The 57,671-nt window shown below is 68.4% G+C and carries 45 protein-coding genes, 4 tRNA genes and 1 other RNA gene (1 of these 50 running past the window's edge); 19 read left to right on the forward strand and 31 right to left on the reverse strand.

Features of this window, described 5'->3' with window-relative positions; genetic code table 11:
• The 4 genes from dnaX to ffs all read right to left on the reverse strand — a co-directional run.
• On the reverse strand, positions 1-2,044 hold a 2,044-nt coding region (gene dnaX, locus H9X80_RS02285), incomplete at its 3' end, for a DNA polymerase III subunit gamma/tau (protein ID WP_204792749.1).
• Positions 2,045-2,438: 394 nt separating this feature from the next.
• Positions 2,439-2,723, reverse strand: coding sequence for a PH domain-containing protein (locus H9X80_RS02290; protein WP_204792750.1), 285 nt, complete (start codon positions 2,721-2,723; stop codon positions 2,439-2,441).
• Between the two features lie 504 nt (positions 2,724-3,227).
• A complete protein-coding gene (locus H9X80_RS02295; protein WP_204792751.1) occupies positions 3,228-3,707 on the reverse strand; it encodes a PH domain-containing protein in 480 nt (159 codons plus the stop codon).
• A gap of 617 nt (positions 3,708-4,324) precedes the next feature.
• Positions 4,325-4,420: signal recognition particle sRNA small type (gene ffs, locus H9X80_RS02300), an RNA gene on the reverse strand.
• Positions 4,421-4,512: 92 nt separating this feature from the next.
• Between ffs and H9X80_RS02305 the strand changes: the two genes are divergently transcribed.
• From H9X80_RS02305 to H9X80_RS02320, 4 genes are all read left to right on the forward strand, one after another.
• Entirely contained in the window at positions 4,513-6,327 is a 1,815-nt protein-coding gene (locus H9X80_RS02305) for an adenine deaminase (RefSeq protein WP_204792752.1), read from the forward strand.
• A gap of 794 nt (positions 6,328-7,121) precedes the next feature.
• Positions 7,122-7,712 (forward strand): hypothetical protein, encoded by a 591-nt coding sequence (locus H9X80_RS02310; protein ID WP_204792753.1) that lies wholly within the window; start codon positions 7,122-7,124, stop codon positions 7,710-7,712.
• Positions 7,713-7,852: 140 nt separating this feature from the next.
• Complete coding sequence (locus tag H9X80_RS02315; protein WP_204792754.1) at positions 7,853-8,710, forward strand: alpha/beta hydrolase; 858 nt, start codon at positions 7,853-7,855, stop codon at positions 8,708-8,710.
• 63 nt (positions 8,711-8,773) lie between these two features.
• Positions 8,774-9,640: an alpha/beta hydrolase gene (locus H9X80_RS02320; protein WP_204792755.1), complete on the forward strand. Its 867-nt coding sequence runs from the start codon at positions 8,774-8,776 to the stop codon at positions 9,638-9,640.
• A gap of 6 nt (positions 9,641-9,646) precedes the next feature.
• On the opposite strand, the gene rbsK is transcribed toward H9X80_RS02320, so the two are convergent.
• The 5 genes from rbsK to H9X80_RS02345 form a co-directional block, all read right to left on the reverse strand.
• Positions 9,647-10,558, reverse strand: a complete 912-nt coding sequence (gene rbsK / locus H9X80_RS02325) for a ribokinase (protein ID WP_204792756.1) — start codon at positions 10,556-10,558, stop codon at positions 9,647-9,649.
• A 224-nt stretch (positions 10,559-10,782) separates the two neighbouring features.
• Positions 10,783-11,475 (reverse strand): helix-turn-helix transcriptional regulator, encoded by a 693-nt coding sequence (locus H9X80_RS02330; protein WP_204792757.1) that lies wholly within the window; start codon positions 11,473-11,475, stop codon positions 10,783-10,785.
• A gap of 232 nt (positions 11,476-11,707) precedes the next feature.
• Positions 11,708-12,589, reverse strand: a complete 882-nt coding sequence (locus H9X80_RS02335; protein WP_204792758.1) for a hypothetical protein — start codon at positions 12,587-12,589, stop codon at positions 11,708-11,710.
• 125 nt (positions 12,590-12,714) lie between these two features.
• Complete coding sequence (pgi, locus tag H9X80_RS02340; protein ID WP_204792759.1) at positions 12,715-14,409, reverse strand: glucose-6-phosphate isomerase; 1,695 nt, start codon at positions 14,407-14,409, stop codon at positions 12,715-12,717.
• A 164-nt stretch (positions 14,410-14,573) separates the two neighbouring features.
• Positions 14,574-15,128: a hypothetical protein gene (locus H9X80_RS02345; protein WP_204792760.1), complete on the reverse strand. Its 555-nt coding sequence runs from the start codon at positions 15,126-15,128 to the stop codon at positions 14,574-14,576.
• 108 nt (positions 15,129-15,236) lie between these two features.
• Here H9X80_RS02345 and trxA point away from each other — a divergent pair, with 108 nt between their 5' ends.
• The gene (gene trxA, locus H9X80_RS02350) at positions 15,237-15,554 is read left to right on the forward strand and encodes a thioredoxin (protein ID WP_204792761.1); all 318 of its coding nucleotides are present in this window, start codon (positions 15,237-15,239) and stop codon (positions 15,552-15,554) included.
• Between the two features lies 1 nt (position 15,555).
• Entirely contained in the window at positions 15,556-16,272 is a 717-nt protein-coding gene (locus H9X80_RS02355) for a phosphatase PAP2 family protein (protein ID WP_204792762.1), read from the forward strand.
• Positions 16,273-16,936: 664 nt separating this feature from the next.
• Here the strand turns inward: H9X80_RS02355 and H9X80_RS02360 are convergent.
• From H9X80_RS02360 to H9X80_RS02380, 5 genes are read right to left on the reverse strand one after another with little or no spacing between them, the layout of a single operon-like run.
• The gene (locus H9X80_RS02360; protein WP_204792763.1) at positions 16,937-17,401 is read right to left on the reverse strand and encodes a YfcE family phosphodiesterase; all 465 of its coding nucleotides are present in this window, start codon (positions 17,399-17,401) and stop codon (positions 16,937-16,939) included.
• Between the two features lie 8 nt (positions 17,402-17,409).
• A complete protein-coding gene (locus H9X80_RS02365) occupies positions 17,410-18,126 on the reverse strand; it encodes a LytR/AlgR family response regulator transcription factor (RefSeq protein ID WP_204792764.1) in 717 nt (238 codons plus the stop codon).
• A 47-nt stretch (positions 18,127-18,173) separates the two neighbouring features.
• Positions 18,174-19,538 (reverse strand): GAF domain-containing sensor histidine kinase, encoded by a 1,365-nt coding sequence (locus H9X80_RS02370; protein ID WP_342590850.1) that lies wholly within the window; start codon positions 19,536-19,538, stop codon positions 18,174-18,176.
• The gene (locus H9X80_RS02375) at positions 19,535-20,929 is read right to left on the reverse strand and encodes a glycosyltransferase family 2 protein (protein WP_204792765.1); all 1,395 of its coding nucleotides are present in this window, start codon (positions 20,927-20,929) and stop codon (positions 19,535-19,537) included. The genes H9X80_RS02370 and H9X80_RS02375 overlap by 4 nt, the downstream gene beginning before the upstream one ends.
• Before the next feature lie 9 nt (positions 20,930-20,938).
• Positions 20,939-21,586, reverse strand: coding sequence for a QueT transporter family protein (locus H9X80_RS02380; RefSeq protein ID WP_204792766.1), 648 nt, complete (start codon positions 21,584-21,586; stop codon positions 20,939-20,941).
• A 221-nt stretch (positions 21,587-21,807) separates the two neighbouring features.
• Between H9X80_RS02380 and H9X80_RS02385 the strand changes: the two genes are divergently transcribed.
• The gene (locus H9X80_RS02385; protein ID WP_204792767.1) at positions 21,808-24,039 is read left to right on the forward strand and encodes a MurT ligase domain-containing protein; all 2,232 of its coding nucleotides are present in this window, start codon (positions 21,808-21,810) and stop codon (positions 24,037-24,039) included.
• Positions 24,040-24,121: 82 nt separating this feature from the next.
• Here the strand turns inward: H9X80_RS02385 and H9X80_RS02390 are convergent, their stop codons facing one another.
• From H9X80_RS02390 to nifJ, 3 genes are all read right to left on the reverse strand, one after another.
• Positions 24,122-25,291, reverse strand: coding sequence for a YibE/F family protein (locus H9X80_RS02390; RefSeq protein WP_204792768.1), 1,170 nt, complete (start codon positions 25,289-25,291; stop codon positions 24,122-24,124).
• A 3-nt stretch (positions 25,292-25,294) separates the two neighbouring features.
• A complete protein-coding gene (locus tag H9X80_RS02395) occupies positions 25,295-28,303 on the reverse strand; it encodes a metallophosphoesterase (RefSeq protein ID WP_204792769.1) in 3,009 nt (1,002 codons plus the stop codon).
• 481 nt (positions 28,304-28,784) lie between these two features.
• The gene (gene nifJ, locus H9X80_RS02400) at positions 28,785-32,321 is read right to left on the reverse strand and encodes a pyruvate:ferredoxin (flavodoxin) oxidoreductase (protein ID WP_204792770.1); all 3,537 of its coding nucleotides are present in this window, start codon (positions 32,319-32,321) and stop codon (positions 28,785-28,787) included.
• 255 nt (positions 32,322-32,576) lie between these two features.
• On the opposite strand from nifJ, the gene H9X80_RS02405 reads away from it, so the two are divergent.
• Positions 32,577-33,404, forward strand: a complete 828-nt coding sequence (locus H9X80_RS02405; RefSeq protein WP_204792771.1) for a C39 family peptidase — start codon at positions 32,577-32,579, stop codon at positions 33,402-33,404.
• A 30-nt stretch (positions 33,405-33,434) separates the two neighbouring features.
• Here the strand turns inward: H9X80_RS02405 and H9X80_RS02410 are convergent, their stop codons facing one another.
• The gene (locus H9X80_RS02410) at positions 33,435-34,103 is read right to left on the reverse strand and encodes a hypothetical protein (RefSeq protein WP_239471479.1); all 669 of its coding nucleotides are present in this window, start codon (positions 34,101-34,103) and stop codon (positions 33,435-33,437) included.
• 184 nt (positions 34,104-34,287) lie between these two features.
• The gene (gene purH, locus H9X80_RS02415; protein WP_204792772.1) at positions 34,288-35,913 is read right to left on the reverse strand and encodes a bifunctional phosphoribosylaminoimidazolecarboxamide formyltransferase/IMP cyclohydrolase; all 1,626 of its coding nucleotides are present in this window, start codon (positions 35,911-35,913) and stop codon (positions 34,288-34,290) included.
• Between the two features lie 71 nt (positions 35,914-35,984).
• On the opposite strand from purH, the gene H9X80_RS02420 reads away from it, so the two are divergent.
• The 4 genes from H9X80_RS02420 to H9X80_RS02435 all read left to right on the forward strand — a co-directional run bounded on the left by H9X80_RS02420 (position 35,985) and on the right by H9X80_RS02435 (position 38,010).
• Complete coding sequence (locus H9X80_RS02420) at positions 35,985-36,638, forward strand: GNAT family N-acetyltransferase (RefSeq protein WP_204792773.1); 654 nt, start codon at positions 35,985-35,987, stop codon at positions 36,636-36,638.
• 36 nt (positions 36,639-36,674) lie between these two features.
• On the forward strand, positions 36,675-37,631 hold the full coding sequence (gene gluQRS / locus H9X80_RS02425; protein WP_342590851.1) for a tRNA glutamyl-Q(34) synthetase GluQRS: 957 nt from the start codon (positions 36,675-36,677) through the stop codon (positions 37,629-37,631).
• 38 nt (positions 37,632-37,669) lie between these two features.
• A tRNA-Ser gene (locus H9X80_RS02430) sits at positions 37,670-37,761 on the forward strand.
• A gap of 172 nt (positions 37,762-37,933) precedes the next feature.
• Positions 37,934-38,010: transfer RNA gene (locus tag H9X80_RS02435), tRNA-Arg, on the forward strand.
• 107 nt (positions 38,011-38,117) lie between these two features.
• Here the strand turns inward: H9X80_RS02435 and deoC are convergent.
• The 3 genes from deoC to serS form a co-directional block, all read right to left on the reverse strand.
• Positions 38,118-38,828: a deoxyribose-phosphate aldolase gene (deoC, locus tag H9X80_RS02440; protein ID WP_204792774.1), complete on the reverse strand. Its 711-nt coding sequence runs from the start codon at positions 38,826-38,828 to the stop codon at positions 38,118-38,120.
• A gap of 85 nt (positions 38,829-38,913) precedes the next feature.
• Positions 38,914-39,264 (reverse strand): hypothetical protein, encoded by a 351-nt coding sequence (locus H9X80_RS02445; RefSeq protein ID WP_204792775.1) that lies wholly within the window; start codon positions 39,262-39,264, stop codon positions 38,914-38,916.
• Between the two features lie 151 nt (positions 39,265-39,415).
• Positions 39,416-40,708, reverse strand: coding sequence for a serine--tRNA ligase (gene serS, locus H9X80_RS02450; RefSeq protein ID WP_204792776.1), 1,293 nt, complete (start codon positions 40,706-40,708; stop codon positions 39,416-39,418).
• A 107-nt stretch (positions 40,709-40,815) separates the two neighbouring features.
• Between serS and H9X80_RS02455 the strand changes: the two genes are divergently transcribed.
• Positions 40,816-41,007, forward strand: a complete 192-nt coding sequence (locus H9X80_RS02455; protein ID WP_204792777.1) for a DUF6724 family protein — start codon at positions 40,816-40,818, stop codon at positions 41,005-41,007.
• Positions 41,008-41,452: 445 nt separating this feature from the next.
• Here the strand turns inward: H9X80_RS02455 and H9X80_RS02460 are convergent.
• A tRNA-Leu gene (locus tag H9X80_RS02460) sits at positions 41,453-41,539 on the reverse strand.
• Between the two features lie 331 nt (positions 41,540-41,870).
• On the opposite strand from H9X80_RS02460, the gene H9X80_RS02465 reads away from it, so the two are divergent.
• From H9X80_RS02465 to pknB, 6 genes are all read left to right on the forward strand, one after another.
• Entirely contained in the window at positions 41,871-43,622 is a 1,752-nt protein-coding gene (locus H9X80_RS02465; protein ID WP_342590852.1) for a serine/threonine-protein kinase, read from the forward strand.
• Positions 43,619-44,674 carry an FhaA domain-containing protein gene (locus tag H9X80_RS02470; RefSeq protein WP_204792779.1) on the forward strand — a complete coding sequence of 352 codons (1,056 nt, stop codon included), beginning with the start codon at positions 43,619-43,621 and terminating at the stop codon, positions 44,672-44,674. The genes H9X80_RS02465 and H9X80_RS02470 overlap by 4 nt, the downstream gene beginning before the upstream one ends.
• The gene (locus tag H9X80_RS02475) at positions 44,671-45,084 is read left to right on the forward strand and encodes an FHA domain-containing protein (RefSeq protein ID WP_204792780.1); all 414 of its coding nucleotides are present in this window, start codon (positions 44,671-44,673) and stop codon (positions 45,082-45,084) included. Before H9X80_RS02470 ends, H9X80_RS02475 begins: the two co-directional genes overlap by 4 nt.
• Positions 45,081-46,349, forward strand: coding sequence for a Stp1/IreP family PP2C-type Ser/Thr phosphatase (locus H9X80_RS02480; protein WP_239471481.1), 1,269 nt, complete (start codon positions 45,081-45,083; stop codon positions 46,347-46,349). The genes H9X80_RS02475 and H9X80_RS02480 overlap by 4 nt, the downstream gene beginning before the upstream one ends.
• 52 nt (positions 46,350-46,401) lie before the next feature.
• Positions 46,402-49,338 (forward strand): FtsW/RodA/SpoVE family cell cycle protein, encoded by a 2,937-nt coding sequence (locus H9X80_RS02485; protein ID WP_204792883.1) that lies wholly within the window; start codon positions 46,402-46,404, stop codon positions 49,336-49,338.
• Positions 49,339-49,498: 160 nt separating this feature from the next.
• Positions 49,499-51,502, forward strand: a complete 2,004-nt coding sequence (gene pknB / locus H9X80_RS02490) for a Stk1 family PASTA domain-containing Ser/Thr kinase (RefSeq protein WP_204792781.1) — start codon at positions 49,499-49,501, stop codon at positions 51,500-51,502.
• Positions 51,503-51,723: 221 nt separating this feature from the next.
• Here the strand turns inward: pknB and H9X80_RS02495 are convergent.
• The 8 genes from H9X80_RS02495 to purB form a co-directional block, all read right to left on the reverse strand.
• Positions 51,724-51,799, reverse strand: a tRNA-Arg gene (locus tag H9X80_RS02495).
• Between the two features lie 70 nt (positions 51,800-51,869).
• Positions 51,870-52,535: an APC family permease gene (locus H9X80_RS02500; RefSeq protein ID WP_204792782.1), complete on the reverse strand. Its 666-nt coding sequence runs from the start codon at positions 52,533-52,535 to the stop codon at positions 51,870-51,872.
• 8 nt (positions 52,536-52,543) lie between these two features.
• A complete protein-coding gene (locus tag H9X80_RS02505) occupies positions 52,544-53,425 on the reverse strand; it encodes a phosphoribosylaminoimidazolesuccinocarboxamide synthase (protein WP_428832965.1) in 882 nt (293 codons plus the stop codon).
• 226 nt (positions 53,426-53,651) lie between these two features.
• A complete protein-coding gene (locus H9X80_RS02510) occupies positions 53,652-55,175 on the reverse strand; it encodes a sensor histidine kinase (protein WP_204792783.1) in 1,524 nt (507 codons plus the stop codon).
• A 12-nt stretch (positions 55,176-55,187) separates the two neighbouring features.
• Positions 55,188-55,907, reverse strand: coding sequence for a response regulator transcription factor (locus H9X80_RS02515; RefSeq protein ID WP_204792784.1), 720 nt, complete (start codon positions 55,905-55,907; stop codon positions 55,188-55,190).
• Positions 55,908-56,001: 94 nt separating this feature from the next.
• Positions 56,002-57,216 carry a Tat pathway signal protein gene (locus tag H9X80_RS02520; RefSeq protein WP_204792785.1) on the reverse strand — a complete coding sequence of 405 codons (1,215 nt, stop codon included), beginning with the start codon at positions 57,214-57,216 and terminating at the stop codon, positions 56,002-56,004.
• 8 nt (positions 57,217-57,224) lie between these two features.
• The gene (locus H9X80_RS02525; protein WP_204792786.1) at positions 57,225-57,491 is read right to left on the reverse strand and encodes a TIGR03905 family TSCPD domain-containing protein; all 267 of its coding nucleotides are present in this window, start codon (positions 57,489-57,491) and stop codon (positions 57,225-57,227) included.
• A gap of 97 nt (positions 57,492-57,588) precedes the next feature.
• Positions 57,589-57,671: the final stretch of an adenylosuccinate lyase gene (gene purB, locus H9X80_RS02530; protein ID WP_204792787.1), read on the reverse strand. It continues 1,264 nt past the right edge of the window; the window shows 83 of its 1,347 coding nt (coding positions 1,265-1,347); its start codon lies beyond the right edge, outside the window; it ends in the stop codon at positions 57,589-57,591.

Here is a 57,671-nt window from a genome sequence, read left to right on the forward strand (position 1 = left end):
CCTCGTAGGGGGTGACGTCAGCGTCCGAGTAGGGGACGACGTCGTCGACGGGAGGCTCTGGCGCGGGGGTGGGCGCCGCAGGCTGCGGCGCGTCCCAGGGCATCGGGTAGGCGGGGACGGGCTGAGGCGCCGGAGCCGGGACTGGTTCGGGAGCCGGGACGGGCTGCGGGGCTGGCGCGGCCTGCGGGGCCGGCTGCTGGGTCGGTGCGGGTGCGGGCTGAGGCGCAGGTGCCGGCTGTGGCGCCGCAGCCGGGCGCGGCGCGGGCGCCGCGGCGGCGCGGTCGGCGTTGGAGATGGCCTGGCTCGCAAGGCTGGACTCCACGTAGAGCACCTGGCGTGGGCCAAAGGTCATCGCCACGACCGGGTCCACGCTCGCCCGCACGTCCGCGCGCTCGAGCATGCGCGCCGCAAAGTGCGACCCCTTGGGCAGGGAGACGGTGACCTTCTCGCCATCGTCGGAGACCGCGGTCGACGAGAGGAGCAGCGAGCCCTTGGCGGGCACCTGCGCCACGAGCTGGTCGACCACGCGCTTCCAGGCGCGCTGGAGGTCGCCGCCGCTGAGACCGGCGCCAGGGGCGGCGGGAGCAGCCGGGGCAGGCACGAGCTTCTGCGGCGCGACGACCGGCCGCTCAACCGGCCTAGGGGCCGGGGCGGACACGGGGATAGGCTTGGGCGCCGCCGGCGCAACCTCGGAGACCGGGGCGACGGGCGCCGGGGCAGGTTCCGGGGCTACAGCAGCGGGCGCTGGGACAGGCTCGGGCACCGGTGCAGGTGCCGGAGCCGGTTCCGCAGCAGGCGCCGGCTCTGACTGGGCCGCAGCGGGCGCCTGCCCGAGGTCGAGGTTCTTCTCGCCAGAGGACGGGAGCGGGCTCGCCGTGGCACCGGGTGTGGAGAGAATCGCCACCTGGCGCTCGAGGTCGGCCACGCGCTCGGCGAGCGACTCGAGGGTGAGGTCGCTTGCGGGGCGGGCCACGCGCGTGAGGGCGATCTCCAGAACGAGGCGCTGGTTGGTGGCCGTGCGCATCTCGCTCGAGGCGTCACCGAGGACGGTCAGCACGCGGGCAAGTCGGTCGGTTGAGCCAAAGGCGGCCGCCTCGGCGCGCAGGGCGTCGAGCTCGTCGCCACGGGCGGCCACCACGTCCTCGGCGCTTGGGGCGACCGAGACCACGTAGACGTCGCGCACGTGCGCCGCGAGCTCGCGGGTGAACTGCAGCAGGTCGCGGCCGGCATCCGCGAGGCGCGCCACCTCGGAGAAGAGGGTCGGCACGTCGCGGTGGGCCATCGCGCGGGAGACCGTGCCCAGCACGGAGCCGGAGACCTCGCCAAGGAAGTCCGTGGCGCTGGCCAGGTCGATGCTGCCGCCGCCAAAGACGGAGAGCTGTTCCAGCGAGGTCAGCGCGTCGCGCATGCCGCCGCGCGCGTGGCGCACCACGAGCTCGAGCGCGGCCTCGTCGTAGGTGAAGCCCTCCTGCGCGCAGACGTAGGCCAGGTGGGCCTGCATCTCGTCGTTGCCGATGGCGTGGAAGTCGAAGCGCTGCACGCGGCTGAGGATCGTGGGCAGGATCTTCTGCGGGTCGGTGGTGCACATGATGAAGACTACGTGCTCGGGCGGCTCCTCGAGCGTCTTGAGCAGCGCGTTGAACGCCGCCGTGGTGAGCATGTGGACCTCGTCGATGATGTAGACCTTGCAGCGGCCCAGCGTGGGCGCGTAGTTCACGCGCGAGATGATCTCCTCGCGCACGTTGTCCACGCCGGTGCGCGAGGCCGCGTCGAGCTCGATGACGTCCGGGTGCTCGCCGGCCGCGATGAGCCGGCACTGCTCGCAGGTGCCGTCCGGCAGCGCGGCGGGGCCGCGCTCGCACATGAGCGCCTTGGCCAGGATGCGCGCCATCGTGGTCTTGCCCGTGCCGCGCGGGCCGCAGAAGAGATACGCGTGGCTCGTACGGTTTTCCAGCACGGCGCGCTTGAGGGTCTCGACCACGTGGCTCTGGCCGACGACCTGCTCAAACGTCTGCGGGCGGTACTTGGTGTAGAGCGATTCCATGCGGCCTCCGGGCAACTAGGCTTACGGGCTATCAGTATACCCGCGCGGGCGGAGGCCGGGCGGCGGGCACGGGCCCTTCTCGCCGAGGCGGGCCACCCCCCCTCTCCTGGGGTACGTACACCCCCTCGTATGGTACGTGAGCCACCCTCTTAGGGTACGTACACTATTGCTTGTTTGATGCTCTTCTCGCCAGCTGTCCTACCTGCGAAAACGTCAGACGATCCGGCGAGAAGGACATCGGGAAGTGTACGTACCCTAGATTGGGATGTACGTACCCTAACGGACGGGCAGCGCGCGTGCCCCCGGAGACGGGCGCCGGCGAGAAGGACGGGCGGGTGCGGGCCGGCCTCGATGCCCAAAACGCCCTCGCCCCTTTTCGGGCCTGCCCCTGAGACTAGCGGTGCGGGCGAAGCCAGGCGAGGAGCTCGTCGGCGGCGTCCGCGGGCAGGTCACGCAGGCTGAGGCCGTCGGTCGCGCTCGCCGCGGTGCGCGCCGACACGGTGGCCAGGTGAGCCCGACGCTGGAAGGGGCTCGCGGACGCCTGGAGGTGCTGGATGCACCCGCGTGGCACAATGACGCCCTCCCGCGTGAGCCCACCGGAAACAAGCACCAGGTAGCGAGCGGTGTTTCCGTAGCGGGCCGCCCGGTAGGAGCGCAGCGCGTCCACCACAAGCGCCACGAGCAGCCCCGCCAGGAGCAGCGCGCCCAGAACCGACAGCGGCCGCGCCAGCCACGCGGCCCGCTCCGCCAGGCCCCCAGTGCAGGACGACCTCGCGCTCGGCGAGCTCCCAGGTACGGGCGCGCCAGACGGCGAGGCTCAGGGTCAGGCACGCAACGAAGATGATTGCGGCCGCGGCCAGCACCTGGAAAATGGCGGCAGCGTCCCCGGACAGAATGCGGCCCATCCGGGCCAGGACGAGCAGCGTGACCAGGCCGGAGGCCAGCTTGACGGCCTCCACCAGCACGGAGAGCGGGTTGGCGCGGTGGACGCCCCGAAGGGCCTCCGGGGTCACGTCCGCCGCGTCCTCGAAGAGCGAGCGCTCGGGCACGGCTAGGCGCTCGAGCTCGCGGCCGCAGGGCGTGGCGTCGGGGACCGAGGGTGCGGCCGAGGGGTGCACCGGGGCGGCGGGACGGGACTCCGCCTCAGGGGGAGCCGGGGGCCGCGGGTCCTTCTCGTCGGCGCTCACACGTCCTCCTTGGCAAGGCGCGCGAGCTCGGCCACGCGGTCGCGCAGGGCCTCGGCATCTGCCTCCGCAAGGCCCGGAATCTCGAAGCTCTCGCCCGCCGTTGCGATGGTCACGCTGGCCAGGCCGTTCGCACGCAGGATGGGGCCCTGCTTGGTCTGCACGTGCTGGACGCGCACCAGCGGCACGAGCACGCGCTTCTTAACAAAGATGCCGTGGTAGAGGTCCACGTCGGTGGGCGTGACGTCAAAGCGCCACGTCGCGTACTCAACGCGGGGACTCACGAGCAGGTCGATAAGGCAGACGGCCTCCACGACGCCAGCCGCGAGGTAGACCCAGAGGACGTCGCCGCCCGCGTGGCGCACCGCGAGCCACGCCACGACGGCGATCGCCGCCACGACCACCATGCCGATGGCGTCGGACACGTACCAGACGCGCAGCATCCTGGGATCCAGGCGGCGTGTGGGAAGCGGGGTCATCGCGGTCCTCTCGTCGGGGGCTGCAGGCGCGGCCGGGCGCGGTCACCTCGCGCCATTGTCGCACAGAGCACCCCCCCCCCCGAGTCAAGCTTGCCGTGGGCGGCGGGGCCGAACGGGGAGCAGCGGCGGGCGGGCGGCGGCTTCGGGGGCAGGCGCGGCGGCAACGGGTGGCGGTGCTTACAAAAGCGCAGGCGTTGAGCCTTCGGCCCGTTTGGCTGCTTACAAAATGCGGGGTGTTGCGGCCCGACCCACTACATCGCTTAGAAAGTTGCGGTTGGTGCGGGCCCAGGGCTCTGACGTGCTTACAAAACCGCGGTTGATGCGGCGCGGAGGCCGCCTTTGGCCGCAACAACCGGCATATCGTAAGCATGCAGGCGTTGAGACAGTGCGACAGCTTCGTTTTCGTAAGCGTCGGGCGACCGGGCAGTACAACGACCTCGGTTTCGTAAGCGCACGGCAGCTGGAGCGGCGCAACAGCTTCGCTTTCGTAAGTGTGCGGACGTCGGGACGCCGCAACAGGCACGATTTTGCAAGCGAACCGTCCTTCTCGCCGCGCCGCAGCAGGCGAGAAGAACCCGCGACAGGGCCCCGCACACCATTGCGGCACAACAAAAGCGCGCTCGGTGGGAACGGGTGCCCGCCAGAGGCCCCTTATGGCTGCTGCCTCCCGGCCCTGACCAGGTTCGAGGTGTTGCGTCACCCGAACCCACCGAACGCGCTCGCAGAACACTCTACCAAAGTCGCCCCCGCGCCGCCAGCGCCGCGCTACCCTAGTCCCAACCGTCGGCCCGACCAAGGAGGCGCCATGCTCAACCGCTTCTGCAAGACCCCGCTCTGGGAGTGCAACGAGGAGCTCGTGCGCGTGGCGCAGGGCGAGAAGAACGCGGACCTGGTAATCCGTCATGCCAACCTGGTCAGCGTGACCACCCACGAGATCCTGCCCGACGCCGACATAGCCGTGGCGTGCGGTCGCGTGGCCTACCTCGGCCTCGACGGGCACACCGCCGAGCACTGCATCGGGCCAGACACGCAGGTCATAGACGCCGCCGGGCTCTACGCCGCGCCGGGCCTCATGGACAGCCACGTCCACGTGGAGAGCGCGATGGTCGGCGTGGCCGAGTACGCACGTGCCGTGGTCCCGCACGGCACCACGGCCATCTTCTGCGACCCGCACGAGTGCGCCAACGTTCGCGGCCTCGCCGGGGTGCGCGAGATGTACGCCGACGCCAGCCGGGTGCCGCTCAAGGCGATGGTCACCACGCCCTCGTGCGTTCCGGCCGTCACGGGCGTGGAGGACACCGGCGCCTCCATCGACGCCGCGCAGGTGGCCGAGAGCATGGACTGGGACGACGTGGTCGGGCTCGGCGAGATGATGAACTTCCCCGGCATCCTCTCCTGCGAGAGGAACGCCCTCGACGAGGTGCGCGCCACCCTGGCCGCGGACCACGTAGTGACCGGCCACTTCCCCTCGGCGGACCGCGACCGCGGCCTCAACGCCTACGTGGCGGCGGGCGTCTCGTCCTGCCACGAGTCGGGCAGCTTCGACGAGGTGCTCGCCAAGCTGCGGCTGGGGATGTACGTGCAGCTGCGCTACGGCTCGGCGTGGCTCAACCTGCCCGGGTACCTGCCGCAGCTCGTGGCCTCCGGCGTGGACACGCGCCTCTGCCTGCTCTGCACGGACGACTGCCACCCCGAGACGCTCGTCGGCGAGGGCCACATGGACCGCGTCCTGCGCGCGGCGGTGGAGCTGGGGCTCGACCCCGTCACCGCCCTCCAGATGGCGACCATCAACTGCGCGGAGTACTTCGGGCTCGCGCACGACCTGGGCTCCGTCACGCCGGGCAAGTGCGCCGACATCGTTCTTCTCGACGACCTCGAGAGCTTCCGGGCGCGCAAGGTGTTCGTGGACGGGGAGCTCGTGGCCGAGGACGGCCGGGCGCTCTTCGAGGCGCCGGCGCGCACCTGGCCGGACTGGATGACGCACACGATGAACCTGGGGCTCACGCCCACGGCCGAGACGTTCCGCTTTGACGCCGACGGCCGCGCGGACGGCACCGCCTGCGTGCGCGCGATGGGCATCGAGCCCGGGGACACCCTCACGCACGACATCGTGGTCGAGGTGCCCGTGCGGGACGGCGCGCTCCTGGCCGATCCGGCCCACGACGTGCTCAAGGTCTGCGTCTTCGACCGCCACCACGGAGCCGCCGGCACGCACTCCCAGGGGTTCGTCACCGGCTTCGGCATCCACGGGGCGCTCGCGCAGACCGTCTCGCACGACGCACACAACCTGCTGGTCATGGGCGACAACGACGAGGACATGGCGCTGGCGGCCCGCACGCTCGCGGAGTGCGGCGGCGGCGAGGTGGCCGTGGCCGACGGTCGCGTGCTGGCGCTGGTGGAGCTGCCCGTGTGCGGTCTCATGAGCACAGAGCCCGTTGAGGTGGTGGCCGAGAAGGTCGCGGCGGCGAGAAGCGCCTGGGGGCAGATGGGCTGCACGATGCCCTCGCCGTTCATGACGATGGGCGTGATGTCGCTCGCGTGCGTGCCGGAGCTGCGGCTCACCAACCGCGGCTACGTGAACTGCCTCACCTTTGAGATGGAGCCGCTCGTCGTGGAGTGAGCGGCGGCGGGCATCCGGCTCGGCCGCGCGGCCGGCTCCGCGCATCCGGCCCCGCGCCCGGCCCCGCGCCCGGCCCCGCGCCCGGCTCCGCACCGTTTCAGGACGTTCTGGCTGGAAAAATCGTCCACAAACAGTGTGCCCCCTCAGCCCCGCACCGTTTCAGGACGTTCCAAGCGAGAAGAACGTCCACAAACGGTGCGCAACACGTCTCTGCCGGCCGCGCACCGCAGGGCGCTTACGGATTGGCGGTAATTGCAGGTCCGCGGCGCGCGGACGCTTACGGAACGGGGACCGGTGCAGCCTAGAACACGGCCCCGCTTTGGAAACGCGGACCGTTGCGGCTTGGCCGGACGGACCTGCTTTAAAAATCGAGCCTGTTGCGCCCTCGAAGCCAGAAACGAGCCACAAGACAACGTTCTTCTCGCCAGATTGGACGGAGCAGGGCGCACTACCCCGCAGTCTCAAAGCAGCAACCCACCCCGAAGGCGCAACGGCTGTCAATCCGTAAGCAGCCACAAAGCGCACCACCGCCCGCAACATAGACGAGGGCCCGTCGACGCCGTGGCGTCCGGGCCCCCACTTTGGCAGCTGCCAAGCACTTAAGCTCTACAGTGCGAGCGCCCGCGACCAAATCTCGTCGTGCGCTCGCCCCCTGCGCATAGGTATCATTCCCCATCGAAGCCGCCGCAGCCGGCACGCTCCGGCGAACGGCGTTTTTCACCGTCGAAGCACATCTCGAAGACAAGTCCTCCACAGGGCGCTAGGATTTGTCAGAGCCAATCGAAGGAGGCCCCATGGCAAAGAAGACCGCAGCGCGCCGCAAGGCGGCAAACAAGGCGGCCAAGGCAAAGACCGACGCATCGGCCAAGTTCAGTGACGAGAAGTACCAGGACGTGCGCTTCTCCGCGACCTTTGACTACGACGAGATGTGCTTCGTGCGCGCCGCCGAGCAGCTTGGCCCCCGCGCCAAGACGGCGATGACCGCGGCGAACTTCGGGTCGCTGATCCTGCTGGTGCTGGTGGCGCTGTTTGCGGGCGACCAGACGGTCCTGCTCATCATCCTGTTCTTCGTGGCGGTGGCGCTCATCTACGGCGCCCGCAACTGGCAGGGCCTCCAGCAGCGCTACGCCCGCGGCACCATGCTCGCCCCCGACCCCGAGGCCGCGCGCACGCACGTGGCCGTCTGCGAGGACGCCATCCACGTTGAGAACGCGAAGGGCCCCGTGCTCGACTGCAGCTACTCCGACCTGCGCTTTGTTCACAGCACTGCCGAGTCGCTCGTGGCGGTGTTCACCGGGCGCCGCTACGTGTTCGTGCCGCGCAGCGCCCTCAGCGAGAGCCGCTTCCACGAGCTCGTGAAGTTCCTGCGCGGGAAGCTCCGCTAGCGGCGGCGCAGCAGGAGGGGTGGGGCCAGCCTGCGTGCCCCGCAGCACGGGCGGGACGGCGAGACGAGCTCGAAACGTCGCCGACTTCACGCACACGCTATACTGTGCGTCGTTCTTCTCCCCCGACCCAAGGAGCCACCATGGCACTCATCAGCGTCGACTACTTCTCCTCCTCCCTCATGCGCACCACCACGCTCGAGGTCATCCTCCCCTTTGACGACCAGGGCGCGGCCTACGCCACCGACTCGGCCCTGCGCCACACCGACGGCTCGCTCGAGGGCGAGCTCAAGGCCTGGGAGGGCCAGCCCTACCCGCCGCGCAAGGCACCCTTCAAGACGCTCTTTCTGCTGCATGGCATCTCGGGCAACCACGCGGACTGGATCTCCGAGACCCGCATCCGCAACTGGGCGGAGACCCACGGGATCGCCGTGGTCATGCCGTCCGGCTACAACGCCTTCTACCTGGACCAGCCCGAGGTGCACAACTACTTCGGCCGCTTCGTGGGCCAGGAGCTCGTGGAGGTGGCGCGCCGGATGTTCCCGCTGTCCGACCGCCGCGAGGACACCTTCATCGGCGGCATCTCGATGGGCGGCTACGGCGCGCTGCGCAACGGCCTCAAGTACTGCGAGACGTTCGGCGCCATCGTGTCGCTCTCCTCGGCCATGATCATCGACAGCTTCGATCAGCTCATCTCCTCGGACGGCCTGTTCTTCCTCTCCCGCCCGTTCCTCGAGCACACCTTCGGCAACCTGAACGAGGTGCGCGGCTCCGACAAGGACCCGGCGCGCCTGGCGGCGGACCTCGTCTACTGCGACCGCCCGCGCCCGCGTATCTTCATGACCTGTGGCAACCAGGACCCGCTTGCCGAGCCCAACCGGGTTTTGGCCCAACGCATGCGCGACACGGGGCTCGACGTCACGTATCATGAGATGAGCGGCGGCCACGACTGGGACTTCTGGAACGCCGCGCTCCCGCAGGCGCTCGACTGGCTCCTGTAGCCCCCGGCGCCGCGGCGGATCGGCAAACGGGCCGCAGCTCGGCCTAGGGGAAGGGATGCGAGAATGGCACTGCTTCGCGTTGACTTCTACTCCCACTACCTCCAGCGCAACGTCGTGCTCACGGCAGTCCTGCCCGTGGACAAGATGGACGGCGACAAGCTCGCGAAGAAGCGCCGGGGGCCCTACCGCACGGTCTACCTGCTCCATGGGCTCTTCGGACAGGACGTGGACTGGATCGACCGCACCCACGTGGTGGAGACGGCGGAGGCGCGCGACATCGCCCTCATCATGCCCTCGGGCGAGGACGGGCTCTACCTCAACAAGCCCGAGATCAACGAGTGGCATGGCAAGTTCATCAGCGAGGAGCTCGTGGACTTCACGCGCCGCCTGTTCCCGCTGTCGGCCAAGCGCGAGGACACGGCGCTTGCGGGCATCTCCATCGGCGCCTACACCGCCCTCATCAACGGCCTGCTGCGGCCGGACCGCTTCGGCAGCATCATCATCCTCTCCGGCGCCTTCATGCGCGACCGCGTGCTCGACGCGGTCCAGTCGCACTCGCCGCGCAAGCGCAAGTACTATGAGCGCTTCTTCGGGGACATCGACACGGTGATTGGCTCCGACAAGGACTACGTGACCCTCATCAACAAGTTCCGCGAGAACCCTGACCTGCCCAAGCCCAAGTTCTACTCCGCGTGCGGACTGCACGACAACCTGTGCCAGAACAACCGCGACCTCGTGAAGCTCCTGCGCGACGCGGACTTCGACGTCACCTACTGGGAGCCGGACATCGGCGCGCACGAGTGGCCGTTCTGGAACGCCTGGATCGACTGCGCGCTCGACTGGTACGCGCCGGGCCCAATGCAGCCGTCCTCCGCGGACGTGGACTACACGGCCCTCACCCAGCTGCGGCCGCCCAAGAACAACCAGTAGACCCGCCTAGCGAACGGCCGCGACCTCGGCGGCGGTGGGGATGGCCTGCTGCGCGCCCAGACGGCTCACCGTGACGGCCGACGCGGCGGCACCCCACCGCATGGCCTCCTCGAGCGAGAGCCCGCGCACGTAGCCCGCGGCAAGCGCCCCGATGAAGGTGTCGCCCGCTCCCGTGGTGTCGACGACCTGCGTCCTGACGGCGGGCACGCTCACGGCGTCGCCCCCGCACGCAAGCCCGAAGGACCCCTCCGAGCCCAACGTGATGACCACGGCCCCGACGCCAAGCCCCCGGAGCCTCCGCGCGGCCGAAAGGCGGGTCTCGCCGTCTGCGGGCAGCACGCCGCACATGATCTCGCACTCGGTCTCGTTCAGGCAGACGAGGTCCACGGAGGACCAGGCGTCGTCGGGCACCGGGCGCGCGGGCGCCGGGTTGTAGATGGTGTAGAGGCCAAGCTCGTGGGCCGCACGGAGCGCCGCGAGCGTGGCGTCCGGGTCGCACTCGCCCTGCGTGAGGAAGACGTCGCCTCTCTGGCCAATGCGTCGCAGGTCAGAGATTACGTCCTCCGCGCCGAGCGCGTGGTTAGCGCCCGCGGAGAGAACGATGCGGTTGTCCCCCGCCACGCGCACGATCACCGCCACGCCCGTCGGCACCTCGGAAAGCCGCCGCACGTCGGCGCAGTCCACGCCTGACGCCTCCATGCCGGCCACGAGCTCGTCGCCAAACGAGTCCGCCCCCACAGCCGCGACCATCCGCACGTCCGCCCCCAGCCGCGCGGCGGCCACGGCCTGGTTGGCGCCCTTGCCGCCGGCGTTGGTGATGAAGCCGGACCCGTTGATCGTCTCACCGGCCGCCGGCATGCGCGGAGCCTCCACGGATAGGTCCATGTTGACGCTTCCAAAGACGATGACCCTCGGCATGGCTCCTCCTCGCGTAGCTGCGGAAATCCCTGAACAGACTATACAGCGCCCGAGTTTTTCTACTCTTTTACACTCTTTTCTACTCTTTTACACTCTTTTCTACTGTTTGGCACTCTCTGCTCCCGCCCGTGGCGGCCACCCCGTGGCGAGAAGGGCCTCAGGCAGAAAGCCATCCCCGCGTCATGCACGGAGGCGGCCAACGATCCCCAGGTTCTTCTCGCCGTTTAGTCGGCTCTGCCGGAGAAGGCCTTCATGAGCAGCGTCACCACGCCGCAGAGCATGGCGCCCACGGGCCAGGCCACCCAGAACCACATGGCCGAGGTGCCGGCAGGGTCGAACTCCGACGGGTCCGGAGCGGAGAGCGCCGGGGCAAACAGCAGCACCAGGCCCACGATGGTCGCCAGGATCATGATGACCCCGCAGACGGCGCTGACCTGCTGGCTCGAGCGCCTCTGGGTGAGCAGGGCGTCCCTGACCTCGTCGGACACCCGGGCGCCCAGGATGTCCTCGACCTCGAGGTCCTCTGCCGTGCTGCGGTTGTACTCGGCCACGTTGGTGCGGCCGAGCAGCATGCCGCAGTGCACGATGGGCCACGCGCCCGCGGCGATGAACGGCAGGAGCAGGCAGAGGCCCTCGCGCTCCGTGGCGCGACTCTCGCCGAGCACCATGAGGCAGACCACGCCCACGAAGATGAGGGCGATGCCCGCCACGGTGCCGCGGGACATGCTCCGGCGCGCGGCGGCGCGGTCCTCCTCGGTGTAGAAGTCCTTGACGAAGGGGTGCGCCCGCACGAAGGCGGAGTGCTCCGCCTCCCATTTGGTCACCGACTGCCGGGAGACGCCCAGCAGCATGGCAAGCTGCTCCTGGGTCATGTTGCGCGTGGCGCGCAGGTGCTGGAGGTTGTCGCGAAAGCTCATGGCGGGCCTTTCGTCGTGGCGTGTCCGTCTGCCGGCAGCGCTCACGATACGGTACCAGACGGTCGCCCGCCACCAACCCTGGGCTGCATTTTGGCCCTGCGCGCGGCAACCGGCAGGCGCCCAGCGGTTGCGAGCCGCAGGTGAGAGGCCCTGTCCTCCGCGCGTCCGCCACATGGCGAGAAGAACGTGCGGCCTCGCGCGTCCCCGCGCGTCGCTCGCACCCGCGTGCGCCCTACCCGGCAAGCCTCCTCAGCTGACGCGCGAGCTCGTCGCGGCGACGGCGCGCCCGCGGGGTCATCGGGGCCAGGCGCCCCTCGCCAAGGAGCTGGGCCGCGGCCACGGCGTCGCCGTGCAGGAGGTGGTACTCGGCCAGGTGGAGCTCCCAGCTGACGCACTCACGGTGGGACGCCGCCTTTGCAAGATGGGCCTCGATCAGCGCGAGGTCCTTCTCGCCCCATGAGTCTCGGGGCCTGAAGATGAGCTCAAGCGACTCCACCTGGTCGCGCGCGATGGCCCGGGCCGCGGGAAGGCCGCGCGAGCAGAGCTCGCGCAGCGCCGCCAGCTCCGCGTCCCGCGTGGCCGTGTCACCAAGCTCGTTGGCGTTGACGGCGCGCCCCTGGTGCAGAGACACGGCCTGCGGGTTCCACGCGGAGATCCGAAGGCCCGCCATGCGCGCAAGGGCGTCCGCGGGGCGGCACTCCTCGAAGTCCGCGACCGCCAGGTAGAGCTTACAGGTGCGTAGGGACCGTTTGCGGCGCAGGTGGGTCCGCAGGAGATTGATGACGGAGCGCCACTTCTGAACGTCGCAGTCCGTGTCGAGGATCGCGACAAGGCGCACGAACCGCCGGTTGATCTTGGTCTGCAGCACCAGGGCTAGCGCAACGATCGCCGCCAGCCCGACGGCATAGAGCAGCACGGAGCCCAGGACGAAGCTCACGATGGCGGCAAGGCCAATCAGCGCGGAGAGCGCCAGGTACAGGGCGCGGATGCGCCGATACCAGCCCCAGTAGCGCCGGAAGACCTCGTCCGCGCTCATGTCGTAGTACTCGGAGCGTCGCGGCCGCAGCCCAGCGTTGGGCTCGACGTGCGCGCCATCGCCAGGACGTGCGGTCATGAAAGCCTCCCCTCGTCTGAGGCCGGCACATGATACGAAGGGACTGTCCCTTCGTATTACAGACGCTCGCGCCCGGGGCGAGGCCCGGACGCGAGCGCTGCGGTTAACGGCTCCTGTCTTCCGCGCTACTTGCGGTGCGCGCGGTAGTAGGCGATGAGCGCCTGCGTGGACGCGTCCTGCTCGGCGAGCGCGGCGTCGTCGTGGAAGGCGGGCGTGATCTGCTTGGCGAGCTGCTTGCCCAGCTCGACGCCCCACTGGTCGTAGCTGTCCAGGCCCCAGACCGTACCCTCGACAAACGTGATGTGCTCGTAGAGCGCAATGAGCTCGCCCAGGGCGTGCGGCGTCAGCGCCTCGCCGAAGATCGAGGTGGTCGGGCGGTTGCCCTCAAAGACGCGCGCGGGGACCATCCACTCGGCCGTGCCCTCGGCGCGCACCTCGTCGGCCGTCTTGCCAAACGCCAACGCCTTGGTCTGGGCGAGGAAGTTGCCCAGGAAGAGCTCGTGGACGTCCTGGTCGCCGTCCTTGGTGGGGTTGGGCGTGTTCACAAAGGCGATGAAGTCCGCCGGGATGGGCTGGGTGCCCTGGTGAATCAGCTGGTAGAACGCATGCTGGCCGTTGGTGCCCGGCTCGCCCCAGAAGATCTCGCCGGTGTCGGAGGTCACCGGGGTGCCGTCCCAGCGCACGCTCTTGCCGTTGGACTCCATCGTGAGCTGCTGCAGGTAGGCCGGGAAGCGGTGCAGGTACTGGTTGTACGGCAGGACGGCGTGGCTCTTCATACCCCAGAAGTTCACGTACCAGACGTTGATGAGGCCCATGAGCGCCACGACGTTCTGCTCGAGCGGGGTCTTGCAGAAGTAGACGTCCAGGTCGTGGAAGCCGGCGAGGAACTCCTCGAAGCGCTCCGGCCCCAGCACGATGATCAGCGAGAGGCCCACCGCGGAGTCGACGGAGTAGCGGCCGCCGACCCAGCTCCAGAAGCCGAAGGCGTTCTCGGGGTCGATGCCGAAGTCCTCGACCAGGTCGAGCGCCGTGGAGACGGCCACGAAGTGCGCGCGGATGGCGGCGGCGTCCTGCTCGGCCGAGCCGTCAATGGCACCGGCGTCGCGCAGGCCCTTGAGCAGCCACGCCTTGGCCTCGCGCGCGTTGGTCAGCGTCTCCAGCGTGGTGAACGTCTTGGAGACGATGATCACCAGCGTGGTCTCCGGGTCCAGCCCCTTGACCTTCTCGGCCATGTCGCTGGGGTCGATGTTGGAGACGTAGGTGCAGTCGATACCCGCGTCGGCCAGGGGCTTGAGGGCCTCGTAGACCATGACGGGGCCGAGGTCGGAGCCGCCGATGCCGATGCTCAGGACGTGCTCGATGCGCTTGCCCGAGACGCCGCGCCACTCGCCGGTGCGCACGCGGTTGGCAAAGTCGTACATGCGCTCGAGGACCTCGTGCACGTCGGCCACGCAGTCCTGGCCGTCCACGATCAGCGTACCGGACTCGCTCTCCGGGCGGCGCAGCGCGGTGTGCAGCACGGCACGGTCCTCAGTGGTGTTGATGTGCTCGCCAGCAAACATCGCGTCGCGGCGCTCCTCCAGGCCGACCTCGCGCGCGAGCTTGCAGAGCAGCTCGAGCGTCTTCTGGTCAACGAGGTTCTTGGAGAGGTCGAAGTGCAGGTCAGACGTCTCGAAGGTGAGGCTAGGAACGCGGTCGGGATCTGAGGCGAAGGCCTCCTTGAGCGTAAAGCCCCCGTTCACGAACTCGTCGTGATGGGCCTTGAGCTCGGCCCAGACGGGCGTGGCAGTGGCATCGACAGGGGCTGAAATGGTGGGCATGGCTGCTCCTTCCCCGAGCTGCAACAGACACCCTAAGCATAGCGCGCCCGAGGCCCCCTGAGGGGCGAGAAGAACCAGACGGCAGCGCCGCAGGCCGAATGCCCGGCCCCCGGCCGGCCGGGTGCGCCGGCGGCCCGGGCGGCTTCCCTCGCGCCCCGAGGACGCTAGTACGGCTCGCCCAGCGGCGGGATCAGCTTGAGCCGCGCCCACATGACCTGCTTCTCGTGCGCGTCGGCGAGCGCTGCCTCGAAGCCTCCCAGGTTGAGCACGCGCATGCCGAACACGTGGGCCACCACACCAGGGGCGAGCATGGCCTCCTCGAGCGACTCCAGCACCGAGAGCTCGTCCGCGTAGGCCTCGCGCGCCACGTCGGCGGCGGCCTCGTCGCAGAGCACGAGCGTGGCGGGGTCGAGCGCGCAGACCGCCTCACGGAAGAGGGCTGCGTCCAGCGGCGCGCCGCCCGCATCCACCGTCAGCAGCCACTCCCAGTCCTCCGGCGCGTAGCCCAGACGCTCCAGGGACGCCCTGAGCGCCGTCCCGTCCGCGCCGGAGAGCGGGGCGTCACCGTTCTTCTCGCCGTCGGAGAGCTCGCCCTTGCAGAGGAGCACCGCCGAAAACGCGTTGCCGCCCGCCCGGACGCCACGCGCCGCCAGCGCGTCCGTCTCCGCCGCGGCCTTGTCCAGGTACGCGCGCCGCCGCGCGTCTCTCTCAGATGCCATGCGACCCCCTTCCGAACCACCGCGCGCCGTCGACGGCGCCGCTGATTCAGACCAGTGTAAATCGGGCATAAGACCCATCAAGTAGAGAAACCGACCAGGGAGGTTCCCATGGCCCAAGCAATCACCACCGCCGAGTTCCCGTCCGTCATCTCCGGCGCGGACAAGCCCGTCCTCGTTGACTTCTGGGCGTCCTGGTGCGGCCCGTGCCGCGCGCTCGGCCCCGTCGTCGACCAGGTGGCCACCGAGATGGCCGACCGCCTCACGGTCTACAAGTGCAACGTGGACGAGGAGCCCGAGCTCGCCACGCAGTTCCGCATCGTCTCCATCCCCACGCTGATCCTGTTCAAGGACGGCAAGCCGGCGCACACGATGGTCGGCAACATGCCCAAGCCCGCGCTCGTCTCCGAGCTCGAGTCCAACCTCTAGGATGGCCGCCGGCAGCTCCGGCAGATGGCACGACCTCGCCCAGGGCGCCCGGGACGTCACCCGCGGCGCCCTGGCGCTTGCTCGCGCCAACCTGCGCACCATCGTGCTGCTGGTGGCGGCGCTCGTGTTCGTGGTGCTGCTCGAGGAGGTCGCCGCGGGGCAGATCATGCGCCTCGACACGACCGCCTACCAGCTCTTTGTTGAGCGCCTGCGCTCGGATGCGCTCACCCCGGTGATGGAGGCGTTCACCTCGCTTGCCTCGGTGGTGGTACTTGCCGTCCTGGCGGCGGTCATCGCCGCGCTGGCGCCGGGCAAGGCGCCGGGGTGGTGCGTGGCCATCAACCTCGTCTGCGTGGTGGTGCTCAACACCGTGCTCAAGGAGCTCGTGCAGCGCCCGCGCCCAGACGGGTTCCGCCTCATCTCCGAGACCGGCTACAGCTTCCCGTCCGGTCACTCGATGGTGTCCATGGCGTTCTTCGGCCTGCTCATCTGGATGGTCTGGCGCTTCCACCGGCGCGACGTCATGCGCGTGGTGTGGTGCGTGGTGTTTGGCCTCGTCATCGTCATGGTCGGCGTGAGCCGCATCTACCTGGGCGTCCACTACGCATCGGACGTGATCGCCGGCTTCTGCGTGTCGCTGGTGTGGCTCGTGTTCTACACCAGGGTCGTGGCGCCGCTCCTCGTCCGCGTCGACCAGCCGCACGCACCCGACGCGTGAGGGGTCGGCTGGTAGTCTGCCGGGCCGGCACCCGTTAGACTGGCTCCCGGTCCGGGCCTGTTAGGCTGGCGCCCGTTCCGGGCCTGTTAGGCTGGCGCCCGTTCCGGGCCTGTTAGAAATCTAGGGAAGTTTTGCCCGTAGCGCACTAACGTGCCGCAATTCCTAACCAAGAGAGGTCGTTTCGCACTAAGATGCCGGGATCTCTAACGGCAAGAAGGCGGCGGGGAGATGATGGCGGTGAATCTTGCGCGGTGGCCCCCGCATGCCAGTTGCGAGTCGCTTCGCGCACCCGTTGCATGCCGTCCCACGCACCCTCCACATCACCCCTCAAGCGGGGCCGTTAGAAATCTAGGGAAGTTTTGCCCGTAGCGCACTAACGTGCGGCGATTCCTAACCAAATGGCACCATCTCGCACTAAGATGCCGGGATTCCTAACGGCGACAGGGTGGTGGCAGTGGTAAGTAGCGGTGGTGGGCGGCGGAGGTGGCAGGATGGCGGAGGCGGCAGCGCGCAACGAGAGATGCGACAGCAGGGCGCAGCAAGAGCGTCGCCGAGAGGCCGGCCGGCGAGAAGAACGTCAGTCCCGCCAGAAACCCCGGCGAGAAGGACGTTCTTCTCGCCGGTTCTTCTCGCCGGTTCTTCTCGCCGGCTCTTCTCGCCCTCCCTAGGAGCTCAGCGTGATGATCGTCGCGGAGACGACGCGGCCCTCCTCGCAGATGATCCGCCCCATGGACGGCCGGGAGCGACGGGGGTAGGTGGGGCTGCCCGGGTTCATCACGAGGGTGCCCGTCCACTCGTCGCGCTCCACGAAGGGCGTGTGGGTGTGCCCGCAGACGGCGATGTCGCTCATCTGGAGGTTGAGGCGCCTACGATAGTGGGTGACCTGCCACTTGAGGCCGCTGCCGTAGAAGATCTTGCGGTCCTTGACGGCCGGGCCGTAGTCATAGGACCAGTCGTTGTTGCCCAGGCACATCTGCACCCGCGCGATCCCGCAGAGGGTGCGGTAGTCGGCCGGGGAGCAGATGTCGCCCGCGTGGACGATCACGTCGGCGCCCTGAAGCTGCTCCAGGAGCTCCGGCGAGAGATAGCCGTGCGTGTCCGAGATGATGTCGTAACGCGTAGTTGCCACGTCGCCCCCTAAAGACCGAGCGCGCGCTTGAGCGCGACGACGCGGCGACGGGAGACGGAGATCTTCTTGCCCTCGATGCCGTTGACGCCGAGCTGCAGGATGCCCGAGGAGATGACCTCCACGTCCTCCACGTACTCGAGGTTGACGATGTAGCCGCGGTGCACGCGGAAGAACCCGTGCGGGGCGAGCTTCTGCTCCAGCTTGGCGAGGGAGATCGTGGAGAGGTAGCGGTCGTCGGCCGTGTAGATGCAGGAGTAGTCGTCCTTGGCCTCGATGTAGCGAATCTGGTCGATGGGCACCAGGACCTTGCGGCCGCTCTTGACCACGGGGATGCGCTCCACGGAGGAGTGGCTCTGGGGCTGGGGCTTCATGCGGGACTGCACCTTGTCGAGGGCCTGGTTGAGGCGCTCGGGCTCCACCGGCTTCATCAGGTAGTCGATGGCGTCCACCTCGAAGGCCTCCAGCGCGTACTCGCTGTAGGCTGTCACAAAGACGACCGCGGGCGGGTTCTTGAGGCGGTGCAGGGCCTCGGCGAGCTGCATGCCGGAGGTCTTGGGCATCTGGATGTCGAGAAACATGACGTCGGCCTTGCCCTCCATGAGCTTCTCCACCGCCTCGCGGGCGCTGGACGCCTCGATGATGGAGTCCACGCGGCCCGTCTCCTCAAGCAGGTACCTGAGCTCGGAGCGAGCTGGCGCCTCGTCGTCTACGATCATCGCACGCATTTCTTAACCCCTTCACGTTCCTCTCCGGAGCCCGTGGCCCCGGCGTACTACTCGTCCTTCGCCCGCGCCTCCGCAAGCCGCCTGCAGGCGTCGGCCAGGCGCAGCGTGACGCAGGTGCCCTCGCCCGGCTTGGAGACGATCTCCACCCCGGAGCCCACGCCGAAGAAGCGCTCGATGCGCTCCGCGACGTTGCGGAGGGCCATGCCCGTGCCCGAGCCTCGGGCGGCCTTGGGCCTGCCGGCCTCGGTGGCGTCGGCCAGAAGCCGATCGGCCACCTCCTTGTCCATGCCCAGCCCGTCGTCGGCGACAGCAATAAGGATATCATCACCGTCGGTCGCAACCTGAACGTCAACGTGAAGCGGCCCCTCGTCGCGCATCGCGTGGCGGACGGCGTTCTCCACGATGGGCTGTATCAGGAAGGACGGCACCGGCAGCTCCCCGCAGCCCTCCTCCACGTGCTCGCTCTCCACGATGCGGTCCTCGCCGAAGCGCGCCTTCTCGATCTTGAGGTAACGGCGCGTCTGGTCCAGCTCCTGCGAGAGGGGGATGAGCGTCTTCTCGGAGCTCTCCAGCGTCCGGCGGTAGAAGAGCGAGAACTCGCGCAGCAGGTCGCGCGCCTTGGTCGGGTTGGTGCGGGTGAACGCCGCGATGGTGTTGAGCGTGTTGAACAGGAAGTGGGGGTTGATCTGGGCCTGCAGCGCCTTGACCTCGGCGCGGGCGGTGAGCTCGGCCTGGCGGTCCAGCTCGTAGGAGGAGAGCTGCGTGGAGATGAGCGAGCCCAGCCCCTCGGCAATGGAGAGCTGCGTACGGTCTATGTCCAGGTCACGCCGGTAGTAGAGCTTGATCGTGCCCACCGCGCGGTCCTGCACCAGCAGCGGCACGATGATGCCGAAGGCGTGCCCCGCCCGGCGGCTCCCTATCGAGAAGGGCCTGAAGTCCTGGCTCTCGTCGTCCACCGAGACGAAGGTCTCCATGCGCTTGCTCTCGAGCACCTCCTGGGTGGGGCGGGCGTTCCGGGAGCCCGGCAGGACGGACGTGTGGATGGTGCCCTCGTAGGCGAGGACGGTGTCCTCGTCGGTGATCGCGATGCCCTCGGCGTTGGTCTCCGGCAGCAGCAGGGCGCAGATGGCGCGGGCGTTCTCCGCCGTGAGACCGCCGTGGAGGTGCTGCAGCGTGTTGGTGGCCACGCGGAGGGTGCGCTCGGTCGCCTCGGCGCGCGTGTCCTCGGGCGCCAGGTTGACCGCGCCCCCTGCCACGATGACGGCTGCCATGCCGCAGCCCACGAGCATGGCCACCAGGGCCAGCCCGTCGCTCACGCTCCAGACCAGGGCTATCATCAGGGCGACGGCAACGAGGACCAGCATGACGTCGACGGCGCCGGTCGTCAGGCGGCGCACGCCGGGGCGGGTCACCGCTCGCCTCCCAGGGGCGGCAGCTCGCCGGTGTCCCCGAGGAGGTCAGCGTCATCGGGCTGGGACTCCGACTCGGCGACCGCCTCGCTCGGGGCGGTGTCGTCGATGTCTATGTCGGCAAGCGCCAGGTCAAGCCCCTCGGCCACGCCAAGCGGTCGCTGTGGGGCCGTGCTTGACGGCGAGACGTGCGCCACCTCGCCGGTGCGCAGGATGGCACCCTGAATGAGGCGGTCCTCCCAGAGCCCGGAGGCTATGGTGGGCCACACCATGGCGAACGAGAGGTAGCGCGAGCTCGCCGACATGGCAAAGCGGTCCGCCTCAAAGCGGCCGCGCGTCAGGATCCCCAGGTAGGACAGGCGATAGGGACCAGTGACAAGACGCCTCAGCGCCGTCTGGAAGACCCTGCGACGCACCTGGGCGGAAAGCCAGGGGGCCGGGTAGGGCATGAGCGACTCGGGCGTGATGGTGTGCAGGTCTCGCCGCGCGTTCATGGCGTCGAGCTTGCGGTACTCGTAGAGCCAGCGGTAGACGTCCTGCATGAAGGTGGCCGGCTCCGGCGCCGTCTCCTCGGGCGGCTGCGCCCGGACGAACCACTCGTTGTCAAACCAGGCGTCCAGCCCGAAGGCACGCAGGTTGAGAACGTAGTCGAGGTCCTCGCCGCGCGTGATGTAGGGGTCGAAGGGCACCTTGGTGAAGGCGGCCGCGTGCAGCGCGCAGCAGCCGCCGCAGAGGTGGTTGGAGCGCGTGATGCGCGAGAGGCTCGTCTGGGCGCGCTCCATCACGCGGTTGAACTCCGCGGCCTTGGACCAGTACCTCTCGCTCCAGAGCTCGGTCGGGCTGGCATAGGGGCTGTCCGCCTCGTCGATGAAGAAGCCGCTCTTGACGAGCACCTGAAGGTTCTGGCGCGTGAGCGAGCCGAGGCCCCACACGGCGTTGATGAGGAAGTTCTCGTCCAGGGCCACCTCGTCGTCGTCGAGAAACACCACCACGTCGTGGCCGAGCACGGCCGCCACGGCCAGCCCCATGTTCCGGATGGCGCCGTAGCCGCGCAGGGAGACGGTCTCCCCCGCCACGTGGTGCGCCATCCTCGCCACGGCCCGCTCCACGTGGGCCGCCTCCTGCTGGCCTATGACCAGCGGGTTCAGGCCTGCGTGCGCGCGGCAGATGCTGTTGACGCGAGCACGGGCGGCCTCGGCGCAGCTCCGCGGTGCCACCACCAGGACGATGACCCGCAGGACGCCGCGCACCTGCTCGAGGGAGGCCAGGCAGGTCTCCAGCTCGGGCAGGGGCTTGTCGATGCGCGTGGTGTAGTCGTAGACGCCTCGCTCACCCAGCGAGCCGGGCTTCTCGCCCTGACCCCAGTACGACGGGATGACGACGACGGGATTCAACGCTCCCCCTTACTCCCGGGAGCCCGTCCCCTGGGCCGCGCCGTCGGCGTCGGCCCCGAGCATGCGGGGAAGCGACGTGCGACGGAGCGCCCGGGAGAGCGGCAGCCCGAGGACGTACATCACCACGGCCTCGCCGGCGCCGGTGGTCAGCAGGCCAAAGAGGTACATGGCCGGGTAGGCGCCGTCCAGGGCGATGTTGGTGAACGGGATGGTGTAGAAGCCGATGCCCTGCAGCATGAGCGGCAGGTACGCCGGGACGATGAGCGCGTTGGCAACCACCGGGCCGAGCAGCGCGAGCGCGGGGCGACGGCGGTTCTTCCAGGTGAACCAGGCGCCGAGGGCCGTGGCCAGCGTACCGAAGGCCACGTCCAGCATGCCGAGCATGCCGGTGCCGGAGAGCACGATGTTGGCGACGTTTGCGATGGCGCAGCCCAGGGCGAGGCCGGGGATGGCCTCGGGCGTGAACAGCGCGAGGACGCAGAGCGCCTCGGAGACGCGGAACTGGACGGGACCCCACGCGAGACTGCCCAAAAACAGCAGCGCGATGAGCGTGAGCGCGGCGTAGGCGGCCGCGATCACCGCAACGTGCGCGATGCGCTGCGTGCGGGCCTCGGAAGAGGACAGGGAGATGTCAGGGGCGTGGTGCTGTGTAGTCATGGTGCTTCCTTCTCTCGGAGGGCTTTGCTGAATGCCCGCACGTACGGCGGGCATGCCGGCCCACGACCATCGGGATCCCGGTGGAAAGCACTCCAAAAGAAGCATCCCCGTGGGCGCGACGGCTTAGATACTAGCAGAGTTGTGAGACTTCCCGCAGGTGGGTGGGGCCCCGTGGCGCCGTGCTAGTATGGCTGCGTTGGGAACCGACCGAAGGAGCCCCCATGAAGGCCCGCGCAACCCTTGCATGCCTGGCGGCGGACGCCGCACGCTGGAGCACCGTCCACCTCCTGCATCGCGGCGGCGGGAACGCCCCCGGCGCCGTGGCGCTGCGCCTGGACCCCGGCGTCATCTCCGAGCTGGGCCGGGGGCTCGCGGGCTCGGTCATGGTCACGGGCACCAACGGCAAGACCACCACCACGGGGCTTCTCGCCAACGCGCTCGGCGCGGAGGGGGCGCGCGTGGTGTGCAACCGGGCGGGCAACAACATGGAGTCCGGCATCGCCGCGGCGCTGGTGGAGGCCCGCGGCCAGCGTCCCGAGCTGGGCTGCTTTGAGTGCGACGAGCTCTACACCGTGCGCGTGACGCCGCGCCTGCGGCCGCGCGCGCTCGTGCTGCTCAACCTGTTCCGCGACCAGCTGGACCGCTACGGCGAGATCGACCACACCCAGGACGTGATCGCGGAGGCGCTGCGGCGCTCGCCGGAGACGACGCTCGTCTACAACGCGGACGACCCGCTGTGCGCCTCCATCGCGGCGCGCGTGGGCAACCCCGCCCTGCCGTTCGGCATCGACGAGCCCACCGGGCTGGAGGCGGACCGCATCTCCGACAGCCGCTTCTGCGCCAAGTGCAACGCGCCGCTTGCCTACGAATACGTCCACTACGGCCAGCTGGGCAAGTACCGCTGCCCCGCGTGCGGCTGGGAGCGTCCCGAGCTGGCCTTTGCGGCCGTCAACGTGGAGCTGACCTGCGGCGGGTTTGAGTTTGACGTGGAGGACCGCCGCGGCTCGGGCAACGGCGAGCCGCCGGCGCGCCACCACGTGTGCACGCGCTACAACGGCCTCTACATGGTCTACAACGTCATGGCCGCGCTGGCCGGCTGCCTGGCCACGGGCGGGAGCGTCGAGCACTTCCAGGAGGTGCTCGACGCCTACGAGCCGGCCGGGGACCGCGGCAAGACCTTTGCGCTGGACGGCGGACTCGAGGTCGTAAGCATGCTCGCGAAGAACCCCACCGGCTTCAACCGCATGGTGCAGCAGGTTCGCACCGAGGGCGGCAGCGCGCTCGCCCTCTTCCTGAACGACAACGACGCGGACGGCCACGATGTCTCCTGGATCTGGGACATCGACCTCGAGCGCCTGCGGGACACGAGCCCGCGCGTGGTCTTTGTGAGCGGCACGCGGCGCGAGGACATGGCCGTGCGCGCGAAGTACGCCGAGCTCGGCTGCCCGGTGCGCCTCATCAGGGACGTCGAGGACGCGCTGCGCGTCATGTCCGAGGAGCCGGGCCGACCCTACGGCACGAGGCTGCACGTGGTGGCCAACTACACGGCGTTCCCGCCCGTGGTGGCCGAGCTCGAGCGGCTGGCCGGCTCGTGGAAGGCACCCGCGGACGAGAAGGACATCACGGCCACCACGGCGGGCTCCTCTCTCATACGCCACGACGAGGAGACCGACGACCAGATGTGGGCGCGCGTCTCCGGCCAGGGGAATCTGGGGCTCGACCGCCCGCTGCGCATCGTGCACCTCTACCCTGACGCCCTCAACCTCTACGGCGACGGCGGCAACATCGCCTCGCTCTCCAAGCGCTGCGCGTGGCGCGGCATTCCCTGCCGCGTTGACCAGGTCCTGATGGGCCAGGAGCTCGACCTCTCCGACGCCGACGTGGTGCTTCTGGGCGGCGGAGCGGACCGCGACCAGCTGGCCGTGTGCCGCGAGCTCCAGGGCCAGCGCACCAAGATCGCCGACTACGTGGCCGACGGCGGCGTCCTTCTCGCCATCTGCGGCGGCTACCAGCTTCTGGGCCACTACTACATGATGGGTGACGAGAAGGTCGAGGGACTGCACGTTCTGGACGTCGAGACCACGGCAGGGGCAACGCGCCTCATCGGCAACGTGGCCGTTGACTCCCCCGTCTGCGACGTGCCGGTCGTGGGCTTTGAGAACCACGCGGGCCGCACGCTCCTGGGCCCCGGCGAGAGGCCCCTGGGGCGCGCGCTCGTCCACGGCTCAGGCAACAACGGCGAGGACGGCGGCGAGGGCGTGCTGCACGACGGCGTCATCGGCACCTACCTGCACGGGCCGGTCCTACCCAAGAACCCCGGCGTCACCGACTGGCTCATCACGCGGGCGCTCCGGCGGCGCGGCGTGGACGCGGAGCTCGTGGCGCTGCGTGACGACGAGGAGAACCTCGCCCACGACGTGGCCCTGAAGATCGCGGAGCGCGAGCGCCGCTAGGCACGGGCGTCATCACGGGCTGCGCACGCAGCTGTCTCACGAGTCGCAAGTCGCGGCGCGAGGATCTTCTCGCCAACTTGTGCTAACGACTCTGGGGCTCGCGCCTCCCCTGGGAGGGAGCGCCGAGCGCCCAGGCCGAGAACGCGGAGGCAAGCGGCACGGCAAGGATGACGGCAAGGCTGCCCACGAGGCTCTGGAACACCTCGAGCGTGAGGTAGTCGGAGTTGAGCAGCTGGTGGATCTGCGTGCCGTAGGTGAGCAGCGAGAGCAGGGTCGTCACCGCAGAGCCAACAAACGCCAGGATGAGCGTGGTGCTCATGGTGCCCGTCATGTCCTGGCCCATCTCCATGCCCGCGCGGAAGAGCTCGCGCGGCGTGATCGCGGGATGGACCTGGCGCATCTCGAAGAGCGCCGTTGTGACCGACATGGTCATGTCGAGCACCGCGCCCAGAGACGAGATGAGCACGCAGGTGAACAGCACGTCGGTCACGGAGAAGCCCACGCGCTGGCGCAGGAAGATGAGGTCGTCTGCCGCGTCCATGTTGTAGCCGCTCACATGGAGCACGGCGGAGAAGATCACGTAGAACACGGCGGCGACCAGGATGCCGCAGACGGTTGCCAGGATGGAGACGCGCGTCTTTGCGCTCCATCCGTTGAGCAGCGTCATGGAGCTCACCGTGATGGCGAGCGCCACCGCTACCGTCACGGGGATGACGGGATAGCCGTGGTAGAAGGCCGGGAGCATGAAACAGGCTATCAGGAAGATGGCAAACGCCAACCCTATGAGGCTGCGCAGCCCCTTCATGCGCCCGACCCCCACCATGAACACCGCAAACACGGCGACGAGCCCCAGCAGGCCGAGGCCGCGGTTGTAGTTGTAGATGCTGTAGTAGGGCTCGAGCCCCTCCTGCGCCTCAAGCCGGACGACGACGCGCGTGCCCTGCTCGCAGCGGATGTTGTGCGTGTCGTTCATCTCGTTGTGGATGTCGACCTCCTGCCCGGCAAGCGGGCCGTCGTCGATGCGCACGCGCAGCTCCTGGGAGCCCCACAGCCTGCTTGAATCGTACGGGGTCGGTTCGAGGTCCTCGGAGACGACCTCTGTCACCGTGCCGCTGGGATAGCTGATGCCATCCGTGTCGAGCGACGCGAAGTCGATCGGGTTCGCTCGCCCCCACAGGGCGACGAGCGCGACGACCACGGCAATGGCAACGAGAACGACGACGTCCGACGATTCAAGCAGGCGCTTTCTCATGGGCTAGCAGCCCCTCCTCTTGAGGACGACCGCGCGGGCGACAAGAACGGCGACGCCGGCAGCCGCCACGAGGGCGAGCGTGACGGGGGCGGCGAGGGAGTCGCCGGTCGTCGGCAGCCCGGAGCCGGAGGTCGTGCTGGTCCCGGCGGGCTTGGTGGTCGACTGGCCGGCCTGGCCAGCCTGGCCGGCCTGCTGGCCACCGTCGGCGGTGCGCCGGATGGTCACAGTGTCGAGCAGGTCGTCGCTCGTGACCTGGTCGTCGTCGGTGTAGTAGGTGGAGACGACGAGGGCGTCGTCGCTTACCTCGACGCGGGTCATGTTCTCGCGGTGGGACTGGTCCTGGACCGCCGAGAAGGTGTTCTGGGCGAGGTTCTGGATCTCGTAGTACTTGGAGCCGGACGCGGAGTTGGCGGTCACGTAGAGGACCTCGTTGCTCTGCGGGTTGGTCAGCACGGAGGGCACCGAGCCGTCCGCCGGGATCTCGGGAGTGGTCCCGTCCATCAGGTACGTACGGGTGTAGACGTGGTCGTGGCCCATGAGCACCAGGTCAACGCCAAGGTCGGAGAAGACCACGGGGAGCTCGGAACGACGCTGCAGGATGTCGGAGTCCTGCGTGTGGTCTGCCACCGAATAGACGGAGTGGTGGAAGGTCACGATCTTCCAGTTGGCGTCCGGGTTCTTGGCGATGGCGTCCTCCATGAAGGCCTTGTGCTCGGAGGTGCTCATGTTGTTGGAGTTCAGGGACATGAACAGCACGCCGTTGTAGGTGAACCAGTAGTCGCCGGAGGCGTCGCCGGTGCTGTCAACCTTGCCGAGCTCGGACTCGTTCGGCATGTTGAAGTTGTAGCTGTAGTGCTGGTTGCCCGCGTAGGTCTCGTGGTTGCCCACGTTGGTGGCGAGCGTCATGCCATGGAGCGCCTCGGGCGCGAAGTAGCCCTCGTACTCGCTCTCGACCGTGGAGGGGTCGCCCGAGTTGATCTGGTCGCCCGCGGAGATGAGGAAGTCGGTCCCCGGGAAGGCGGCGTTCATCGTGTCGAGCGTGTTGATCCAGCCTTCGGTGTCGGACGCGTTGTCGCCGCTCGCGCCGATCTGCGGGTCGCCGGCGAACATGAAGCTGAACGAGGCTCCGTCACCGAAGTCGCCGGTCGTGAACTGGTAGGTGTCGGACCAGCAGCCGTCGTTGCCCACGCGATAGAGATAGGTGGTGTTGGCGGCGAGACCGTCGACCGTAGCCTTGAAGGAGTTCCAGCCCGCGCGCTCAGTGCCACCCATCTCGGCGGTCACCGTGACGGCGGAGTCAGCCGGGAAGGCGCTGCCCTCCCGCCAGCCCTCGGGCATGGCGGCAACCTGGACCATGGAGTCGCGGGTCGTGGTGCCCTGCCAGTTGAAGTTGCGGGAGCTCTCGGTGGCGCCGATCTCCAGGGAGACGCGCTCGACCTCAGGGTTGGCGGGCTCGACGGGCTCGGCGTCCGGGTTGGCGCGCTTGATCGTGAAGCTGTCAAGCAGCTCGGGGGTCGCCTTGTCGGTGTAGTAGGTGTTGAAGGTGAGAGAGTCCTCGCTGACCTCGACGCGGGTCATGTTCTCGCGGTGGGACTGGTCGACCTTCGCGGCCCAGGTGTTCTGCGGGAGGTTCTGAATCTCGTAGTACTTGGAGCCGGACGCGGAGTTGGCCGTGATGTAGAGCACCTGGCCCGCGGCGGGATCGGTGACCTCGCCCTGGACCTCGTCGGTGATGACCGGCGTGGTCCCCTCCATCATGTAGGTGCGGGTGTAGACGTGGTCGTGGCCCATGAGGACGGCATCGATGCCCAGCTCGCTGAAGACGGGTGGCAGGTCGGAGCGACGCTGCAGGATGTCGGAGTCCTGGGTGTGGTTGGCCACGGAGTACACCGAGTGGTGGAAGGTCACAATCTTCCAGTTGGCGTCCGGGTTCTGGGCGATGGCGTCCTCCATGAAGGCCTTGTGCTCTGACACGCTCAGGTCGTTCGAGTTGAGCGACATGAACAGCACGCCGTTGTAGGTGAACCAGTAGTCACCGGACATGCTGCCCGTCGAGTCGACGGCGCCAAGGGCCGACTCGTTCGGCATGTTGAAGTTGTAGCTGTAGTGCTGGTTGCCGGCACCCGTCTCATGGTTGCCCACGTTGGTGGCGAGCGTCATGGAGTGCAGGACGTCGGGGGCGAAGTAGCCCTCGTACTCGTTCTCGACCGTGGAGGGGTCGGACGCGTTGATCTGGTCGCCCGCGGAGATGAGGAAGTCGGTCCCCGGGAAGGCGGCGTTCATGTAGTTCAGGGTGTCCGTCCAACCCACGGTGTCGCTGTCGGCATTGCCGCTCGCGCCGATCTGCGGGTCACCGGCGAACATGAAGCTGAACGAGGCGCCGTCGCCGAAGTCGCCGGTCGTGAAGGCATAGGTGTCGGACCAGCCGCCCTGCTCGCTGCCCACACGATAAAGATAGGTGGTGTTGGCGGAGAGGCCGTCAGCCGTTGCGCGGAAGGTGTACCAGCCCGCGCGGTCCGCGTTCGCCTCGTTGGTGACGGGGTCGGCCGCGTCAACGGTCGTGACGCCCTCGGCCGGGAACTCGGCACCCTTCTGCCAGCCGGCCGGCATGGCAACGACCTGCAGCTGCTCTGCGGCATCGGAGTTTGCCTGCCAGTTGAAGTTGCGGGAGCTCTCGGTGGCGCCGATCTCCAGCGAGACGCGCTCGAACGTCACGGCGTCGGCCGTGCGGTCGGCGTCGACGGCCTCCTCGGCCGGGGCGGCCTGTTCGTCCGCGACCCCCTGCTCAGAAGCCTCAGCCTGATTGCCGGCGCCGTCGGCCTCGGCCGGATCGGTCGGGGTCGTCTCCGGCTCGGAGGCATCCCCCGAGCCCGTCTCTGCCACGACCTCGACGGGGCTTGTGGGGGCCTCGTCGGCGGCCTTGGCGCTCCAGCCCGGCGCGACCACTGCGACGCTGAGCACCACCAGCACCGCACAGAGCACGCCGAGCCATCGCTTCCAGCTCTTCTTCATGCTTCTCCCCTCTACGGATACGAGACTCGTGGACCACCCACAGAGTCATGCTTCTCCGTTATAGGGAGCGGGACCGCTCGTTTTGGTAACGCCACTGCAAGCTACGAGAAACCTTCCGTAAGCTCACGGTCAGCACCATGAGAGACGCCTGAACGGCCCCGGCATCAGGTCCTTCTCGTCCAAAGTCACGCTTCTGAGACGGCAAGCGTGACTTTGAGCGAGACGTCGGCAGTCGGCTCGTTGATTGTCACGCTTTCACAGCACGAAGCGTGACTTTGGGCGAGTCGTCGTCAGCCAGCTCGTTGCTAGTCACGCTTCTGAGGCGGTAAACGTGACTTTGGGCGAGCCGGCGCTCACTAGCTCGCTGTTAGTCACGTTTCAAGGGCGGAAAGCGTGACTTCGAACGAGTCGGGAGCTCCTCCGCAAGAAAAAAAGCCCCCGGCACGAAGCCGGGGGCCTGGCACTCACGCTATCTCAGGCCTTACGCGTCGGCGTAGAGGTCCTTGAGCTTGAGCAGGTGCGCATAGCGAGCCATGGCGGCCTCCTCGTTCTCCGCGAAGAGCTCCTTGGCGCGCTCGGGGAAGGAGCGGGTGAGCGAGGCGTAGCGAGCCTCGTTCATCAGGAAGTCCTGATAGCCGCCCTTCGGCTCCTTGGAGTCGAGCGTGAACTTCTTGCCGGTCGGCGCGGCCGGGTTGAAGCGGAAGAGGTTCCAGTAGCCGCAGTCCACAGCCTTCTTCATCTCGGACTGGCAGTTCTGCATGCCGCCCTTCTTGATGGAGTGCATCTCGCACGGGCTGTAGCCGATGACGATGGACGGGCCGTCGTAGGCCTCGGCCTCCTGGATGGCCTTGAGGGTCTGCTGCGGGTTGGCGCCCATGGCGACCTGCGCCACGTACACGTAGCCGTAGCTCATAGCGATCTCGGCGAGGCTCTTCTTCTTGGTCACCTTGCCGGCAGCGGCGAACTGCGCCACCTGGCCGATGTTGGAGGCCTTGGAGGCCTGGCCGCCGGTGTTGGAGTAGACCTCGGTGTCGAAGACGAAGACGTTCACGTTGTGACCGGAGGCCAGGACGTGGTCGAGGCCGCCGAAGCCGATGTCGTAGGCCCAGCCGTCGCCACCAAAGATCCAGAAGCACTTCTTGGTGAGGTAGGACTTGTCAGCCAGGATAGACTTGGCGGTGGCGCAGTCGGACTTCTCGAGCTCGGCCACGTAGGCGGCAGCGGTGGTCTTGCTGGCCTCGGTGTCCTTGCGGGCCTCGAGCCACGCGGTGGCGGCGGCCTTCAGCTCCTCGGAGGCGCAGTCGGACTCAAGCAGCTGCTCGGTCTCGGCAACGACCTTGTCCTGGACGGCCTCGTAGCCAAGGGCGAGACCCAGGCCGTGCTCGGCGTTGTCCTCGAACAGGGAGTTGTTCCACGCCGGGCCGTGGCCGCAGGCGTTGACCGTGAACGGCGAGGTGGCAGCCGGGTTGCCCCAGATCGAGGAGCAGCCGGTGGCGTTGGAGATGAACATGCGGTCGCCGCAGGTCTGGGTGATCAGGCGCGCGTAGGCCGTCTCGGCGCAGCCGGCGCAGGAGCCGGAGAACTCGAGGTAGGGCTTGGCGTACTGGCTGCCCTTGACGTTGGCGGCAATGAGCTCCTTCTTCTCGGAGACCTTGTTGACCGCGTAGTCCCACACCGGAGCCTGGTCGAGCTCGGACTCCTGCGGAACCATCGTGAGGGCGTCCTTCGGGCAGACCTTGGCGCAGTTGGTGCAGCCCATGCAGTCGAGCGGGCTGATGGCCATCGTGAAGGTGTAGCCGGTGCCCTTGGGGATGGTCAGGTCAACGCGACGCATGTTCTCCGGCGCGGCGGCCTGCTCCTCGGCGTTCATGACAATCGGGCGGATCGTGGCGTGCGGACACACGAACGAGCACTGGTTGCACTGGATGCACTTGGTCTCGTCCCAGTGCGGCACCATGACGGCGACGCCGCGCTTCTCGTACTGAGAGGCGCCGAGCTCCCACTGGCCGTCGGCGACGTCCATGAACTTGGAGACGGGCAGGGAGTCGCCGTCCATGCGGTTAATCGGCTCCATGAGCTCCTTGACCTGCCTGACGATGGCCTCGCGGCCCTCGATGGTCAGGGTCTTGGGCTCGTCGGTGGCGTCGGCCCAGTCGGCGGGCACCTCGAACTTGTGGTAGGCGGTGGCGCCGGCATCGATGGCCTTCCAGTTGGCCTCGACGATGTTTTGGCCCTTCTTGGCGTAGGACTTCTCCGCGGCGTCCTTCATGTACTTGATGGCGTCCTCGGACGGGAGCACCTGCGCCAGCGAGAAGAACGCGGACTGCAGCACCGTGTTGGTGCGCTTGCCCATACCGACCTTCTCAGCGAGGTCGATGGCGTCGATGAGGTAGACGTTGATGTTGTTCTTGGCGATGTAGCGCTTGGCCACGGCCGGCATGTGGGAGGCGAACTCCTCGTCGGACCACTGGCAGTTCACCAGGAACGTGCCGCCCGGCTTGACGTCGCGGACCATCGGGAAGCCCTTGACGATGTAGGACGGGTTGTGGCAGGCCACGAAGTTGGCCTTGTTGATGTAGTACGGCGAGCGGATCGGGGAGTCACCGAAGCGCAGGTGCGAGATCGTGACGCCGCCGGTCTTCTTGGAGTCGTACTGGAAGTAGGCCTGGACGTACTTGTCCGTGTGGTCGCCGATGATCTTGATGGAGTTCTTGTTGGCGCCCACGGTGCCGTCGCCGCCGAGGCCCCAGAACTTGCACTCGATGGTGCTCGGGTCGGCGGTGTTGGGGGCATCCGGGTCCATCGGGAGGCTGAGGTTGGTGACGTCGTCCTCGATGCCGATGGTGAACTCGCGCTGCGGCGCGTCCTTCTCGAGCTCCTTGTAGACCGCGAAGGCAGCCGCGGGGGGCTCGTCCTTGGAGCCGAGGCCGTAGCGGCCGCCGACCACGGTGACGTCAGACATGCCGGACTCGTAGAGGGCGGCGATGACGTCCTCGTAGAGGGGCTCGCCGATGGAGCCGGGCTCCTTGGTGCGGTCGAGCACGGCGATCTTCTTGACCGTCTTGGGGAGCGCGGCCACGAAGTCCTCCACGGACCACGGACGGTACAGGCGGACCTTCACCAGGCCGACCTTCTCGCCGTGGGCGTTGAGGTAGTCGATGACCTCCTCGAGCGTGTCGCAGAAGGAGCCCATGCAGACCACGACGCGGTCGGCGTCGTCGGCGCCGTAGTAGTCGAAGAGGTGGTAGCTCGTGCCGAGCTTCTCGTTGATCTTGTCCATGTAGGACTGGACCACGGCCGGCAGGTTGTTGTAGGCGGTGTTGCAGGCCTCACGGTGCTGGAAGAAGATGTCGCCGTTCTCGTGGGAGCCGCGGGCGTGCGGGTGCTCCGGGTTGAGGGCGTGGTCGCGGAACGCCTGGACGGCGTCCATGTCCAGCATCTCCTTGAGGTCGTCGAAGTCCCAGACCGCGACCTTCTGGATCTCGTGCGAGGTGCGGAAGCCGTCGAAGAAGTTCAGGAACGGCGCCTTGCCCTCGATGGCGGCGAGGTGGGCCACCGGCGCGAGGTCCATGACCTCCTGGACGTTGCCCTCGGCGAGCATGGCGAAGCCGGTCTGGCGGCAGGCCATGACGTCGGAGTGGTCGCCGAAGATGTTGAGCGCGTGGGTGGCCACGGTGCGGGCCGACACGTGGAAGACGGCCGGCAGGCCCTCGCCCGCGATCTTGTACATGTTCGGGATCATGAGGAGCAGGCCCTGCGACGCCGTGTAGGTCGTCGTGAGGGCGCCGGCGCCGAGCGAGCCGTGAACGGTGCCCGCGGCGCCCGCCTCGGACTCCATCTCAACGACCTTGACCGGCGTGCCAAAGACGTTCTTCATGCCCTGGGCGGCCCACTGGTCGACGTGGTCGGCCATGGGGCTGGACGGGGTGATCGGGTAGATGCCCGCCACCTCGGTGAAGGCATACGAGACGTACGCCGCCGCCTCGTTGCCGTCCATCGACTTAAACTTACGCGCCATTTCCTCTCCTTTTTCAGACGCATGGCTACACATGGGCGACGCCCACATATTGGAGAGTCTACTCCGCTAACGAGCGTTTTATGCACGACTTCGACGCCCATTTCGCCGAGCGCGCGATATTTTCTCCCGACGGGCAGGCGCGGCGCCCGGCGCCACCGGTAGCGCCGGGCGCCGCCTTTGTGACGGGTCGGGCACAAGGGGGCTCCCCCGGCACGTCCGGTGATAGAATCGGCGGATACGTCAATGGGAGGTGGCTTGAGCAGGCAGGCTAACAGGATGGACCCCCCGCGGGCGGGGTCGGGCCCGCTTCTCGCCGGCCGGACCGCGCTGGCGGTCGGCGGCGTCGCCGTCGCGCTGCTTCTCGTGCTGGCCGTGGTGGTCCTGCCCGCGGCATGCGCACCAGCCGAGAAGGACGGCGGGACCGTGCCCGTCACGCAAAACGGCGTGGCGGTCTCTCCCGACGAGGGGGACGCCGACGCCGCGGCCGCGCCTGACGCCACCGACGACTCCGAGGCCGCCGACTCCGCGAGCCTCTATGACTCCGCCGCCAACACAACCGCCGTCAGCAGCCCGCGCAGCCTCTGGGGCAAGGGCTCGATGCCCTATCTCTACCAGATCGACCCCGAGTGGGCGCAGACCAGCTACTCCGGTGGCACCCTCGCCGAGCAGGGATGCGGTCCCACCGCCCTTGACATGGTCTACATCTATCTCACCGGGGACACGAGCATCGACCCCGCAGGCATGGCGGACTTCAGCACCCAGAACGGCTACGCCACCGAGGGCAACGGGAGCGCGTGGGCGCTCATGACCGATGGCGCGGCGCAGCTGGGAATCTACGGGCAGTCAATCACCGCCTCCGCAGACGTCATCCGCTCCGAGCTCGAGGCCGGCCGCCCGGTGATCTGCATCATGAACCCGGGAACGTTCACGCAGGTAGGCCACTACATCGTCCTCGAGCGCGTGGCCGAGGACGGAAACATCGTCGTGCACGACTCCAACAGCGTCGGACGCAGCATGCGCACCTGGGACCTCGGCCTCATCTGCTCTGAGGCAGCGGGCGCCTGGAGCTTCTCGGCCGCGTAGCGGCGCGGCGCGGCGGCCGGAGGCCCCGGCCTACCGTCTCCCGGAGGCGTCGAACAGCTTCCCGTAGCCCTCCACGAATCGGCGCGAGCGCGGTCCCGGCGCCGTCGAGGAGACCGCCACCCCATGCTCGTCCGAGGTGAGAAACACCTCGTCATAGGCCCTCTCCCCCGCCATGGCACGTTCCGCGAGAGCCGCGTCGTACGTCACTGGGATGCCGATGGTGCGGGCCAGGTCGCCAACGAGGGACGCCGCGCCAGACGCCGCGGCGGGAGAGTCGCCCCCGCAGAGCAGACGCCCCCCGTCAAAGGCCCAGAGCGTCTCCGGCGCCACGCCCGTCTCGTCCGCCTCGCGCGCGGACCTCAGTGCCCGCTCTGCCAGAGCGGAGGTCGTCTGAACGGAAAGCGGCTCATAGGGGCCGACCGTCATGGCGGCCCGGCCCTCCTCGTCCACGATGATCATGAGCACGCCGTCCGGATAGCGCGCCGCACCGTCCGCGAGCGTCCACTCGATGTGCTGCTTGGCCCAGGCCACAAGCTGCGTGGACACGACCGAGCCGTTGACCATGCGTCGGCTGAGCGCCCGAAGGTGGCGGTTCTCCAGCGGCAGCGCCCGGTTGGCCAGGCGCCAGCGGCAGACCAGGGCCGGGCGCCCCAGCGTAAAGTCCCTCATCTGGGCGTCATCGCCCCTGCTGTCCGCCATCTGCGTCTCCTCTCGTCGACAGGCCTCACATTCTACCCCGCCCGGCAGCGCGGCGAGCCGGCCCTCAGCCCCCCGGCCGGACGATGGCACGGAAGCGCCCCGGGCGGCGGGGCCGTCCGGGGCGCTGGCTGCGGGCTCGGGTTCTTCTCGCCAGGTGAGGGGCCGCGGCCGAGAAGGACCGGGGCTAGTGGCGGAAGTGGCGGGCGCCGGTGAAGACCATCGCGATGCCGTGCTCGTCGCAGGCCTGGATGGACTCGTCGTCACGCTTGGAGCCGCCAGGCTGGATAATGCAGGTCACGCCGTGCGCGGCGAGCGTGTCCACGTTGTCACGGAACGGGAAGAAAGCGTCGGAGGCGCAGGCGTAGCCGCCCTTCTCCACGCCCATGCGCTCGCACGCCTCGTCGGCGCGCTCGCAGGCCAGAAGCGCCGAGTCCACGCGGTTGGGCTGGCCGGGGCCCATGCCGATGCCGGCCTTGCCCTTGGAGATGAGGATCGCGTTGGACTTGACGCCCTTGCAGACGCGCCAGGCGAACATGAGCTCGTCCATCTCGGCGTCGGTGGGCTTGCGCCTGGTGGGGCAGGTGAAGGTGGCCGGGTCCTCGGAGACGGAGTCGACGTTCTGCAGCAGCACGCCGCCGTCGATGGAGCGCAGCTCGTAGCGCGCGTGGCCGCCCGTGCCGCCCGTGGCAAGGACGCGCAGGTTGGGGCGCTTGGCCATGCGCTCGAGGGCCTCCGGCGAGAAGGACGGCGCAATGATGACCTCCACGAACTGCCCGTTCTCGTCGAAGGCGTGCTCCACGAGCTCGTAGGGGATCTCGCGGTTGCAGGCGATGATGCCGCCGAAGGCGCTCTTGGGGTCGCACGCGAAGGCGCGGTCGTAGGCGCAGGTGACGTCATCGGCCACCGCGGAGCCGCAGGGGTTCTGGTGCTTGAGGATCACGCAGGCCGGGTCGTCGAACTCGCGCACGAGGTTCCAGGCGGCGTCGGCGTCCAGGAAGTTGTTGTAGGAGAGCGGCTTGCCCTGGACCTGCTCGGCGCCCACGAGCGGGTGCTCGGAGGAGCCCAGCTCGGCGAACTCGTCCGCAAAGCGGTAGACCGCGGCGGTCTGCTGGGGGTTCTCGCCGTAGCGCAGGTCCTGGGCCTTCTCGAGGTAGATGCCGAGCTCCTCCGGGGTGGCGCCCTCCTCCTCCGGCTCGCCGAACTCGGCGTCGTAGCGACCGGCCAGCCAGCTGGCGATGGCCGCGTCGTAGCAGGCCGTGGTCTCGTAGACCTTGAGCTGCAGGTAGCGGCGGAGCTCCAGGGTGGTGCAGCCGTCGTTGGCGCGCATCTCGTCAAGGACCTCGTCGTAGTCCGCGGGGTCGGAGACCACGGTCACGGCGTCGGCGTTCTTGGCGGCGGAGCGCAGCATGGAGGGGCCGCCGATGTCGATGTGCTCGATCGCGTCCGCGAAGGTGACGTCGGGGTTGGCCACGGTCTTCTCGAACTCGTAGAGGTTGACGCAGACCAGGTCGATCATGCCGATGCCGTGCGCAGCCGCCTCGGCCATGTGCTCCGGGTTGTCGCGGCGCGCCAGCAGGCCACCGTGCACCTTGGGGTGGAGCGTCTTGACGCGGCCGTCCATCATCTCCGGGAAGCCGGTGTACTGCTCGATGGGAATCACGTGGACCCCCGCCTCCTCGAGCACGTGGGCGGTGCCGCCGGTGGAGATCACCTCCACGCCGAACTCGTCCTCAAGCGCCTTGACGAAGTCGACCACACCCGTCTTGTCCGTAACCGAGACGAGCGCGCGTTTAATCGGGGTGTTTGGCATGGGGGCCCTCCTTGGAAATAGCGACAGCTTGCTGTACCGTCATCACTACCATACAGCAGCTAGGAGAAAACATGTCAGAAAACGCCGCCGGACTCGCTCTGCGCCCCTTCGAAGAGGGCGACTTCCGCCCCCTGGTCAACATCCTCGCGCAGACGTGGCTGGCCGATTACCCGGGCCTTCCCGGTGAGCTCGCCAGCACCGTCGAGCTGTGCGACTACCTCTCGCAGGCCACGTGGTCCCGCGTCGCCGAGCGAGGGGGCAGGCTGCTTGGCGCCGTCCTCCTGCGCGAGCCCGACCGCGTGCCCGAGGACGCCGACAGGTGGCGAGAGCGCGGGGCTGCGGCGGAGCGCGAGGCGGCCAAGGCACCCGAGTGCGCCCGCGTCATGGACCTGGAGATGGCCGGCGTCATCGAGGAGGCAGGGCTTGAGCGCGACTACGAGATGACCGGCACGGCGGAGGCCTCCTTTGCCGTAAAGCTGCTCATCGTCTCGCCCGAGGCGCGCGGCCTGGGCGTGGGCGGCAGGCTCTTCTGCGCCGCACGCTCCTACCTACGCGAGCGCGGCGCGGCGGGCTACCACCTCCTCACCGACGACAGCTGCGACATCTCCTTCTACGATCACATGGGCCTTAGGCAGGAGATGAGTCGCGTGTCCCAGGTTGCGTGGCCCGGTTCCGACCCCGCCGGGGACAGCTTCCACATCTACGTCTACTCAGAGCGCCTCTAGGGAGGGGCGGGCTCGTTGGGCGAGAAGGACGCGCGAGTGCGCGGGCGATTTGCACCCACGCCCTCGGGGCGGATGCACCTTGGCAACGTCTTCTCCGCGCTCATGGCCTGGCTCTCCGCACACTCCGCAGGAGGAGAGGTGGTCCTGCGCATCGAGGACCTCGATCCGCGTGCGCGCAGCCGCGAGCGGGCGGACACGCTCATGGCCGACCTCGAGTGGCTCGGCCTCACCTGGGACGAGGGCCCCTACTACCAGAGCGAGCGCGAGGCCGTGTACAACGAGGCCATCGAGCGCCTTTCCAGGGCCGGGCTCACCTACCCTTGCTTCTGCACGCGCGCCGAGCTTCATGCGGCAAGCGCTCCGCACGCCTCCGACGGCACGCCCATCTATCCGGGCACGTGCCGCAGACTCACGCCCGAGGAGGCGAGGTGCCGCGCACAGGTACGTCCGCCGGCGACGAGGCTGCGCGTCCCGGACGCCGACGACCCCGCCGGCACCATCGAGTTCTGCGACCTCGCCTACGGCCCTCACCGCGAGGTGCTCGCCCACGAGTGCGGCGACTTTCTCGTGCGACGTAGCGACGGCGTGGTTGCCTATCAGCTCGCCGTGGTGGTGGATGACGCCCTCATGGGCGTGACCCAGGTAGTTCGGGGGCGCGACCTGCTAAGCTCCTGCGCTCGCCAGACCTACCTGGCGAGGCTGCTCGGCTGGCACGCCCCCGAGTACGCCCACGTTCCGCTGCTCGTGGCCCCCGACGGGCGGCGGCTCTCAAAGCGCGAGAAGGACCTCGACCTCGGAGCGCTGCGCGGGCTCGGCGTGGCGCCGGAGCGCGTGATCGGGACGCTCGCCGCTGCCGTGGGCCTCACGGAGCCGGGCGTCGCCGCACGCCCCGACGAGCTCGTCGGCTCGTTCTCGTGGGAGAAGGTTGCCGCGCACCCGCAGGATATCGTCGTTGACGAGGTTTTTCTCGGCGAACTTGGTAAGAAGTTGTGAGTCCGTCCTTTGTGGGGTATTATTCTTGGGCACCGATTGGAGAGCTGACCGAGAGGCCGAAGGTGCTCGCCTGCTAAGCGAGTATAGGATGCAAATCCTATCTGGGGTTCGAATCCCCAGCTCTCCGCCAGAACTTTCGAGGCTCGTCCCTGTGGGGACGGGCCTTTTTGCTTGCTTAGCCTGTCAGCACGTCAGCGCCCGGCCTGTCAGCCGTCCGAAAGCCTCCCTTCGCCACATCTTCGACATTTTTCGCATTCTCTCTTGACGGACGGGCACACCCGTGGCATTATTCTCAACTGCACGCGGCGTTACCTCAGCTGGATAGAGGACCTGACTACGAATCAGGGCGTCATAGGTTCGAATCCTATACGCCGCACCACGCAGACTAAGGGGCTCCTTCGGGAGCCCCTTTTCGTTACGACGGCTCGACGCCATGGCGAGCCTCGGCCGGGGCGGATGGGACAGCTCCACCCCGGCCCGATGCTCCTAGATGTCGTAGTGATCCACGCCCTCGGCTTCCATTCGCGTTCTGAGCCCCTCCATCACCGGAATGCTTCGCGTGCAGCCGATGCGTTCCGCCCCGGCAGACACCATTGCCAGGAACGTCTCGGCGTCCCGGATGCGACCGGCAGCCTTGACCTTTACCCGCTTGTCGGCGTGCTCGCGCATGAGACGCACGTCCTCTACCGTGGCGCCACCCGTGGAGAAGCCGGTGGACGTCTTGATGAAGTCCGGAAGGACCCTGCTGGCCACCTCGCAGAGCGCAATCTTCTCCTCCTGGGCAAGCAGGCAGTTCTCAAAGATGACCTTTGAGGTGGCGCCGGCCTCACGACAGACGGCAACAATCTGCGCCATCTCGTCCTCGACATATGACCAGTTGCCAGCCTTCACCTCGGTAAGGTTGACCACGTAGTCAATCTCGTTGGCACCGGACGAGAGCGCGTCTTTGGTCTCAAAGACCTTGGACGCCACGGAGATCTGCCCCAGCGGGAATCCAATGGCGGCCCCAACGTGAACGTCCGTCCCGGCAAGCAGCCGCGCACAGAGCGCGGACTGCACCGGGTTTATCGCCACCATGCGGAAGTGGTAGCGGACCGCCTCGTCACAGAGACGCTCCATGTCTGCGCGGGTAGCGTCTGGCTGCAGATTGGTGTGGTCAATCATGTGGGCAAAGTCGTCGAGCGTGTAACTTCTCATGACAATCCTCCAAACATGCCTGGCTTACGCAGCATGCTAGCCGAGGCCGGGGGGCATCAGGTGCGCGCCCCGGCCATAGGCCGGACTACCTCGCCGGACGGAACTGGATGCCGCTCTCAGAGCCCATGCCCGTGAAGGCGTACGGGACGCCCCGGGCGTCGCAAAGGTCCATCAGGTCCACGATGTCGTGGCGCTCATCCGCAAGGTACTCCCGCAGAGACCCTTCGGCACCCGCCGAGGCAACCGCGTCAAGAAGCGACTCAACCGCTGCGGCATCAAACGAGGCCCGGAGGCTGCGGCTCTCGTCACCATATGCCACGAGCACCGAGGGGCCCGAAAGGTCTTCTCTCACCACGAGCCCGCTCTCGTCCTGCGTAACGAACACCCTCCGCACATCCCCCACGTGTTCGAAGCGTGCCACCTCATACGTCTCCATCTTCTCCCCTTTCTCTCTCCCTAACCGTAGTATACCAAACATTTGTTCTTAGAAACACATGTTCTAGAAATTAGGGGCGACGGGGCCGGAATATAAACAGAGAGGGCCGCCCGCAAAGCGGACGGCCCCAGAAGCTCCCTCTAGGCTTTCCCTACTCGGGCTTGATGACCTCGACGCCGCCCATGTAGGGGCGCAGGGCCTCGGGCACCGTGATGGAGCCGTCGGGGTTCTGGAAGTTCTCCATGATGGCGGCCATCGTTCGGCCCACCGCCAGACCGGAGCCGTTGAGCGTGTGGACGAAGCGCGTGCCCTTGAACTCCGCGGGGTCCCTGTAGCGGATGTTGGCGCGACGGGCCTGGAAGTCCCAGCAGTTGGAGCAGGAGGAGATCTCCTTGTAGTTGTTGTAGCTGGGCAGCCAGACCTCGAGGTCGTAGCACTTGCACGCGGAGAAGCCGATGTCGCCGGTGCAGAGGGTGACCACGTGGTAGGGCAGCTCGAGCGCCTGGAGCACCGCCTCGGCCTCGGCGACCATGCTCTCGAGCTGGTTCATCGAGTCCTCGGGCTTGGCAAACTTGACCATCTCCACCTTGTCGAACTGGTGGACGCGGATGATGCCGCGCGTGTCGCGCCCGGCCGAGCCCGCCTCCTCGCGGAAGCACGGCGTGAAGGCGGTGTACCACAGCGGCAGCTGCGAGCCGTCGAGCACCTCGCCACGGTGGAGGTTGGTGAGCATGACCTCGGCGGTGGGGATGAGGTACAGGTCCGGCTGCACGTGGTAGAGGTCGTCCTCGAACTTGGGCAGTTGGCCGGTGCCAAAGAGGGTCTCGCGGTTGGTGATGACCGGCATCCACCACTCCTTGAAGCCGGCCTTGACGTGCATGTCCACCATGAAGCTGATGAGCGCGCGCTCCATGCGGGCGCCCATGCCGCCGAGCACGTAGAAGCGCGTGCCGGCGAGCTTCACGCCGCGGTCGAAGTCGATCATGCCCGTGGCGGGGCCAAGGTCCCAGTGGGCCTTCGGCTCGAAGCCCTCGGCCGCGAAGTCGCGCGGGGTGCCCCAGCGGCGCACCTCGGGGTTGTCGGAGTCGTCCACGCCGTAGGGCACGCTCTCGTGCGGGATGTTGGGGATGCGGGAGACCAGGTCAAAGAGCTCGTCCTCCACCTGGGTACGACGGTCGTCCAGGGAGGCGATGCGGTCCTTGTTGGCCGCGACCTGCGCCTTGGCGGCCTCGGCCTCCTCGCGCTTGCCCTCGCGCATGAGCTGGCCGATCTGCTTGGAGACGGAGTTGCGCTCCGCCTGGAGCTTCTCGACCTCGGAGATGACGGAGCGGCGCTCCTCGTCAAGCTCGAAGAAGCGTTCCCGGTCCCAGTGCGCGTTCTGGCGCGACTCGCACGCCTTGTCCACGACGTCGGGGTTCTCGCGGACGAACTTGATGTCGAGCATTTTGGCTCCTTGCTTCTGTCTTGTGCCCACGTCGCCGGCCTCTCGCGCGGCGGCTCCCCAAGTATATACTTGTGCGCGTGAAACTACCGACGTGCGCAGGAGGCGGCATGCAGGCGATCGTGGACTTCTTTACGTGGCTCTTCAGCGACCCGACGGGCGTCATCTGCCTGGTCCTTGGCGGCATCGTGCTCTGCCTCGTCATCGCGCTGCTCATGGAGCGCGGCACCAAGCGGCGCTACTTCAATCACGAGAAGACCGACGACGACTGGGACCTCTTCGACGACGATGACGAGGAGTAGCCTCGCCGGAATCCTGGCCTGAGGCGGGTTCTTCTCGCCTTCCGAACCCCCGCTCTCATGCAGGACCGGAACACGTCCGCCATATCCACAGACCCCGCACCGTTTTAGGACGCTCTCACCTGCAAAAACGTCCACGAACGGTGCACCGTCACCATGCCGCACCGTTTTAGGACGTTCTCAGCCGCGGAAACGTCCGATAGCAGTGCGCACCACCCGGCCGCACCGTTTCCGGACGGACTAGCGAGAAGGACCGTCCAGGGACAGTACGCGCCGCCCATCCGCACCGCCTCCGGACGGTCCTGCGCCCCGATACGTCCGGAGGCAGTACGGGGCCGGAGCCGGCATGGGACTGGGGCCGGCGCGGACTGTGGACGGGACGAGCACGGTGCGGGGCCGCCTCAACACGAAAAAGGCCCCCGACCGAAGCCAGGGGCCCTTGCGTTCATGGTGCGGGCGAAAGGACTTGAACCTTCATGGGGTTGCCCCCATACGGACCTGAACCGTACGCGTCTGCCAATTCCGCCACGCCCGCGTGCTGAGCTATCTTACCCCAACCTCAGCGAGCTGCCAAGAGATTTTTCCGGAACCTCGCAGGCGATGTCGAGAACCGCCGAGGACAGGGCCCGGCGGTGCGGCCAGGGGCCGTGGCTCGCTGGAAAGCCGGGACCCACCGGCAGCCCACCGGGGATGCCGACGAAGGGCCCGGACCAGCTGCGGCCCGTCGGGTCCACCCGGGCCGGGCCCCGCCCCCCGCGCCCCTCCGCGGCGCCGCACGCGTTAGAATGTCCGCACGGCACACGCACACGAAGGCCGCGCGGCCCGCATGCCGCGCGGCCATACGCAGCACAAACGAGGGAGGGCCCGTGGGCGAGACGCCGACCAGGGTGCGCACGCAGGCCCCCCGGGGGCCGGAGCCACCGCGCGAGGAGATGCTGCTCGGCCGCTACCGCGTGCTCGAACGACGGGGCACGGGCGGCTTCGGCACGGTCTGCACCTGCTGGGACACGCGCCTGCAGCGCCGCGTGGCCATCAAGCGCATGCCGCTTGCCTCCACGGCCGAGACCGGCACCACCCCCGAGGAGGCCCTCCGCGAGGCGCGGACGGCCTGCATGCTCCCCCACCCCAACATCGTCGCCGTCCACGACTTCGAGGCGCAGGGCGCCTACGCCTACCTGGTGATGGAGTACGTGGACGGCCTCAACCTCGCCGAGCTCCTCGCCCGCGTGGAGGGAGGGCGGCTCACCCCCGACGAGTGCGCCCACGTGCTGGCCTCGCTGGCGAAGGCGCTATCCTTCGCGCACGAGAACCGAGCCCTCCACCTGGACATCAAGCCCTCCAACATCATGATCGACCGCCAGGGCACCGTGAAGCTGGCGGACTTCGGCATGTCCACGCTCGCCTCGGCGGCCGGCTACGGAGGCGCGCGCGGAGGCACCGTTGGCTACATGCCGCCCGAGCAGATAGAGAGCATGCTCGTGGACGAGCGCGCGGACGTCTTCTCCCTGGCCGTGGTGGTCTGGCAGGCACTCACGGGCCGCGACCCCTTCCTGGCGAGGAGCGACCAGGAGTCCCTGGCGCTCATCCGGCGCGGACCCGCCCGAAGGCTTGCCAAGGACTGCCCGGAGGCGGGCCCCGAGGTAGAAGAGGTGCTGCTGGCCGCCCTGGAGCCCGCCGCCGCAGACCGCACGAGCTCCGTCGCGGAGCTTGCCGACGAGCTCTGTCCGCTGCTCGGGGACGCCGCCGAGGGCGCCGCGTCCCTTCGTGACCTGGTTGAGCAGGCAGAGCAGGACGATGGCTCGGACAGCCGGGCGCGCCGCGCGGTTCCGCTCGCCGTAGGCCTGCCGCCGCTGGGTGCCGTGCTCGCGCGCGCCCTCACCGCGCTCGCGGTCTTCGCCGCCCTTCGCCTGGCGCTTCCCCTGACCCCGGGAGCAGACGAGCGCACGGCCGCCGCGGCCGCCCTCGTCAGCTGCCTGGCCAGTGCCGCATGGACACCGCTCGGCGCCCCGCTCGTGGTGCTCGCCATCGCCTGGGCCATCGCGTCAGGGGCCGTCGCCGCGGCCACGCTCGCCGCGATGGCACTCGTGGCCGTCACGGCCCTCTGGTGGGCGCGCGTGGGCCGCTCGGAGCGGCTCTCCTCGCTCACGCTGCTGCTCCCGTGCTGCCTGCCGTCGCCGGTCGCCGGGGCGGCACTCGCGGGGTTTGCGATGGACCCCGGCCCCGCGGCGGCGAGCGGCGCGCTCGGCTGCGCCCTCGGGACCGTCTTCCGTCTGGGGGTGTCCACGTCCTTCTCACCAGACGCGCTGCTTCCCGGCCTGCTTGCGGCCGCCTCCTCGCCGGAGACGTGGGTCCTGCTTGTCGCATGCGCCGCCTGCGGGGCCGTCTCCGCCGCCGTCGCCCTGCACGGGTCGGTGGCGGCAGGCGTGATAGGGCAGGCGCTCGGGCTTGCGTGCCTGGTCGCTGGCGCTGTCTTCGCCGCTCGGATGGAGAATGGCGGTATATGGGAGGCCCTCGACGGGGCCACCGTCGTAGTTGCGGTACTCTTGTTTGTGTTTTTGTGCATTGCGACTGTCCTGAGAGGCCCGCTCTACGAGGGCCCGGAAGGCGGGGGTAGATGAGTTTCCTCAGTGATTTCGAAGCGCGCATAGGCTCTGTGTTCGGCGCCGCTCCCCAGGGCTACACGGAGCCCTTCTCCTTCAAGAAGCTCGCCAAGCGCGCCGCGCGCGAGATGGAGAACGAGACGTACGAGATCGACGGCGTGGACACCGCGCCGGCGCTCTACACGGTGCTCGTCTCCGCCTCCGACGACTCCCTCATGCGCCCTCTCTACGAGCAGATCACCTACGAGACGGCGGCCTTCGTGACCGCCCAGGCCCAGAAGAAGGGCTACGCCTTCGTCGGCAACCCGCTCGTCCGCTTCATGGTCGACCCGTCGCTCAAGTCCGGGAAGTTCGCCGTCTTTGCGGAGAACGTCGACCCGGGCACCCTCGGGCGCCTGCGTGAGGAGGAGCGCGCCTTCCTGGCCGGCAACTCCAGCACCGGCGGCGCCGCCGCGCAGATTCACGCCCAGGGCGGCCGACGCCCGGCCCCGACCCCGCACGTCGCCCCCGTGGCCGTTCCGTCCGCCGGGGCGCAGCCGGACGACTCCCCCGCGGCGGACGGCCTCGACGTGATGCCGGAGGACTTCCCCGAGCCCACCCCGGTGGCGTCGGCCTCCGCCTCCACGCCCATGCCCGTCCCCGTGATGCAGCCGGCGCCCGTGGTGAGCGCGCCGGAGACGCCGGGCTCCGTGCCCGTGCCGCAGACCCAGCTCCGCAACGTGCCCCTCGTGGACGCGCGCCGCGGCGTGGGCGTGGGCGGTGCGGCCCAGGCGCCGCACGCGTCTTGCCTGCTCATCGACAGGCAGACCGGCCGAACCTTCACGGCGAAGGCGCCCTCCACGGTCATCGGGCGCGAGCGCTCCCAGGCCGGCGTGGTCCTGCGCGACCCCAACGTCTCCCGCCGTCACGCCGAGCTCGTCTTCGACGGGCGCGACTGGATTATCCGGGACCTCAACTCCACCAACGGGACCCTCGTCAACGACGTGGACGTCAACGAGTGCGTCCTGCGTGACGGCGACCTCATCACCGTGGGGCTGATGAACCTCGAGTTCAGGGAGAACCCCAGATGATTGACCTCGTCCTCTTCATAGGGCGCGTGCTCCTGATCATCGTGCTCTACCTCTTTCTCTTTGCGGTCATGCGCACCGGCATCGGGCTGGTGAAGGGTCAGCGCCGCGACGCGGCCATCTGGTCCGTCGACGTGGAGAAGGGCTCCCGTGCGCTGCGCGGCCTGCACGTGGACATCCTCGGCCCCGTGGTGATAGGGCGCTCCCCCTCCTCCGACATCGTGATCGACGAGCCGTACGTCTCGGCCACGCACGCACGCCTCACCCTGCAGGGCCCTGCCCTCGTGCTGGAGGACCTTGGCTCCACCAACGGGACCATGGTCAACGGGCACCTCATCGACCAGCCTGTGACGCTACGCGAGACGGACGAGGTGCAGATTGGCGACACGATCATGCGAGTGAGCCGCGGATGACGCAGGAGGAGACCCTCATACCCGCACCTCAGGAGCCGTCAAACGCCCCAGGCCGCGCCGAGATGCCCGTAGAGGGGCGTGCCGGCGCGGACGCCGTATCTGGCGCCAACGAGTTCATCTCGTGGGGGGCACGCAGCGACGTCGGCCTGGTCCGCGGCCACAACGAGGACTCCTTCCTGCTGAGGGCGCCCCTGTTCGTGGTCTCTGACGGAATGGGCGGTCATGCCGCCGGCGAGGTGGCGAGCTCCATCGCCGTCGAGACCATCGGCGGGAGGGCCCCCGCCTCCGCGGACGACGTCCTTCTCGGCGCCGCCGTGGAGGCCGCCAACACGAGCGTCATCGAGGCGGCCGAGCAGGGCATCGGCAAGCCCGGGATGGGCTGCACCGCAACCGCCGTCCTCATAGAGAGAAACCGCATGGCCGTGGCGCACGTGGGGGACTCACGTGCCTACCTGCTGCACCACGGCACGCTCGTCCGCATCACCCACGACCACTCCTACGTTGAGGAGCTCGTGGACTCCGGCCAGATCACGGCCGACGAGGCGCGCACGCACCCCTCGCGCTCCATCATCACCCGCGCCCTGGGCTCCGACCCGGACATGTACGCCGACCACTTCACGCTCGAGGTCAACGACGGCGACCGGGTCATCCTGTGCTCGGACGGCCTCTCGTCCATGATTCCGGACAGTGAGATAGAGTCCCTCGCCGTCTCGAGCGCCACCCCGCAGCAGGCGGCCGACAACCTTGTTTCCGCTGCGCTCACCGCGGGCGGGGCCGACAACGTGACGGTCGTCGTCGTCGACGTGCTCAACGACGGCCTGGCCGAGGCAGCGCGAAAGAAGCTCGTCCGCCGCATAGCCGCGTTCTCCGGGGCCTTCGCGGCCGTGATCGTGGCGGCGGCGCTCATCACCTTCGCCTTCCTCCAGACCGAGTGGTACCTCGGGGTCAACGGGACCACGGTCGGGCTCTACCGCGGCGTCCAGGGGGACCTCTTCGGCGTGAGCCTCTCGGAGCTCGTGGGGACGAGCGCCGTGGAGGTGTCCGACCTTCCAGTGGCCCTGCAGAACCAGCTCGAGGACGGCATCCGCGTGAACAACGAGGCCGAGGGCCGCGCCGCCATCGACTCCTACCACGAGCAGATAGACTCCGAGCGCGACCGGGCGGCAAAGATAGCCGAGACGGCACGCTCGGAGAGCGGGGCCGGCGAGAACGGCGAGGCGGCCCCAGACGGCACGCAGGACACGACGACGGACGGGGGCGAGTAACGTGAGGAGAAGACGGTTCGCGGCGTCTGCCACGCGCGCCGAGGTTGAGGCCATGACGGCCGCCGCGGCGGTCCCGGCGCCCGCGGCCCCCCGCAGCGCCGACCGGGGACACGGCCGCAGGAACACCGAGCTGCTGCTCCTGTGCCTCGCGGCCGTCCCCGTCATCCTGCTCTACGCCATGTACGTGGTCAACTCCAACGCCGCGCTGAGCCTGTCCACGCTCGGCGTGCCGCTGGGGCTCTTCGCCGCGTTCGCCGCGGCCCACGTGGCCATCCGCTTCCTCGCGCCGGCGGCGGACCCCGCCATCCTGCCCATCGTGTTCGCGCTCTCGGGCACGGGCATCACGTTCCTCACCCGCCTTGCGCCGGACCTGGCCGTCAACCAGGTGATGTGGCTCTTCCTGTCCGTCGCCGCCATGGTCGGCGTCCTCGTGGTTGTTCGCGACCTTGACGCCCTCGCGGACTACAAGTACACCCTGGGGATCGCCGGCGTGGTCCTTCTCATCCTGCCGATGATCGTCGGCACCGAGCAGAACGGCTCCAAACTCTGGATCTACATCGGCTCGTTCAGCTTCCAGCCGGGCGAGTTCGCCAAGATCCTCATTACGCTCTTCCTGGCGTTCTACCTCGCCACCAACCGCGAGGCGCTCTCGGCCTCAATGCGCAGCATAGGGCCGCTGCGCCTGCCGCGCCTGAGGATGCTGCTCCCGATGTTCGTCATGTGGGGCATCAGCCTGCTCGTGGTGGTCTTCGAGCGCGACCTCGGCAGCGCCCTTCTCTTCTTCGCCTTCTTCGTCATCATGCTCTACGTGGCCACCGGCCGCGTGAGCTACGTCGTGGTGAGCCTGCTTCTGCTCGCCGTCGCCGGCGTGGCCTGCTACCACCTCTTCGGCCACGTCCAGAACCGCGTGGACATCTGGCTCGACCCGTGGTCGGCGGCCTCGAGCGGCGGCTACCAGATCGTCCAGGCGCTCTACTCGCTGGCCGACGGCGGGCTCGTGGGCGCGGGCATCGGCAACGGCCTGGCCACCACCATCCCCTTCGTGGAGAGCGACTTCATCTTTGCGGCAATCGCCGAGGAGGCCGGCCTTCTGGGCGCCTCCGCCGTGCTCCTGCTGTTCCTGCTCTTCTGCGTGCGCGGCCTCGCCACGGCGGCGCGCGCCAAGTCCGACTGCTCCGCCTTCGCGGCCGTGGGCCTCACGGCGGCCATCTCGTTCCAGGCCTTCCTCATCGTGGGCGGCGTCACCAAGCTCCTGCCGCTCACAGGCGTCACGCTGCCCTTCATGAGCCAGGGCGGCACGTCGCTGCTCGCGAGCTTCGTCATCGTGGGCCTGCTGCTGCGCGCCGGCGACGAGGGCACCGGCCGCGAGGCGGAGATGCGCTCCGGCGTCGAGCGCAGCAGCGCCCGGCGAGACCCGGTGCTCACCCTCGCGGGCCAGGCCGCGGCACAGGCCCAGGAGCGCGGCGCTCACGTCCCCTCGGTGGTTCACGGCAGCCACGCCCGCGGACGCTTCGGCCTCAACACGGCCGAGTCGGGCGTCCTCGGGCGCGTGGCGCTGGGCAAGCGCCTCACCAACCTCATCGCGGTCTTCTCGCTGCTGTTCGCCGCGCTTGTGGCAAACCTCACCTACGTCCAGCAGATCGACGCGGAGCGCATCCAGAACCTTCCCACCAACAGCCACACCATTGCCCGCAGCGCCTCCGTCCAGCGCGGCGCCATCATCACCTCCGACGGCGTCACCCTGGCGGAGAGCGTCCTGCAGGACGACGGGACCTACGCGCGCAGCTACCCGCAGGGCACGCTCGCGCGCCACGTCGTCGGCTACGTCTCCACGCAGTTCGGCAGCGCCGGCGTCGAATCCTCGATGAACGAGGTGCTCACCGGGCACGAGGACTACTCCAACTGGCGGAGCGCCCTCTACTCGCTGGCCGGCGTAGAGCAGCCCGGCTCCACCGTGGCACTCACCATCAACTCGCAGATCCAGCGAGCCGCCGAGCAGGCGCTCCAGGGCTATACCGGCGCCATCGTGGTACTTGACCCCAAGACCGGCGCCGTCCTGGCGCGCGCCTCCTCGCCCACCTACTCGCCGGACGACCTCGAGGCAGCCATGCAGGGCACCGACGGCGAGCTCGTCGACCGCACCACCCAGGCGCTCTACTCGCCCGGGTCCACCTTCAAGGCCGTCACGCTCTCCGCCGCGCTGGACTCCGGGGCCGTCACGCTGGACGACGTCTACTACGCCGGCCCCTCGCTTGAGGTCGGCGGGGCCGAGGTCACCAACTACGGGGGCAACGACTATGGCAGCCCCACCCTGCGGGAGGCCTTCGCGCTCTCGTCCAACACCGCGTTCGCCCAGGTGGGCGTCGACCTGGGGGCCAACACCCTCGTGAGCTACGCGCGCGCCTACGGCTACGGGCAGGAGATTGGCCAGGACTTTGACTGCCTCGCCTCCCTCATGCCCGAGCCGGCCGAGATGACGGAGTGGGAGACGGCGTGGGCGGCGTGCGGACAGCCCGTCGGGCAGCACGCGAGCCCCGCGGGCCCGCAGGTCACCGTCATGCAGAACGCCGTGGTGGCCCAGACCATCGCCAACGGCGGCGTTGCCATGGACCCCTTCGTCGTCGACCACGTGCTCTCGCCGGAGGGCATCGTCACCTCCGAGACCGCCCCGCGCTCCCTTGGCCAGGTCATCTCCTCGACCACGGCCGACCAGATGAAGGAGGCCATGCGCGGCGTCGTCGACCACGGCACCGGCCGTCGCGCCCAGGTGCCCGGGACCGTGGTGGCGGGCAAGACCGGCACGGCCGAGGTCGAGAACGGCAACATCAACTCGTTCTTCATCGGCTTCGCCCCCTATGACAGCCCCACCCTGGTCATCTCGGTCTGCGTCGAGGGCCACGGCGAGGACGTCGAGGGCTTCGCCGCCGGCCTGGCCGGCCAGGTGCTGTCCCAAGCGCTTCAGATCCAGGCATCGGGGGCGGGGAACTAGCATGATGGGAGACGGGGGGACCGTCCTTCTCGCCAGCCTCGGGGCGGGGCGAGAAGGACCTGCGATTTCAAGACACGCCCGGCGCAGACGCGCGGGGAGGCCATCCTGTACGACGTACGACACGCGGCCGCAGGCGCCGCGGAGAAAATAGGGAGAGATGATGTCAGCTACGGTTCTCGGAGGACGCTACCAGGTCCAGGACAAGATAGGTGCGGGCGGCATGGCCACGGTCTACCGCGGCCTCGACGAGGTGCTCGGGCGCACGGTGGCCATCAAGACGATGCTGCCCCAGTACGCCAACGACCCCTCCTTTGCGGCCCGCTTCAAGCAGGAGGCTCAGGCCGCCGCGGCCCTGCAGAGCCCCTACATCGTGAGCGTCTACGACTGGGGCAAGGACGCGGACACCTACTACATCGTCATGGAGTACCTGCGGGGCACCGACCTCAAGAGCGGCATCCGCAAGCACGGCGCGCTGGACTGCAAGAAGGTCGCGCAGATCGGCTCGCAGATTGCACAGGCGCTCTCCGTGGCGCACAAGCACGACATCATCCACCGCGACATCAAGCCGCAGAACATCATGGTGCAGCCCGACGGCAACATCAAGGTGATGGACTTCGGCATCGCGCGCGCCAAGAACAGCCACCTCACGCAGGACAACTCCGTGCTGGGAACCGCCCACTACGTCTCCCCCGAGCAGACGCAGGGCAAGGAGCTCGGCCCCACCACGGACATCTACTCGCTGGGCATCGTGATGTACGAGGCCGCCACCGGGCAGGTCCCCTTCCAGGGGGACGACGCCATCACCGTGGCCCTCAAGCAGGTCAACGAGCAGCCCAAGCCGCCCAGCCAGCTCAACCCCAACGTTGACCCGAGCCTGGAGTCCATCATCCTCAAGTGCATGCAGAAGAACCCGGCCGACCGTTTCCAGACGGCCGACGAGCTCTATCGCACGCTGCGAGACTACCTGGCCGGCCGCATGCAGGCCGTGAACAGCGCCACCGCCATGCTGCCCGCTCAGCCCACCAACAAGCTGGACCGCGGAGGCGCAAAGGCAGGCGGGACCGCAGCCATGCCGCGCGTGGACCGCGCCGGCCACTACCGAGGCCAGAGCGCAACGGAGCAGGCGGCCGAGCAGGAGGCCGAGCGCGCTCGCAAGCGCAAGCGCAACATCGCCATCGGCGTGATCGCGGGCGTGGCGGTCCTGGCCATCGCAATCTTCGCGATTGCGAACCTTCTTGGCACCGCGGCTGCCCAGCGGACGGTCCCGTCCATCATCGGCATGACGCAGGAGCAGGCCGAGGCCGCCATCGAGAGCGCGGGCTTCGAGGTCGGTGACGTCAGCCAGGGCTACAGCAACGACCAGGACGAGGGTGACGTCTACGAGCAGAGCCCCGACGCCTACAGCCAGGCCGCAGAGGGCACCAAGATCAGCTTCCGCGTCTCCCAGGGACCGCAGCCTGCCGAGCAGGTCGAGGTGCCCGACCTCAGCAACCTCACGGAGGAGCAGGCCCAGGACGAGCTCGAGAGCCGCAACCTCCGCTGGCGCGCGGGCGCCGAGCAGGAGAGCGACGAGGTTGAGGCCGGCCGCGTCTGCGACCAGGACACCGAGCCGGGCACCATGGTCGACGTGAACACCACGATCACCTACTACCTGTCCTCGGGCTCGTCGCAGGAGGTCGTCCCCAACGTGACCGGCGACCCCGAGGAGACCGCTGAGGCCCGCCTCATCGAGGCCGGCTTCACCGTGTCCAAGCAGTACGTCAACGACGACACCGTGCCCGAGGGCTGCGTCATCTACACGACCCCCGACGAAGGCGAGACCGCCGACAAGGGCTCCCAGGTCACGATCTACATCTCCCTCGGGCCGGCAGCTCCGGAGGAGTTTGACGTCATAAACGTCGTGGGATGGACCTACTCGGAGGCCTACTCCGCGCTCAAGAACAGCGGCTTCAACCCCATCCTCGCCACGGGCAACTCCCCGGACGGCATCGTCTCCAGCCAGTCGGTGACGGGCACGGCCCCCCAGGGCGCCGACATCGTCCTCACCACGAGGAACCCCACCTCGACAGGCGGGTCGACGGGCGGCGAGGGGTCCGGTGGCGAGAACCCCACCGGAGGCACCGGAACCACGGACCCCTCCACCGGCGGAGGGTCGTCCAACTAGCCAGGGGCCGGGCTCGGGGCCCTAACACCGTGGTGACGAGGCCAGGGCGTCTCCTGGCAACGGCGAGAACGGGAAGGCGGCAGACATGAGGCGGCCTCCGGGGAAGGCTTCCCGGAGGCCGCCTCTCTTGGCTCCGCGGCCAACGTGGCGAGGGCTGTGGCAAGCTCAACGCGTCACACAAAAGCAGGCCAGTCAGGGAACTGACTGGCCTGCGTCTTTTCTGGTGCCCCCGGGCCGATTCGAACGGCCGACACCCGCTTTAGGAGAGCGGTGCTCTATCCCCTGAGCTACGAAGGCATTGGAAGGCTATTCTATCACCCGCGCGCGACGGCGAGAAGGACGACGGCGCGCAGCGCGGGCGAGGTACCTACTTGCCGTTCTTCTCGGCCTTCTTGGCAGCCTTTTTCTCGGCCTTCTTCGCCTGGCGCTCGAGCGCGGCTCGGCTCTCCTGCTCGAAGAGCTCGGCGATGCGCTTGTCCGTCATGCCACGGACCTGCGCCTCGGCGCGCTTGCGGTACGGACGGCGCTTCACGAAGTCATAGATGAGGCCCCCGATGATGAGCACGTAGGCCAGCACCAGCGTGACCACGGAGAAGATGCCCTGCCAGGTGCTCATGTCGGGCTGGCTGCCAAAGGCGTACGCGGCTATCAGCGAGACCACCGCCAGCGCAAAGCCGACGCCCACGATGATCCAGAAGCGCTTCTCGATCTGGCGGTACTCCGGAATCGAGCGCAACACGATGTCGTAGGCGCGGGTGCGCATGTCGTTGCGCTCGCGCTCGCGGCGCCTGCGCTCGCGCTTCTCCTCCTTGGTCTCGCTGGAGGTGCCGAGGATGCCCTGGTCCTTGGGCTTGGACGCGGTGCGGACCGAGGCAGCGGCCTCGCGGGCCGGACGGGCCTTGGCGGCCGAGCTGCGCACGAAGCCCTTCTTGTCGCCCTCGTCCGCGCCGGACTCGTCGGCCTTCTTGGGCATGCCCGCGGCAATACCCTCGGCCTCCTTGCGGGCGCCCTCGATGGTGTCTCGCAGTGACATGGGTCTCCTTACGCCCTCACGGGCTTGAACTCGGTACCGGTAATGATCTGGAAGGCCTCGGCGTAGCGCTTGGAGGTGCCCTCAATGACCTCGGCGGGGATGCGCGGCGGCTCGCCGGTCATGTCCCAGTTGGCACGCAGCCAGTCGCGCACGTACTGCTTGTCGTAGCTCGGCTGGACGTGGCCCTCGGCGTAGCCCTCGGCCGGCCAGAAGCGGCTGGAGTCCGGGGTGAGGCACTCGTCGATGAGCGTGAGCCTGCCGTCGATGAAGCCGAACTCGAACTTGGTGTCGGCGATGATGATGCCCTGGCCGGCGGCGTAGTCAGCGGCGGCCTTGTAGATGGCCAGCGAGGCGTCGCGCAGCTGCTCGGCCACGTCGGTGCCCACGATCTCGCAGCAGCGCTCGAAGGAGATGTTCTCGTCATGGTCGCCGAGCTCGGCCTTGGTGGACGGGGTGAAGATCGGCTCGGGCAGCTTGGAGGCCTCGGTCAGGCCCTCGGGCAGCTTGATGCCGCAGACGGTGCCGTTCTCGTCATAGGTCTTCTTGCCGGAGCCGGTGAGGTAGCCGCGCACGATGCACTCGATGGGCACGGTCTGGGCCTTCTTCACCAGCATCGAGCGGCCGGCCAGGTAGTCGGCGTAGGGCTTGAACTCCTCCGGGAGGTCGGCCACGTCGCAGGAGATCATGTGGTTGGGGATGAGGTCGGCAAAGCGCTCGAACCAGAACGCGGAGATGCGCGTGAGGATCTCACCCTTGTGGGGGATCTCGTCGGGGAGGATGAAGTCGTAGGCGCTGATGCGGTCGGACGCCACCATGAGCAGTGTGTCCCCGCAGTCGTAGATGTCGCGCACCTTGCCGTGCGAGTCCGGACGAAGCTCCATCTCAGCCATAAGCAGGCCTTCCCTTCTGTGATGGCGAATACTCAAACCATCAGTATAACGCCCCTCACCCCAAAGAAAGGAGGTAAGCATCGAACCCTGACGCGGCCGCCGCAGGACAAGCGGCGGAGCGGAGGCCGCGTTCTTCTCGCCGCGCGCAGTTCTGCAGCGCACGCCCTTTGTGCGCGAAGCTGTTTGAGCACGGAGAGAAGAACGTGGGGCCTGCCGTGCGCGTAGCCTACTTGTCCTGCGGCTTGCGCGGCCGCTTCAGGGGGATGCGCAGCGTGAAGGTGGTGCCCTTGCCGAGCTCGGACTCAACGAGGATCGTGCCGTTGTGCCGGTCCACGATCTCCTTGGTGATGGCAAGGCCCACGCCGAGGCCGCCGGAGACGCGCTCACGGCTCACGTCGGAGCGCCAGAAGCGCGAGAACGTCTGCGGGATGTCCTCCTTGGCGATGCCGATGCCGGTGTCCTGCACGGAGATGAGCGCGTCGGAGCGGTCCTGCCGCAGGGAGACCTTCACCCAGCCGTCCGCGTTGGTGTAGCGCATCGCGTTGCTCATGAGGTTGACCACGGCCTCGCGCAGCAGGTCCGGGTCAACGTCGGCATAGAGCTCGCCGTGGGCGGTCTCGTCAACGAAGCGCAGGTGGAGGCCGCGCTCGTGGAAGAGCTGGTGCTGGGCGGAGACGAGCCCCTTGACCAGGTAGACCAGGTCGGTGCGCTCCACCTTCATGGCGGTGGTGCCGTTCTCGAGGCGGGAGAGCCTCAGCATCGCGTCAATCAGGCGAGAGAGTCGGCGGACCTCGGAGGCCACGGTCTCGAAGTGCTCGTCGTCGGCAGGCAGTACGCCGTCCTGCATGGCCTCGATCGTGGCCTGCAGGGCCATGAGCGGGGTGCGCAGCTCGTGGGCCACGTCTCCGGTGAGACGGTGCTCGAGCTTGAGGTCGCGCTCGATGGTGCTCGCCATGTCGTCGAACGTCTCGCCGAGCTGACCAACCTCGTCGGGCCCGGTGACGCCTGAGCGGGCGGTGAGGTCGCCGTTCCTGATCTGCTTGGCCGTGGAGGTGATGCGCTGGATGGGCCGCGCGATGGAGCGCGAGACGAAGTAGCCGATCACGCACGCGATGATCGCGGCAATGGCGGCCGCGGTGGCGATGGCGCCGTAGGAGTTGGTGCGGAAGGCCGAGTCGCTGCGGGTGAGCAGGGCGTCCGAGCCAAGGGCCCACAGCTGCACCGTTCCCACGGTCTCGCCGTCTGGGGCTGTGATGGGAGCGCTGACCACGGCGCTTCTCGAGGTGGGGACCGCCGCGGGAGTGCGGGAGCCGTCGAGCCTGCCGGCCGAGGTGACTCCGGAGACGGTCCAGGTATCGTCATAGAGCACGTCACCGTCGGCGCTCGTGACCTGCACCACGATGTCCGAGGAGAGCGACGAGGCGGAGGAGGCCACGGAGATGGCGTCGGCGTCGAGCCTGCCATTCTCCGCGTACGCCTCGGAGATGGCGTCGGCGGTGGAGTCGGCTATGGCCTGCATGTTGGATCGGGTGTAGGCCATGAACTGGCCCTCCCACACGATGGCGAGAACCCCCACCAGCACCACCGCGGTCATGATGGCGGTGAGCGCAAAGGCGAAGGTCAGGCTCGTCGCGTAGGGACGGCCGCGCTTGGGCGAGGGCTTGATGGTGTTCCACGAGTTGCGCGAGGACGTCTTCTCGGAAGTGTCGTCCTCGTGGGCGTCGCGGCCGGTCACAAAGCGCGCCGACATGCCCGCCCCCGGCTACTTGACGTTCTCGGCGGGCTTCTCCGGCGCCTCGAAGCGGTAGCCCACGCCGTGGACGGTGTAGAGCCAGCGCGGGTTGCGCGGGTCGTCGCCGAGCTTGGCGCGCAGGTTCTTGACGTGGGAGTCGATGGTGCGCTCGTAGCCCTCGAAGTCGTAGCCGAGGACCTTCTCCACGAGCTCCATGCGCGTGTAGACGCGCCCCGGGTAGCGCGCGAGCGTGGTGAGCAGCTTGAACTCGGAGGCCGTGAGGTCGACCTCCTTGCCCTCCACGAGCACCTTGTGGCCGGAGATGTCGATCACGAGGTCGCCGAAGTCGAGCACCTCGAGCTGCGGCTCGGCCTCGGTGTGGGCGCGACGCAGCAGGGCGCGCACGCGGGCCACGAGCTCGCGCGGCGAGAAGGGCTTGATGAGGTAGTCGTCCGCGCCGAGCTCGAGGCCGATGATGCGGTCCTCGACCTCTCCCTTGGCGGTGAGCATGATGATCGGCACGTTGGAGGTCTCGCGGATGGCGCGGCAGACGCGCTCGCCGGAGAGCTTGGGGAGCATGAGGTCAAGGATCACGAGGTCGAAGGTGTGCTTCTCGAACTCCTCGACCGCGCTCTGGCCGTCACCGACACCGCGCACGATGTAGTTCTCGCGCTCGAGGTAGGCCGCAACGGCGTCACGGATGGCCTTCTCGTCCTCGACCAGCAGAATCTTCTTCTCATCTGAAGCCATCTTCGGCCTCCCTGTGTCTGCAAGCTTCGACGTGCCACGTGAGGTGGCCCATAGCATCTCTAGTGTACCCCACGGAACCGCGGGGGATGCAAGGCTATAGGCGGAAGGTGCGTACCGTTACGGAAGCGGGGTAGCCGGTGTCGGCGTCCTTGACCGTCGAGAAGGTCACGAAGAGGTCACAGCCGTCGCCCACGCGGGCGGGAAACTCTCCGTAGTCGACCACGCGGTCGGCCGACGGAATGCCCGAGTAGGTGCGGTTTGCCAGGTCAAGGACCACGTAAGCGGAGTTGCTCTGCAAAATCTTGATCACGATCACGTCGCCTGCGCCGCAGCCGCACTCCGAGGGCTCGCGATTGAGACGAAAGAAGCCGCCCGAGGACGTGCCCATGTAGGTGCCCATCTGACCAAGCAGGCCCCCCGCGCTGTAGCTCGCCTCCACGGACACGAGAAACCGCTCCCCCACGCGGGTGGCACGGAACGGCCGGACGCTCTGGGGCATCACGAGCTGGTCGACTCGCGTGGCGAGGTCGTCGGAGAGCGCGTACGCCGTCACGCCGTAGTAGACCCCCTCGTCCGCGCGGACGCGCGGGGTGAGCACCACGTTGTCCCCGGCAAGGGTGGGCGCCGTGGCAAAGCGGCCCGGGGACTCCACCACGGCCTGAGCCTCGCTGCCGCCGGCGTGCCAGACGTAGCAGTGCGAGCTCTCCGTGGTCCTGGACCCGTTTGCCGAGGGCTGCACCTGCCAGATGACCTTGTCTCCGGAAACGGCGAACGGGGCGGGGTCGTAGTCGGAGCCTCCCTCCCAGAGCGTGCTGGTGTCACCGGTGAGCGCGCCGCCCGAGAAGGACGAGGCATAGAGCACCCACGCTCGCGTGGAGAGGTTGAGCTCGACCCAGGCGTAGACGGAGTCCGAGCAGCGGACGTCGTAGATGACGGTGGTCGTGGACTGGCCCATGGGCGCGGCGACCACCTCGACGAGCTCGCCCGAGGCCAGGGAGAGCGCCGACCCCTTCACCATGGGCGTGGCGGAGGAGCCCGCCGTGGTCACGGGAATCCAGGTGCCCTCGGCGGGGTGCAGCACGTTGCCCAGCGGCAGGGTCCAGGTTGACTCCGCCGTCAGGGACTCGCCGGTCGCCTCGAAGGTGTCGAGGATGTCCTCGGCGGAGTCCTCGTCGACGACCACCGGGTCAGAGGCGTCCTCGTCCGATGCGTGCGTGCAACCGGCAAGCACCCCGACGGCCGCCGCCACGGCAGTCCCCGCGGCGGCGGTCTTGAAGAACGAGCGCCTGGTCAGCCTCGGCCTGCGCATGGAGGTGCCTAGGCCTGGAGCGCCGCCGTGGCCTCGGTGAGCGCGCGGGAGAGCTGGTCCGCGCACGAGGTCTGACGCGGCCCGCAGGTGTTGCCCGCAAGGATGCCGGCGACCTCCTCGGGCGAGTGGCCCTTGACGAGCTTGCCGATGGCCTTGAGGTTGCCGTTACAGCCCCCGTCAAAGGAGACCGACTCGATGACCTTGCCATCGTCGGACAGGTCGATGTGGATCGCGCGCGAGCAGACGCCGCGCGGGGTGTAGTCGAAGTGCTTCACAGGTTCTTCTCCCCTCGTTGCTGACCTCAGCAGTATACCCGTGCCTCGCCGTAGCCAGGCTTGGGACGCCGGGCGCCCTCTGGCCCCTCGATGGAACCTACTCGAAGCTCAGCTGCTCCAGGCGGTCAAAGACCACGTCCACGCGAGTGAGGAAGGCACGCGGGTCGAAGATGCGGTCGA

The organism is Olsenella profusa (assembly GCF_016900315.1).
GTDB lineage: Bacteria > Actinomycetota > Coriobacteriia > Coriobacteriales > Atopobiaceae > Thermophilibacter > Thermophilibacter profusus_A.

Coding starts and splice junctions, on each gene's coding strand:
- H9X80_RS02295 (WP_204792751.1), bottom strand. CDS start 3,707: ATGACCCCGCTTCCCACACGCCGCCTGGATCCCAGGATGCTGCGCGTC.
- H9X80_RS02305 (WP_204792752.1), top strand. CDS start 4,513: ATGCTCAACCGCTTCTGCAAGACCCCGCTCTGGGAGTGCAACGAGGAG.
- H9X80_RS02310 (WP_204792753.1), top strand. CDS start 7,122: ATGGCAAAGAAGACCGCAGCGCGCCGCAAGGCGGCAAACAAGGCGGCC.
- H9X80_RS02315 (WP_204792754.1), top strand. CDS start 7,853: ATGGCACTCATCAGCGTCGACTACTTCTCCTCCTCCCTCATGCGCACC.
- H9X80_RS02320 (WP_204792755.1), top strand. CDS start 8,774: ATGGCACTGCTTCGCGTTGACTTCTACTCCCACTACCTCCAGCGCAAC.
- rbsK (WP_204792756.1), bottom strand. CDS start 10,558: ATGCCGAGGGTCATCGTCTTTGGAAGCGTCAACATGGACCTATCCGTG.
- H9X80_RS02330 (WP_204792757.1), bottom strand. CDS start 11,475: ATGAGCTTTCGCGACAACCTCCAGCACCTGCGCGCCACGCGCAACATG.
- H9X80_RS02335 (WP_204792758.1), bottom strand. CDS start 12,589: ATGACCGCACGTCCTGGCGATGGCGCGCACGTCGAGCCCAACGCTGGG.
- pgi (WP_204792759.1), bottom strand. CDS start 14,409: ATGCCCACCATTTCAGCCCCTGTCGATGCCACTGCCACGCCCGTCTGG.
- H9X80_RS02345 (WP_204792760.1), bottom strand. CDS start 15,128: ATGGCATCTGAGAGAGACGCGCGGCGGCGCGCGTACCTGGACAAGGCC.
- trxA (WP_204792761.1), top strand. CDS start 15,237: ATGGCCCAAGCAATCACCACCGCCGAGTTCCCGTCCGTCATCTCCGGC.
- H9X80_RS02355 (WP_204792762.1), top strand. CDS start 15,556: ATGGCCGCCGGCAGCTCCGGCAGATGGCACGACCTCGCCCAGGGCGCC.
- H9X80_RS02365 (WP_204792764.1), bottom strand. CDS start 18,126: ATGCGTGCGATGATCGTAGACGACGAGGCGCCAGCTCGCTCCGAGCTC.
- H9X80_RS02380 (WP_204792766.1), bottom strand. CDS start 21,586: ATGACTACACAGCACCACGCCCCTGACATCTCCCTGTCCTCTTCCGAG.
- H9X80_RS02385 (WP_204792767.1), top strand. CDS start 21,808: ATGAAGGCCCGCGCAACCCTTGCATGCCTGGCGGCGGACGCCGCACGC.
- H9X80_RS02390 (WP_204792768.1), bottom strand. CDS start 25,291: ATGAGAAAGCGCCTGCTTGAATCGTCGGACGTCGTCGTTCTCGTTGCC.
- H9X80_RS02395 (WP_204792769.1), bottom strand. CDS start 28,303: ATGAAGAAGAGCTGGAAGCGATGGCTCGGCGTGCTCTGTGCGGTGCTG.
- nifJ (WP_204792770.1), bottom strand. CDS start 32,321: ATGGCGCGTAAGTTTAAGTCGATGGACGGCAACGAGGCGGCGGCGTAC.
- H9X80_RS02410 (WP_239471479.1), bottom strand. CDS start 34,103: ATGGCGGACAGCAGGGGCGATGACGCCCAGATGAGGGACTTTACGCTG.
- purH (WP_204792772.1), bottom strand. CDS start 35,913: ATGCCAAACACCCCGATTAAACGCGCGCTCGTCTCGGTTACGGACAAG.
- H9X80_RS02420 (WP_204792773.1), top strand. CDS start 35,985: ATGTCAGAAAACGCCGCCGGACTCGCTCTGCGCCCCTTCGAAGAGGGC.
- deoC (WP_204792774.1), bottom strand. CDS start 38,828: ATGAGAAGTTACACGCTCGACGACTTTGCCCACATGATTGACCACACC.
- H9X80_RS02445 (WP_204792775.1), bottom strand. CDS start 39,264: ATGGAGACGTATGAGGTGGCACGCTTCGAACACGTGGGGGATGTGCGG.
- serS (WP_204792776.1), bottom strand. CDS start 40,708: ATGCTCGACATCAAGTTCGTCCGCGAGAACCCCGACGTCGTGGACAAG.
- H9X80_RS02455 (WP_204792777.1), top strand. CDS start 40,816: ATGCAGGCGATCGTGGACTTCTTTACGTGGCTCTTCAGCGACCCGACG.
- H9X80_RS02470 (WP_204792779.1), top strand. CDS start 43,619: ATGAGTTTCCTCAGTGATTTCGAAGCGCGCATAGGCTCTGTGTTCGGC.
- H9X80_RS02475 (WP_204792780.1), top strand. CDS start 44,671: ATGATTGACCTCGTCCTCTTCATAGGGCGCGTGCTCCTGATCATCGTG.
- H9X80_RS02480 (WP_239471481.1), top strand. CDS start 45,081: ATGACGCAGGAGGAGACCCTCATACCCGCACCTCAGGAGCCGTCAAAC.
- H9X80_RS02485 (WP_204792883.1), top strand. CDS start 46,402: ATGACGGCCGCCGCGGCGGTCCCGGCGCCCGCGGCCCCCCGCAGCGCC.
- pknB (WP_204792781.1), top strand. CDS start 49,499: ATGTCAGCTACGGTTCTCGGAGGACGCTACCAGGTCCAGGACAAGATA.
- H9X80_RS02500 (WP_204792782.1), bottom strand. CDS start 52,535: ATGTCACTGCGAGACACCATCGAGGGCGCCCGCAAGGAGGCCGAGGGT.
- H9X80_RS02505 (WP_428832965.1), bottom strand. CDS start 53,425: ATGGCTGAGATGGAGCTTCGTCCGGACTCGCACGGCAAGGTGCGCGAC.
- H9X80_RS02510 (WP_204792783.1), bottom strand. CDS start 55,175: ATGTCGGCGCGCTTTGTGACCGGCCGCGACGCCCACGAGGACGACACT.
- H9X80_RS02515 (WP_204792784.1), bottom strand. CDS start 55,907: ATGGCTTCAGATGAGAAGAAGATTCTGCTGGTCGAGGACGAGAAGGCC.
- H9X80_RS02520 (WP_204792785.1), bottom strand. CDS start 57,216: ATGCGCAGGCCGAGGCTGACCAGGCGCTCGTTCTTCAAGACCGCCGCC.